The sequence below is a fragment of the Streptomyces sp. LUP47B genome, from assembly GCF_001746295.1.
GTDB lineage: Bacteria > Actinomycetota > Actinomycetes > Streptomycetales > Streptomycetaceae > Streptomyces.
The window spans coordinates 399,630-455,994 of the sequence record NZ_MJAH01000003.1 but is presented as its reverse complement, the minus strand read 5'-3'; the positions used below and the strand labels follow the sequence as shown (position 1 = coordinate 455,994).

The 56,365-nt window shown below is 70.8% G+C and carries 52 protein-coding genes (2 of these 52 only partly in view); 19 read left to right on the top strand and 33 right to left on the bottom strand.

What is annotated here, in order from left to right:
• Positions 1–1,417, bottom strand: the 5' portion of a protein-coding gene (locus tag BFN33_RS12565; RefSeq protein WP_069760029.1) for a GMC family oxidoreductase. The gene continues 185 nt to the left of window position 1, outside the view; the window shows 1,417 of its 1,602 coding nt (coding positions 1–1,417); it begins with the start codon at positions 1,415–1,417; its stop codon lies beyond the left edge, outside the window.
• A complete protein-coding gene (locus BFN33_RS12560) occupies positions 1,414–2,307 on the bottom strand; it encodes a crotonase/enoyl-CoA hydratase family protein (protein ID WP_069760028.1) in 894 nt (297 codons plus the stop codon). The genes BFN33_RS12565 and BFN33_RS12560 overlap by 4 nt, the downstream gene beginning before the upstream one ends.
• Positions 2,308–2,407: 100 nt before the next feature.
• Between BFN33_RS12560 and BFN33_RS12555 the strand changes: the two genes are divergently transcribed.
• The 3 genes from BFN33_RS12555 to BFN33_RS12545 are packed head-to-tail and all read left to right on the top strand — an operon-like array spanning position 2,408 to position 5,373.
• Positions 2,408–3,193 carry an enoyl-CoA hydratase/isomerase family protein gene (locus BFN33_RS12555; protein ID WP_256122735.1) on the top strand — a complete coding sequence of 262 codons (786 nt, stop codon included), beginning with the start codon at positions 2,408–2,410 and terminating at the stop codon, positions 3,191–3,193.
• 3 nt (positions 3,194–3,196) lie between these two features.
• Complete coding sequence (locus tag BFN33_RS12550; protein WP_069760026.1) at positions 3,197–4,354, top strand: acyl-CoA dehydrogenase family protein; 1,158 nt, start codon at positions 3,197–3,199, stop codon at positions 4,352–4,354.
• Positions 4,351–5,373, top strand: a complete 1,023-nt coding sequence (locus tag BFN33_RS12545) for a TIGR03617 family F420-dependent LLM class oxidoreductase (protein ID WP_069760025.1) — start codon at positions 4,351–4,353, stop codon at positions 5,371–5,373. Before BFN33_RS12550 ends, BFN33_RS12545 begins: the two co-directional genes overlap by 4 nt.
• 7 nt (positions 5,374–5,380) lie before the next feature.
• Here BFN33_RS12545 and BFN33_RS12540 read toward each other — a convergent pair whose 3' ends face one another.
• The 10 genes from BFN33_RS12540 to BFN33_RS12495 form a co-directional block, all read right to left on the bottom strand.
• Complete coding sequence (locus BFN33_RS12540; protein ID WP_088245316.1) at positions 5,381–6,169, bottom strand: FadR/GntR family transcriptional regulator; 789 nt, start codon at positions 6,167–6,169, stop codon at positions 5,381–5,383.
• An 88-nt stretch (positions 6,170–6,257) separates the two neighbouring features.
• The gene (locus tag BFN33_RS12535) at positions 6,258–6,854 is read right to left on the bottom strand and encodes an ATP/GTP-binding protein (protein WP_062039416.1); all 597 of its coding nucleotides are present in this window, start codon (positions 6,852–6,854) and stop codon (positions 6,258–6,260) included.
• On the bottom strand, positions 6,835–7,203 hold the full coding sequence (locus tag BFN33_RS12530) for a DUF742 domain-containing protein (protein WP_370743282.1): 369 nt from the start codon (positions 7,201–7,203) through the stop codon (positions 6,835–6,837). Before BFN33_RS12530 ends, BFN33_RS12535 begins: the two co-directional genes overlap by 20 nt.
• Positions 7,204–7,220: 17 nt before the next feature.
• On the bottom strand, positions 7,221–7,649 hold the full coding sequence (locus BFN33_RS12525; protein WP_370743281.1) for a roadblock/LC7 domain-containing protein: 429 nt from the start codon (positions 7,647–7,649) through the stop codon (positions 7,221–7,223).
• 8 nt (positions 7,650–7,657) lie between these two features.
• Complete coding sequence (locus BFN33_RS12520; RefSeq protein WP_141757964.1) at positions 7,658–10,021, bottom strand: nitrate- and nitrite sensing domain-containing protein; 2,364 nt, start codon at positions 10,019–10,021, stop codon at positions 7,658–7,660.
• Between the two features lie 211 nt (positions 10,022–10,232).
• Complete coding sequence (locus BFN33_RS12515) at positions 10,233–10,652, bottom strand: Zn-ribbon domain-containing OB-fold protein (RefSeq protein ID WP_069760020.1); 420 nt, start codon at positions 10,650–10,652, stop codon at positions 10,233–10,235.
• Complete coding sequence (locus tag BFN33_RS12510) at positions 10,649–11,803, bottom strand: thiolase family protein (protein ID WP_069760019.1); 1,155 nt, start codon at positions 11,801–11,803, stop codon at positions 10,649–10,651. Before BFN33_RS12510 ends, BFN33_RS12515 begins: the two co-directional genes overlap by 4 nt.
• Before the next feature lie 4 nt (positions 11,804–11,807).
• On the bottom strand, positions 11,808–13,382 hold the full coding sequence (locus BFN33_RS12505) for an AMP-binding protein (RefSeq protein ID WP_069760018.1): 1,575 nt from the start codon (positions 13,380–13,382) through the stop codon (positions 11,808–11,810).
• 47 nt (positions 13,383–13,429) lie between these two features.
• The gene (locus BFN33_RS12500; protein WP_069760017.1) at positions 13,430–14,920 is read right to left on the bottom strand and encodes an aldehyde dehydrogenase; all 1,491 of its coding nucleotides are present in this window, start codon (positions 14,918–14,920) and stop codon (positions 13,430–13,432) included.
• 102 nt (positions 14,921–15,022) lie between these two features.
• The gene (locus BFN33_RS12495; protein WP_069760016.1) at positions 15,023–16,165 is read right to left on the bottom strand and encodes an acyl-CoA dehydrogenase family protein; all 1,143 of its coding nucleotides are present in this window, start codon (positions 16,163–16,165) and stop codon (positions 15,023–15,025) included.
• 85 nt (positions 16,166–16,250) lie between these two features.
• Between BFN33_RS12495 and BFN33_RS12490 the strand changes: the two genes are divergently transcribed.
• The 6 genes from BFN33_RS12490 to BFN33_RS12465 are packed head-to-tail and all read left to right on the top strand — an operon-like array spanning position 16,251 to position 21,610.
• A complete protein-coding gene (locus tag BFN33_RS12490; protein ID WP_069760015.1) occupies positions 16,251–17,006 on the top strand; it encodes an SDR family NAD(P)-dependent oxidoreductase in 756 nt (251 codons plus the stop codon).
• A gap of 19 nt (positions 17,007–17,025) precedes the next feature.
• A complete protein-coding gene (locus tag BFN33_RS12485) occupies positions 17,026–17,787 on the top strand; it encodes an enoyl-CoA hydratase/isomerase family protein (protein WP_256122734.1) in 762 nt (253 codons plus the stop codon).
• Positions 17,788–17,805: 18 nt separating this feature from the next.
• Positions 17,806–18,978, top strand: coding sequence for a CaiB/BaiF CoA-transferase family protein (locus BFN33_RS12480; RefSeq protein ID WP_069760013.1), 1,173 nt, complete (start codon positions 17,806–17,808; stop codon positions 18,976–18,978).
• Positions 18,979–19,001: 23 nt separating this feature from the next.
• Entirely contained in the window at positions 19,002–19,913 is a 912-nt protein-coding gene (locus BFN33_RS12475) for an SDR family NAD(P)-dependent oxidoreductase (RefSeq protein ID WP_069760012.1), read from the top strand.
• Positions 19,910–20,422: a DoxX family protein gene (locus tag BFN33_RS12470; RefSeq protein WP_069760011.1), complete on the top strand. Its 513-nt coding sequence runs from the start codon at positions 19,910–19,912 to the stop codon at positions 20,420–20,422. The genes BFN33_RS12475 and BFN33_RS12470 overlap by 4 nt, the downstream gene beginning before the upstream one ends.
• Before the next feature lie 30 nt (positions 20,423–20,452).
• Complete coding sequence (locus BFN33_RS12465) at positions 20,453–21,610, top strand: acyl-CoA dehydrogenase family protein (RefSeq protein WP_069760010.1); 1,158 nt, start codon at positions 20,453–20,455, stop codon at positions 21,608–21,610.
• A gap of 79 nt (positions 21,611–21,689) precedes the next feature.
• Here the strand turns inward: BFN33_RS12465 and BFN33_RS12460 are convergent, their stop codons facing one another.
• The 7 genes from BFN33_RS12460 to BFN33_RS12430 are packed head-to-tail and all read right to left on the bottom strand — an operon-like array spanning position 21,690 to position 28,638.
• Positions 21,690–22,805 (bottom strand): acyl-CoA dehydrogenase family protein, encoded by a 1,116-nt coding sequence (locus BFN33_RS12460; protein WP_069760009.1) that lies wholly within the window; start codon positions 22,803–22,805, stop codon positions 21,690–21,692.
• Positions 22,802–24,049, bottom strand: coding sequence for an acyl-CoA dehydrogenase family protein (locus BFN33_RS12455; protein WP_069760008.1), 1,248 nt, complete (start codon positions 24,047–24,049; stop codon positions 22,802–22,804). The genes BFN33_RS12460 and BFN33_RS12455 overlap by 4 nt, the downstream gene beginning before the upstream one ends.
• A gap of 16 nt (positions 24,050–24,065) precedes the next feature.
• Positions 24,066–25,214: a thiolase family protein gene (locus tag BFN33_RS12450; protein ID WP_069760007.1), complete on the bottom strand. Its 1,149-nt coding sequence runs from the start codon at positions 25,212–25,214 to the stop codon at positions 24,066–24,068.
• Entirely contained in the window at positions 25,211–25,669 is a 459-nt protein-coding gene (locus tag BFN33_RS12445) for a Zn-ribbon domain-containing OB-fold protein (protein WP_069760006.1), read from the bottom strand. The genes BFN33_RS12450 and BFN33_RS12445 overlap by 4 nt, the downstream gene beginning before the upstream one ends.
• 1 nt (position 25,670) lies before the next feature.
• Positions 25,671–26,582, bottom strand: a complete 912-nt coding sequence (locus BFN33_RS12440; RefSeq protein WP_069760005.1) for an SDR family oxidoreductase — start codon at positions 26,580–26,582, stop codon at positions 25,671–25,673.
• Positions 26,583–26,605: 23 nt separating this feature from the next.
• Positions 26,606–27,316 (bottom strand): hypothetical protein, encoded by a 711-nt coding sequence (locus BFN33_RS12435; protein WP_069760004.1) that lies wholly within the window; start codon positions 27,314–27,316, stop codon positions 26,606–26,608.
• On the bottom strand, positions 27,316–28,638 hold the full coding sequence (locus BFN33_RS12430; protein ID WP_069760003.1) for a phenylacetate--CoA ligase family protein: 1,323 nt from the start codon (positions 28,636–28,638) through the stop codon (positions 27,316–27,318). The genes BFN33_RS12435 and BFN33_RS12430 overlap by 1 nt, the downstream gene beginning before the upstream one ends.
• A 161-nt stretch (positions 28,639–28,799) precedes the next feature.
• Between BFN33_RS12430 and BFN33_RS12425 the strand changes: the two genes are divergently transcribed.
• The 6 genes from BFN33_RS12425 to BFN33_RS12400 all read left to right on the top strand — a co-directional run bounded on the left by BFN33_RS12425 (position 28,800) and on the right by BFN33_RS12400 (position 35,743).
• A complete protein-coding gene (locus BFN33_RS12425; protein WP_069760262.1) occupies positions 28,800–29,561 on the top strand; it encodes an electron transfer flavoprotein subunit beta/FixA family protein in 762 nt (253 codons plus the stop codon).
• Positions 29,562–29,622: 61 nt separating this feature from the next.
• Positions 29,623–30,585 (top strand): electron transfer flavoprotein subunit alpha/FixB family protein, encoded by a 963-nt coding sequence (locus BFN33_RS12420; protein WP_069760002.1) that lies wholly within the window; start codon positions 29,623–29,625, stop codon positions 30,583–30,585.
• A gap of 98 nt (positions 30,586–30,683) precedes the next feature.
• Positions 30,684–31,763 carry an amidohydrolase family protein gene (locus tag BFN33_RS12415; RefSeq protein ID WP_069760001.1) on the top strand — a complete coding sequence of 360 codons (1,080 nt, stop codon included), beginning with the start codon at positions 30,684–30,686 and terminating at the stop codon, positions 31,761–31,763.
• Between the two features lie 23 nt (positions 31,764–31,786).
• Positions 31,787–34,219 (top strand): GNAT family N-acetyltransferase, encoded by a 2,433-nt coding sequence (locus tag BFN33_RS12410; RefSeq protein WP_069760000.1) that lies wholly within the window; start codon positions 31,787–31,789, stop codon positions 34,217–34,219.
• A complete protein-coding gene (locus BFN33_RS12405; protein WP_069759999.1) occupies positions 34,216–35,190 on the top strand; it encodes an LLM class flavin-dependent oxidoreductase in 975 nt (324 codons plus the stop codon). The genes BFN33_RS12410 and BFN33_RS12405 overlap by 4 nt, the downstream gene beginning before the upstream one ends.
• Positions 35,191–35,221: 31 nt before the next feature.
• The gene (locus BFN33_RS12400; protein ID WP_256122733.1) at positions 35,222–35,743 is read left to right on the top strand and encodes a PaaI family thioesterase; all 522 of its coding nucleotides are present in this window, start codon (positions 35,222–35,224) and stop codon (positions 35,741–35,743) included.
• A gap of 465 nt (positions 35,744–36,208) precedes the next feature.
• Here the strand turns inward: BFN33_RS12400 and BFN33_RS12395 are convergent, their stop codons facing one another.
• The 3 genes from BFN33_RS12395 to BFN33_RS12385 all read right to left on the bottom strand — a co-directional run bounded on the left by BFN33_RS12395 (position 36,209) and on the right by BFN33_RS12385 (position 39,958).
• Positions 36,209–37,360: an acyl-CoA dehydrogenase family protein gene (locus BFN33_RS12395; RefSeq protein ID WP_069759998.1), complete on the bottom strand. Its 1,152-nt coding sequence runs from the start codon at positions 37,358–37,360 to the stop codon at positions 36,209–36,211.
• A 189-nt stretch (positions 37,361–37,549) separates the two neighbouring features.
• The gene (locus tag BFN33_RS12390; protein ID WP_079140788.1) at positions 37,550–38,614 is read right to left on the bottom strand and encodes a zinc-binding dehydrogenase; all 1,065 of its coding nucleotides are present in this window, start codon (positions 38,612–38,614) and stop codon (positions 37,550–37,552) included.
• Between the two features lie 483 nt (positions 38,615–39,097).
• Positions 39,098–39,958 carry an MBL fold metallo-hydrolase gene (locus tag BFN33_RS12385; RefSeq protein WP_069759997.1) on the bottom strand — a complete coding sequence of 287 codons (861 nt, stop codon included), beginning with the start codon at positions 39,956–39,958 and terminating at the stop codon, positions 39,098–39,100.
• Positions 39,959–40,264: 306 nt separating this feature from the next.
• Here BFN33_RS12385 and BFN33_RS12380 point away from each other — a divergent pair, with 306 nt between their 5' ends.
• Positions 40,265–40,900 (top strand): CGNR zinc finger domain-containing protein, encoded by a 636-nt coding sequence (locus tag BFN33_RS12380; RefSeq protein WP_079140787.1) that lies wholly within the window; start codon positions 40,265–40,267, stop codon positions 40,898–40,900.
• Positions 40,901–41,184: 284 nt separating this feature from the next.
• On the opposite strand, the gene BFN33_RS12375 is transcribed toward BFN33_RS12380, so the two are convergent.
• From BFN33_RS12375 to BFN33_RS12360, 4 genes are all read right to left on the bottom strand, one after another.
• On the bottom strand, positions 41,185–42,315 hold the full coding sequence (locus BFN33_RS12375; RefSeq protein WP_256122732.1) for a cell wall metabolism sensor histidine kinase WalK: 1,131 nt from the start codon (positions 42,313–42,315) through the stop codon (positions 41,185–41,187).
• A 22-nt stretch (positions 42,316–42,337) separates the two neighbouring features.
• Positions 42,338–43,042, bottom strand: a complete 705-nt coding sequence (locus tag BFN33_RS12370; RefSeq protein WP_069759996.1) for a response regulator transcription factor — start codon at positions 43,040–43,042, stop codon at positions 42,338–42,340.
• A gap of 300 nt (positions 43,043–43,342) precedes the next feature.
• Complete coding sequence (locus BFN33_RS12365) at positions 43,343–44,494, bottom strand: amidohydrolase family protein (RefSeq protein WP_069759995.1); 1,152 nt, start codon at positions 44,492–44,494, stop codon at positions 43,343–43,345.
• Positions 44,495–45,009: 515 nt separating this feature from the next.
• Positions 45,010–45,609, bottom strand: coding sequence for a TetR/AcrR family transcriptional regulator (locus BFN33_RS12360; RefSeq protein WP_069759994.1), 600 nt, complete (start codon positions 45,607–45,609; stop codon positions 45,010–45,012).
• Between the two features lie 144 nt (positions 45,610–45,753).
• On the opposite strand from BFN33_RS12360, the gene BFN33_RS12355 reads away from it, so the two are divergent.
• Complete coding sequence (locus tag BFN33_RS12355) at positions 45,754–46,548, top strand: alpha/beta fold hydrolase (RefSeq protein ID WP_069759993.1); 795 nt, start codon at positions 45,754–45,756, stop codon at positions 46,546–46,548.
• A gap of 85 nt (positions 46,549–46,633) precedes the next feature.
• Positions 46,634–47,005 (top strand): antibiotic biosynthesis monooxygenase, encoded by a 372-nt coding sequence (locus BFN33_RS12350; RefSeq protein ID WP_069759992.1) that lies wholly within the window; start codon positions 46,634–46,636, stop codon positions 47,003–47,005.
• A gap of 59 nt (positions 47,006–47,064) precedes the next feature.
• On the opposite strand, the gene BFN33_RS12345 is transcribed toward BFN33_RS12350, so the two are convergent.
• From BFN33_RS12345 to BFN33_RS12320, 6 genes are read right to left on the bottom strand one after another with little or no spacing between them, the layout of a single operon-like run.
• A complete protein-coding gene (locus tag BFN33_RS12345) occupies positions 47,065–48,726 on the bottom strand; it encodes a (2,3-dihydroxybenzoyl)adenylate synthase (RefSeq protein WP_069759991.1) in 1,662 nt (553 codons plus the stop codon).
• Complete coding sequence (locus BFN33_RS12340; protein WP_069759990.1) at positions 48,716–50,773, bottom strand: acetate--CoA ligase family protein; 2,058 nt, start codon at positions 50,771–50,773, stop codon at positions 48,716–48,718. The genes BFN33_RS12345 and BFN33_RS12340 overlap by 11 nt, the downstream gene beginning before the upstream one ends.
• The gene (locus tag BFN33_RS12335) at positions 50,770–52,323 is read right to left on the bottom strand and encodes an FAD-dependent monooxygenase (protein ID WP_069759989.1); all 1,554 of its coding nucleotides are present in this window, start codon (positions 52,321–52,323) and stop codon (positions 50,770–50,772) included. The genes BFN33_RS12340 and BFN33_RS12335 overlap by 4 nt, the downstream gene beginning before the upstream one ends.
• Before the next feature lie 16 nt (positions 52,324–52,339).
• Positions 52,340–53,065 carry a maleylpyruvate isomerase family mycothiol-dependent enzyme gene (locus BFN33_RS12330; protein ID WP_069759988.1) on the bottom strand — a complete coding sequence of 242 codons (726 nt, stop codon included), beginning with the start codon at positions 53,063–53,065 and terminating at the stop codon, positions 52,340–52,342.
• Positions 53,062–53,892, bottom strand: coding sequence for a fumarylacetoacetate hydrolase family protein (locus BFN33_RS12325; RefSeq protein ID WP_069759987.1), 831 nt, complete (start codon positions 53,890–53,892; stop codon positions 53,062–53,064). The genes BFN33_RS12330 and BFN33_RS12325 overlap by 4 nt, the downstream gene beginning before the upstream one ends.
• Complete coding sequence (locus BFN33_RS12320; protein WP_069760257.1) at positions 53,889–54,965, bottom strand: cupin domain-containing protein; 1,077 nt, start codon at positions 54,963–54,965, stop codon at positions 53,889–53,891. The genes BFN33_RS12325 and BFN33_RS12320 overlap by 4 nt, the downstream gene beginning before the upstream one ends.
• A gap of 118 nt (positions 54,966–55,083) precedes the next feature.
• Between BFN33_RS12320 and BFN33_RS12315 the strand changes: the two genes are divergently transcribed.
• On the top strand, positions 55,084–55,857 hold the full coding sequence (locus BFN33_RS12315) for an IclR family transcriptional regulator (RefSeq protein WP_069759986.1): 774 nt from the start codon (positions 55,084–55,086) through the stop codon (positions 55,855–55,857).
• Positions 55,858–55,898: 41 nt separating this feature from the next.
• On the opposite strand, the gene BFN33_RS12310 is transcribed toward BFN33_RS12315, so the two are convergent.
• A protein-coding gene (locus BFN33_RS12310; RefSeq protein WP_069759985.1) for an NADP-dependent oxidoreductase crosses the window boundary here: on the bottom strand, positions 55,899–56,365 show its 3' portion. Its footprint extends 454 nt past the window's final position; 467 of the gene's 921 nt are visible here — the last part of the coding sequence; its start codon lies off the right edge, out of view; the stop codon is at positions 55,899–55,901.

Genomic DNA, 56,365 nt, shown 5'->3' with positions numbered 1-56,365 from the left:
TGGCGTGGTAGCCGCAGCGTCCCTGGTCGAGACCGGCGTCGATGATGTCCTGGTCGTCGCTGACGCCGGGGCCGGGCAGTGTCTCGGCCGTGATCCGGCCGGCGATCGGCTCGGTCTCGAAGAGTTCCCGCATGCGCCGGAACAGGGCGGTTCCCACCGTGCGGTCGTGGTCGGAGCCGTAGTAGTTCGGCGTGATGGCGAGGGGTGCGTCGGGATCGGCCGACGTGATGTGCAGGCCGCCCTCGGCGGTGGGGCGCAGGATGTAGCCGAGGCCCATCACTCCGGGCTCGCGTTCCACGCCGGTCTCCTTGCCGGGGACGTCCGGCAGCAGGGACACCGGCGCGATGAGCAACTGCGCGTCCGGCCGGGCGAGCTCGGGGCGGGTCTTGAAGAAGGCGATGACGTCGAAGGCGGGCGCGGCCAGCGGTCCACGTCGGGTGGCCAGGTATCTCGCCCCCGACAGGGCCTGTCGCAGCGGGGTGCTCAGCGCCTTGTTGTAGCCGAGGTCGTCCTTCAGCCGGTACTGGACGACGAAACAGCGGTGCTCGCGCATCCGGCCGCCCACGTGCGGGCTGTCGACCAGGACGTCGACGCCCGCCGATTTCAGCGTCTCGGCCGGGCCGATGCCGGACAGCTGGAGGATCTTGGGCGTGGCGATGCTGCCGGCGGAGAGGATCACCTCGCGCCGGGCCCGGACGTCGGCCTCCAGGCCCTTGCTGCGGGTGTGCACGCCGACGGCTCTGCCGTGCTCGGCGAGGACGCGCGTCACGACGGTGTCCACCGAGACGGTCAGGTTCGGCCGGTCCGCGACGGGGTGCAGGAAGGCGCGGGCGGCGCTGAAGCGCCGCCCGTTCTTGATGGTGGCCATCGCATAGCCGATGCGTTCGTCGTCGCTCGCGTTCAGGTCGTCGGTCCGGCGCCAGCCGAGTCCGGTCCCGGCGCCGATCGCCTCCTCGCAGAGCGGCTCCGGCGCCGGTGCGGTGGAGACGTGCAGCGGGCCGCCCGCGCCCCGGGCCTCGGAGGCGCCGAGCGCGTTGTCCTCGATGCGCTTGAAGACCGGCAGCATGGTGTCCCAGCCCCAGCCGGGGTTGCCGAGGCGTTCCAGCTCGTCGTAGTCGGCGCGGTCACCGCGGTTGTAGACCATGCCGTTGACCGAGCTGGACCCGCCGAGCGTCCGGCCGCGGACCCAGTGCTCGACGCGGCCGCTGGGGCCCACCGGCTCGACCGGGTAGTGCCAGGCGAACCGGGGATCACCCAGCAGCTTGCCGAACCCCTTGGGCATCCTGATCAGCGGTGTGGAGTCCCGGCCGCCCGCCTCGATCAGCAGTACGGATGTCTTCGGGTCCTCGGAAAGACGGCTCGCGAGCACGCAGCCCGCGGACCCCGCGCCCACCACGATGTAGTCGAACGTCGTCATCCCTGGGCCTCCGGTGCCGGCGCCGGCTCTTCCAGGGGGCGGAACTCCTCTTCCTGCCACCAGGGATACAGGGGTGGCATGTCCTTGCTGACCTTGCCCGGGAACTCGGGCGGCCGTTTGGCGAGGAACGACTGGACGCCCTCCACGGGGTCCGGGCCGCCGCCGATCTGGCTCATGATCCGGGAGTCGAGCCGGTGGGCGGCCATCGGGTGGGGTTCGCCCAGCATCCGCCACATCATCTGCCGGGAGAGGGCGACGGAGATCGCGGAGGTGTTGTCGGCGATCTCCCGGGCGAGTTCGTATGCCGCCGGGAGCAGTTCCTCGGGCGGGTGCACGGAGCGCACCAGTCCGGCCGCGAGTGCCTCGTCCGGTCCGAAGACGCGGCCCGTGGCCACCCATTCCATGGCCCGCTGCATGCCGACGGCCCGGGGCAGGAACCAGCTCGCCGCCGATTCCGGCACGATGCCGCGACGGGCGAAGACGAAGCCGAACTTCGCCGAGGTCGAGGCCAGGCGGATGTCCATGGGCAGGGTCATGCTGGCCCCGACGCCCGCGGCCGGGCCGTTGATCGCCGCGATCACCGGCTTGGTGCTGGAGAAGAGCCGCAGTGCGACCCGGCCACCGGTGTCCCGGTGCCAGGCGCCCGCCTTGCGGTGGTCGAACGAGGAGCCGCCGGAGCTGACGTCGGCGCCCGCGCAGAAGCCGCGGCCTGCACCGGTCACCACGATCACCCGGATCTCGTCGTCGGCGTCGGCCGCGTCCAGGACGTCGAGAAGGTCGGCCATCATCCGGGGGTTGAACGCGTTGAGTTTCTCGGGCCTGTTCAGCGTGACGGTGAGGATCCGGTCCGTCACCTCGGCCCGCACGGTCTCGTACTCCTGCTGCGGCATACGCGTCCTCCGTCACTCCGGCGAGCCGTTTCCAGAAAGCTTAATTAGTTATAGCATTCAACTCTACTGACTCGTTCGATGATGACTGATGGCGGTGGAGATGACGGACCTCTTGGTGACGGCCGTCGGGCCGGTCCGGCTGATCGAGCTGAACCGGCCCGACCAGCTCAACGCGATGAGCGAGGAGCTGCACGCGGGTCTCGCGTCGCTGTGGGACTCGCTCGCCGACGACCCGGAGGCCCGGGTGGTCGTGCTCACCGGGCGCGGCCGGGCGTTCAGCGCCGGGGGCAACTTCGACATCATGACCCGGGTCCAGCGCGACCGCGCCTTCCGGGAGCGGAACGTCGACGAGGCCCGGCGGATCATCACCGGCATGGTCCGCTGCCCGCTGCCGGTGATCGCAGCTGTCAACGGGCCCGCGGTGGGGCTCGGATGCAGCCTGGCGCTGCTGAGCGACCTGGTCCTGATGGCCGACGACGCCTATATCGCGGACCCCCACGTCCAGGTAGGACTCGTCGCCGGCGACGGCGGCGCACTCGTCCTCCCGCTGCTCGTCGGCCTGACCCGCGCGAAGGAACTGCTGTTCCTCGGCGACCGAGTGAGCGCCGAGGAGGCGGTCCGGCTGGGCATCGCCAACCGCGCCGTACCCAAGGACAAGCTCCTGGACGAGGCCATGGACCTCGCCGGGCGACTGGCCGCCCTGCCCGCACAGGCGCTGCGCGAGACCAAGCGCGCGGTCAACCTGCATCTGGAGCAGGCGCTCGCCACCGTGCTGGAACCCGCCCTGCTCGCCGAGCAGGAGACCATGCACTCGCCGGACCACATCGCCGTCGTCGAGAAGATCATCACGTCCCGCGCCCGTCGCCGGACCGCCGGGGAGGGCTGAGGGATGGACTTCGCGTTCAGCGAGGAGCAGGAGGAACTGGGGCGCACCGTACGGGCGTTCCTGGCCCGCACCTCGCCCGAGACCGAGACGCGGCGCCTGATGGAGACGCCCGAGGGCTTCGACCGGGCGCTGTGGCGCCGGATGGGGACGGAGCTCGGACTGCAGGGCCTGGCGGTCCCCGAGGAGTACGGCGGTGCCGGGTGCGGGCCGGTCGAGGTGGGCGTGGTGATGGAGGAGATGGGCCGTGCGCTGCTGTGCGCGCCGTTCCTGTCCTCGGCCGTGCTGGCGACGACTACCCTGCTGCGCTGCGCCGACGAGGACGCCCGCAAGCGCCTGTTGCCGGGCCTGGCCTCCGGTGAACTCGTCGGGACCCTGGCCCTGACCGAGGACTCGGCCCGCTGGGACGCGGCGGGGGTCGGGCTCACCGCCCGGGAGAGCAACGGGAGTTGGCTGCTGAGCGGGCACAAGACGTTCGTCCTCGACGGCGCCACCGCCGATGTCGTCCTCACCGTCGCCCGGACCGTTGACGGCATAGGGATCTTCTGGGTGGACGGCGACGCGACCGGCCTGACCCGTACACCGCTGCCCACGATGGACCCGACCCGCCGCCAGGCCCGCCTCGACTACCAGGACGTACCGGCGACCCGGCTGCGTACGCACGGCGACGGCTGGGACCTGGTGGCGCAGGTGCTCGACCGGGCCGCGGTGGCGCTGGCCGCCGAGCAGGTCGGGGTGGCCTCCCGCGCGCTCGACATGGCGGTGGAGTACGCCAAGGTGCGCCACCAGTTCGGACGGCCCATCGGCTCCTTCCAGGCCGTCAAGCATCTGCTCGCCGATGTCCTCCTGGAGGTGGAGTCGGCGCGCGCCGCCGCCCACTACGCGCTGCTCGCGTCGGAGAACTCCGAGAGCGCGGACCCGGAGCTGCCCGCCGTGGCGAGTCTGGCGAAGGCGTTCTGTTCCGACGCGTGTGTACAGGCCGCGCAGGAGAACATCCAGGTGCACGGCGGCATCGGCTTCACCTGGGAGCACCCGGCCCACCTCTATCTGAAGCGGGCCAAGACGTCACAGCTGCTGTTCGGGGATCCGGCGTACCACCGGGAGCTGCTCGCACGGCGCATCGGCATGGATATCGGCACGGAAAAGGACAAGGGAGCGGCATGAAGGTCGACGGCAAGCTCAATGTGTGGAGCACCACGGAGGTCGTGGAGGAGGCCCGGCACCACGAGAAGGCCGGCTACGACGGCCTGTGGGCGTCGGAGTCCAAGCACGACCCCTTCCTGCCGCTGATGCTGGCGGCCGAGCACACCGACCGCCTCGAGGTCGGCACGGCCATCGCGGTCGCCTTCGCCCGCTCCCCCATGCAGCTCGCGTACACCGCGCACGACCTGCAGACCTACGCGGGCGGACGGTTCTCGCTCGGTCTCGGCAGCCAGATCAAGCCGCACATCGAGCGACGCTTCGACATGCCGTGGAGCCGGCCCGCGGCCCGCATGCGGGAGTACGTGAGCGCGCTGCACGCGATCTGGGCCTGCTGGAACGAGGGCGAGAAGCTCGACTTCCGCGGCGACTTCTACTCGCACACCCTGATGTCGCCCTTCTTCTCTCCCCCGCCCGCTCCCGGCGGCGCGCCCAAGGTGTTCGTCGCCGCGGTCGGCCAGGCGATGACCCGGGTGGCGGGCGAGGTCGCCGACGGGCTCCTCGCGCACGGCTTCACCACCGAGCGGTACATGCGGGAGGTGACCCTGCCGACCGTGGAGGCGGGGCTCGCCGCGTCCGGCCGTACGCGGGCCGACTTCGCCGTCTCCCATCTGCTGCTGACCGCGACCGGCCGCACGGAGGAGGAGATGACCCGCGCGATCGACGGCACCCGCGCCCAGATCGCGTTCTACGGCAGCACACCCGCCTACCGCGGGGTGCTGGAGCTGCACGGGTGGGGTGAACTCGGCGACGAGCTCCACACCTTGTCGACGTCCCGGCGCGAGGACAAGTGGGAGGCGATGAGCCGCCTCGTCGACGACGAGGTGCTGCACACCTTCGCGGTCGTGGCGGAACCGGAGCGGGTCGCGAGCGAGATCCGGCGCCGGTACGGGGCGCTGGTCGACAGGGTGTCCTTCTACACGGCGTACGAGATCGACGCCGAGGTGTGGGAGCCCATCGTCGAGGAGCTCCACAGCACGTGACGTCGCGTCAGCCGAGCAGGTCCAGGACGGTGGTCATGGACCTGTTCTGCAGCAGGTAGTCCTCGGCCTCCTGGAGGTGGAGACGCCACAGTTCCTCCGCGGCCTCGGTCCGGCGCGCGGCGACCAGTTCGACGAGCGCGCCGTGGGCGCGGAAGCCCCGGCGGTTGGCCCGTACGTTCTCGGGGCTGCCGGCGTCCAGGTCGACGTGGGACCAGTTCGCCTGGTCGATGATGTGCCGGACCATGCCGTTGAGGACGCTCAGCGTCTCGTTGCCCGCCAGTTCGACGACCAGGGCGTGGAACTCCATGTGGGCGCGGATGAAGGCCGACGGGTCGTCCATGAGTGCCTCGGCCTCGGCGACGGCGGCCCGCAGCCGCACCAGGTCCTCGTCCGTGCGCCCCTCGGCCAGCAGCCCGGCGCACGGCGCCTCGATCACCGTACGGGCGTCGTAGACGTCCTTGAGGGTGGTGCCCCGGTATTCGAGGACCACGCCGGCGTACCGGGCCGCGACGGTGCCTTCCGGGGTCTGCACCCGTGCCCCGCCCCGGGCGCCCCGGCGCACGCTGATGAGCGACTCCGACTCCAGCACCCGGAACGCCTCACGCAGCGTCGGCCGGGAGACGGCGAACTCCGCCATGAGCGCCGACTCGGCCGGCAGCGCCTCGCCCTCGGCCAGCTCCCCGCGCACGATCTTGCGGCGCAGCTGTGCCGCCACCAGCTCGGCCATCTTGGGGACGCGGACCTTGACGCCGTTCACGCCCCCACCGCCACCGCCCTGCCGTCCCGACGCACTCATCACCGGGCCCACCTCCGTCCGACCCACAGGTGCGGGACACAGCCCGAGCACCGGGTAGACGGCCAACTCTACTAGATAACTGATTGAACTAGGTTACCGAGTTCGCGGCAATAAGATGTTCGGCCAGCGCGAGCAGCAGGTCGCGGCCGACCGCCCGCTGTCGCATGTCCCCCATCACCAAGGGGACTTCCGGATCGAGGTCGAGCGCTTCGCGGATCTCCCGCTCGCTGCGTTCCTGGTGCCCGTGGAAGCAGTTGACGCCGATCACGAAGGGGATGCCACGGCTCTCGAAGAAGTCGATGGACGCGAAACTGGACTCCAGCCGGCGGGTGTCGGCGATGACCACCGCACCGAGCGCGCCGTGCACGAGGTCGTTCCACATGAACCAGAAGCGCTCCTGGCCGGGCGTCCCGAAGAGGTAGACCACCAGTCGGGGGTTGACCATGATGCGGCCGAAGTCCATGGCCACCGTGGTGGTGGCCTTGCGCTCGACGCCCTCGACGTCGTCGACGCCCACGCTCGCCACGGTCAGGTACTCCTCGGTGCGCAGCGGCGCCACCTCGCTCACCGCCCCGACCAGGGTCGTCTTGCCCACACCGAAGCCACCGGCCACAAGGATCTTGACCGCCGCGGGTGCCGAGCCGTCGTAGGCCCGGCCCGCGGGGTCAGAGTCTGCGAAGGCCATCCCTCACCGCCCGAAGAAGTGTCATGTCCATTGTGTTTCCTACTGCTACAGCGATCGGCGGACGGGTTGTCGCCCTGCCCAGCGCGACCAGGTCGTCGATCAGGATTTTCGTGACCGCCACGGGCAGGTTCAGTTCCGCGGCGATCTCCGCCACCGCGGCGGGGGCCCGGCACTGCTGGAGGATCGAGCGGTGCTCGGGTTGCAGGCCCCGCAGTCCGGACCGGCCGGGGGCCGGTTCGACGGTCGTCACGAGGGTGATCAGAGTGAGGTCGTCGCGCGCGGGTGCCGTCCGGCCCTGGGTGATCGTGTAGGGCCTGACCGACAGCTCTTCAGCGTCCCCCGACTCCAGGTCGTCCATCCAGTGGCTCACTCACGTACACCGCGCTCGTCGGCGGGCGCCCCGAAGCGCGTCTCGGTGCTCATGCGCTGGCCCACCTGCTGCATCAAGGTGTGCATGGCCACGGTCATCAACTCGGCGTCCACCTCCTGGGAGGCCACGACGGCCAGATGAGTGCCGCGGCCCGCGGCGGAGATGAACAGCCACAGGTCGTCCAGCTCGACGATGACCTGGTGCACCGAACCGCCACCGAACAGCTGCCCGACGCCGCGGGCCAGGGACTGCTGGCCGGTGGCGATGGCGGCGAGGCGCTCGGCGTCGCCGCGGGCGATGGTGCGGGACTGGCTGACCACCAGCCCGTCGTCGGACAGCACGATGGCGTGGTGCGTACCGGGAACCTGTTCGACCAGGCCGTCCAGCAACCAGTCGAGGTCCGGATGGGTCGCGGTCGTTCGCATTGTCATGGTCAGTCTTCCGTCGGGATCCGTCTACGTTGCGGCAGCACGTCGGTGGGTTCGTGGTCGGTCGGGGGAACATCACGCCGGACCATCCGGGACTGGCGCTGGAAGGCACCGATCGTCGCGCCGGAACGGGTGGGTGCGGGCCGCCGGACCGCTGTCTGCTCGTCGGTCGGCTGGGCGGCCTGGCCGGCGGCCGGGTCCCGCAGCTCGTCGGCGAGACTGGCCAGGCGCACCCGTTTGGGCAGCGGTTGCACGTCCGGCGCGGCATCCACGCGCAGGGTTCCGTTGCCCTGTGGCGCGCCGGCCATCTGCGGCACCGGGTGGGGTCGCGGCGGCCGGGTCCACACATCACTCGGAGGGGCCGCGGGTGCGGCCAGGTCGACACGGCCGGTCACCAGCGTGTCCTCGTCCGGGGCCGTCCTGTGCTCCACGCCGGACACGTCCGCGACGGCCGCCTCGGGAGGCGGCGGCCAGGCGGCGGCTGCTGCTTCGGGTGTCGGCGCGGTCCGTCCGGGAGCCTCGACGACGAGTTCGTCGGGGATCAGGACCACGACCCGGGTGCCGCCGAACGAGGAGGGCCGCAGTTCCACCTGGATGTCGAGGGCACGCGCCAGCCGGGCGACCACATAGAGGCCGAGCCTGACGTCGTCCGCCCGGGACATGACGTCCATGCGGGGCGGCTCGGTCATCAGCCGGTTGGCTTCGTCGTACTGCTCGGGGTCCATGCCCACGCCGCGGTCCTCGATCTCCACCGCGAGACCGCGTCCCACCCGGGCGGCGTACACCTCCACGGGCGTCGGCGGCCTCGAGAAGCCCACCGCGTTCTCCATGAGCTCCGCCAGCACATGGATCACCAGGCCGACCGCGCGCTCGGCCAGCCACACCCGGTCCTCGACGTCGATCTGGATCCGCCGGTAGTCCTGCACCTCGCTCTGCGCGGAACGCAGCACGTCCAGCAGCAGGACGGGCTTGCGCCAGCGTCGCTGCGGCTGGCCGCCACCGAGGATCACCAGGTTCTCCTCGTAGCGCCGCAGCCTGGCGGTCAGATGGTCGAGGTCGAACAGGCCTTCAAGGACCTCGGGATCCTCGTGCCGGCGCTCCAGCTCACTGAGCTTCTTCATCTGGAGTCCGATGAGCAGCTGGGTACGGCGGGCGATGCGCTGGAGCAGCTTCTCGAACCCGCGGAACTGCGAGACCTGGGCCATCGTCGTGTCCAGCGCGCTGTGGCGCGCGAGGTTCAGCGCCTGGCCCAGCTGGCCCAGTTCGTCGTCGCCGTGCTGGATCGCGGGGAGTTCGGCGTCCAGGTCGACGACGTCTCCGCTGCGCAGGCGTTCGACCACGGCCGGCATGCGGGTCTGCAGGTCCAGGGCGGCGACGCGCAGGGCGGAGATCCTGCGGCGCAGTGTCCGGGTGAGCATCGCGCTGACCAGGACGACCAGAAGGACCGCCACCGCGCCCATCACGCTGGTGATGACCAACCGCCGCACCATCGCGTTCAGTTCCTTCTCGGTGGCCGCTGTCAGCGTCACGGAGTAGGCGGTGTTGAACTGCTGGAGCTGGGCGACGACCGGCCCGACGCTGCCGCTCCACGTCGTGCCGAGCGCCTTGGAGAACTTGTCCTCGTCGCCCCCGGAATCGGAGCCGGAGCCCGACAGGACGTTCTGCTCAGCCGTCGTCTTCTGCTTCCACGCGCCGCCCGCCATCAGCTTCCGGTAGAGCGCGGCCTGGTCGTCCGGGACGAGGGGCAGGATCTTGTTGTCGTAGATGAAGTGCTGGGAGCCGATCCATCCGGCGAGCTGCCCGCGTTCGGTGCCGTTGAGCCGTCCGGTCACCGAGCCGCGGGTGAACAGCGCGTTCTCCCGCGAGATCATCTCCATGCCCCAGACCGAGTCGATGGCCGGCCTGGCGAGATAGTCGATGTTGGGGAGACCCACATGGCTCAGGGTGGTGAACACGTTCAACTGGCCGGAGATGAGCGTCGTGTAGCGGTCGAACGTCTGCTGCTGCGAGGCGTTCCGCTGGTCCACCCCCGCCCGGTAGTCGGACAGTTTCCGCAGGTTCCTGCCCACCTGGACGACGTTGGCACGGATGTCGTCCGGGGCGCTCCAGTTGCTGTCGGGCAGTTCCTGGACGGTCGCGACATCGGCGTCGGTGCGGATGCGCTGCGCGCGCAACGCCTTCTGGTAGCCCCCGGGATCGGCCAACTCCGCGCCGCTGAGCCGACGTTCCTCCTGGAGGTCGAAGAAGGCCGCCATGATCGGACGTGCCGCCGCGTTGGAGGCCGCGTTGCGGTCCTTCTGCCTCTGCCAGTCCGTGTACAGCTGCGCGGAACTCGCCAGCCACAGGGCCACGAGGGTCACACTGGGCACCAGAGCCAGGATGAGCAGGACCGTGCGGAGCGACGGTTGTCGCCGGGCTCCGCTGCCCGTTGGGCCTTGTCTCTTCGACGCACGCGCGTGCACTGCCACTGAGGTCCCCAGCGATGCTCCAAGTGACAGGCCACTCCGATGGGCCCGCACGATGACGCGCCGATGCTATCCCCGGATACCGCTATCTAAATACACTTAGCTCGCTAAATTTTCACAAGAGTGGGTCAACCGGCTCGGTCAACTCCGGCACGAAGTACGGCAGCGTGATCTCGTCCGTGAAGAGCCGGAAGTCGACGCGTACCCGCATGCCGATGGCCACCGCGTCCGGATCGCCGGCGTCGACGTGGGAGAGCAGGGTTCCGCCGTCGTCGAGGTCGATCACGGCGAGCGCGAAGGGTGTGTCGAAGCCCGGGCCGGGTGCGCGGTGCACCACGGTCACCGAGTAGACGGTCCCCCGGCCCGCGCTCGGCGCGTAGTGCCAGTCCGCGGCCATGCACCCCGGGCAGGCGGGCTCGGGGACGAAGAAGCGCAGTTCGCAGTTGGGGCAGTAGGGGACGACCAGGTCGCCGCGTCGGGCCGCGTCCCAGAACGGCTCGGACAGTTCGGTGGGGACGGGTACGGGCCGGCTCATCGCATTCTCCCCAGCAGGCTCATCTCGTAGTGCTGTGCTCCGGAACCGGCGTTACCGACGACCGCGAGCTCGGCGCCCTCGACCTGATGCACGGCGGTGCCGCGCAACTGCCGCACGGCCTCGACGACTTTGAGCGTCATCTGCTGTGTCCCGTTCCAGGCGTACGACAGACAGCCCCCGTCAGGATTGACGGGATGCTTGCCGCCCACGGCGATGGCACCGCTGGCCGCCAGTGGTCCGCCCTCGCCCTCGCCGCACAGGCCGAGTGCCTCCAACTGCCGGATGATCTCGAAGGAGTTGGGGTCGTAGAGGGAGAAGACGTCCACGTCGTGGGCGCTGACGCCGGCCATGGCGTAGGTGCGGGTGGCGGCGTCCCGGCCGAGCCGGCCGACTTCCCGGTGCAGGGCCGGGTTGGCGTACGCGGCCTGGTGGTACTCCATGCCGCCGCCGAGGACGGCGACGGGCACATGCGGCAGGTCACGGGCCCGTTCGGCGGTGGTGACCACCATCGCCGCGCCGCCCTCGCCGACGATGCAGCAGTCCAGCAGGTGGAAGGGCGTGGCCACCATCCGGGAGGCGAGCACGTCGTCGGCGGTGTACGGGCCGCGGCCGTACATCATCGCCTCCGGGTTGGTACTGCCGTTGTTGCGGATCGTGGCGGCGACCTCGGCGAGCTGGCGGGAGGTCGTGCCGTACTCGTGCATGTGCCGTGCCGCCACCAGCGCGAACTGGGCGACGACATAGCTGCCCCACACATCGGCGAACTCCAGCGGCACACCCGCCCCGACGGGACCGGCTCCGCGCGAGACCAGCTTGCAGCCGCCGACGACGACGGTGTCCGCGAGACCGGCCCGCACGGCTGCCGCCGCCTTCAGCAGGCCGCGCGAGCCCGCGTTGTCGAGCATCGAGTCGCTGGTCCAGCGCAGGTCGCGGCCGAGCATCCGCGCCCAGGAGCTGCCCTCGCCGGGCACGCCGCCCGGGCCTGGCCAGTCGACCTGGGCGCCGTCGACGTCGGCCGGGGTGAGTCCGGCGTCCGCGATCGCACCGCGCACCGCTTCGAGGGCAAGGTCCATGGCGTCGCGGTCGGGAAGCTTCAGCGCCTGTTCGGTGGCGTGCACACCGACGACGACGGGTTGGCGGCTGCCGTTCATGAGGTCACCGCCCCGCGCCGAGCTGCTCGCCGCCGGGATAGCCGCCCCCGCCGAAGCGCTCGTCGAGCGTCTCGTAGTCCTTGGCGTAGTCCTTGGTGCGCGGCAGTGCCTCGACGAACTCCACCGTCTTCGGCTTCTTGTACGAGGCGATCCGCGCCCGGCAGTGCTCGATGACGTCCTCCGCCGTGACCGGTTCGGCGCCCGGCTGGAGCACGACCACGGCCTTGACGTCCTGCGCCCAGCGCTCGTTGGGCACACCGATCACCGCGGCCTCCTTCACCCCCGGATGGGCCTCGATGCAGTTCTCCACCTCGGCCGGGAAGATGTTCTCGGCGGCCGACTTGAGCATGCGGGTCGTCGTACCGAGGAAGCTGATCGTGCCGTCCGGCTCGCGCCGGCCGAGGTCGGTGGTGTGCCACCAGCCGAAGCGGAAGCGTTCCTCGTTGATCTCGGGCCGGTTCCAGTAGCCGAGGTGCACGAGGTCGCCGCGGACACAGAGCTCGCCCGCCTCGCCGACCGCGCACTCCGTGCCGGTGCCGTCCAGGACGCGTACGGCGGTGAAGGGGCCGGGGCGGCCCGCGTTGCCGGTGCCGGTGCCGCCGTAGGCGCCGGTCACGGCGAAGCCGGTCACCTCGGTCTGTCCGTAACCGCGGCCCATGCCGCCGCCGTTGCGGGTGAAGCGGCTCTCGTCGGTGGGGACGGTGCCCTGCCACAGCTGTGCGGCGACGCTCGCGCGCAGGTGGGACAGGTCGTGGCCGGCCTCGCGGTTCAGCGCGACGAGCTGCGCGATGGTCGGGGGCATCAGGTAGGCGTGCGTGCACTTCTCGTCCGCAAGGAGCGGGAGCAGTTCCTCGGCGACCACGCGGCGGACGATCACGTTCTTGCCGCCGTGCACGAAGGCCGGGACGCCCCAGAACTGGTAGTTGCCGATGTGGAACATGGGTCCGGCGCCGAGGAAGGCGGTCTCCGTGCCGATGTCCCCCATCCAGGCGGCGCTCGCGCCCATGGCGAGCAGGTTGCGGTGCGAGAGCATCGAGCCGGACTGCCGGCCGGAGATCGCCGCGGTGTAGATGACCAGCAGGGCGGCGTCGGGGTTGACCTCGGCGACGGGGTCCTCGGGCGAGCCGGAGGCCAGGAATGACTCGTAGGAGTCGGCGCCTTCGGAGTCGTGGCGCAGCCACAACGCCCGGTGGTCGCTGCCGAGTTCGGCCCGCGCCTTGGCGACCGTGTCGCCGATCTCCTCGTCCTGCCAGACGACGACCTTGGGGTCGAAGTCCTCGACGGCGAAGGCCATTTCGGGGGCGGCCCAGCGCCAGTAGCCGGGGCAGACCATGGCGCCCACCTTCGCGGCGGCGCCGAGCAGCTCCCAGATCCGGAAGGAGTTCTGGCCGAGCCACAGGATGCGGTCGCCGGAGCCGACTCCCGCGTCCGTGAGGGCGCCTGCGAGTCGGTTGGTGCGCTCGTCCAACTGGGGCCAGGTCAGCCGGACGTCGCCGTCGACGAGGGCGACTCCGTCGGGAAAGGACCTTCGGTGCTCACGGATGATGTCGCCGAACGTCAGGCGGCGGGCGGATTGCATGCTGTTGGCTCCAAAAGCTTCGAAGGCTTCGAAAGGTCGAGAGGTCGTCAGACGCGACCGATGCCGACACCCTTGACGTTGATGAACTCGTCCAGACCGGCCTTGCCGCCCTCCCGCCCGAACCCGCTCATGCCGACGCCGCCGAACGGTGTGGCGGGCGAAGTGATCGGGTTCGGACCGGGGTTGACGTAGACCGTCCCGGCCTTCAGGCGCGGCACCAGGCGGTTGACGCGGGTGATGTCACGGGACTGGATGTAGGCGGACAGGCCGTACTCGCTGTCGTTGGCCAGGGCGACGGCCTCGTCCTCGGTGTCGAACGGGGTGATGGCCAGGACCGGGCCGAAGACCTCCTGCTGGGCCAGGTCGCTGCGGTTGTCGACGTCCGCGAAGACCGTCGGCGACACGAAGTAGCCGTCCGAGTCGATGCGTTCGCCGCCGTACACGAGCCGGCCGGCACCGTCCTCGACCGCCTTGGCGACCATGCCCTGGACGCGGTCGCGGGCTGCTTCGTTGATGAGGGGTCCGATGTACGTCGTCGGGTCGAGCGGGTCGCCCACGGGCAGGTGGGCGATCACCCCGGTGACCCGCGCGATGACCTCGTCGTAGATGGAGCGCTCCACCAGGAGCCGGGTGGGCAGTGCGCAGCCCTGCCCGGTGTTGCTCATGGCGAAGGCGGCGCAGTACGGCACGACGGAGTCGAGGTCGGTGTCGGCGAAGAGCAGGTTGGCGGACTTGCCGCCGAGCTCGAACACGACCGGCTTGAGGCTCAGCGCCGCGTCGGCCATGATGCGGCGCGCGGTGGCGGGGCCGCCGGTGAAGGAGATCTTGTCGACGCCGGGGTGTGTGACCAGGGCCGATCCCGCCTCGCCGAGCCCGGTGACGACGTTGACGACGCCCTCGGGGATGCCGGCCTCGCGGGCCAGGTCGGCGAAGAGCAGCGCGGAGAACGGCGTGGACTCGGCCGGCTTGATGACCACGGTGTTGCCGGCGGCGAGCGACGGCGGGACCTTCATGGCCAGCGACAGCGCGGGCGAGTTCCAGGTGATGATGTGGCCGATGACGCCGTACGGCTCGGCGATGGTGTACTCGACGTTCTCGTGCGGGCTGTAGGCCGCGCCGACCATGCCCTCGATCTTGTCGGCCCAGCCGGCGTAGTACTCGGTCCACTCGGCGACGTGCGGTCCGACGTTCTCCGCCCAGCCGCCGATGCACACGCCATTCTCCAGCGGGCAGATCGCCGCGAAGTCGGGGATGTGGTCGCGCAGCAGGCCGGCGAAGCGGGTGAGCAGCCGGCGGCGCTCCGCGGGGCGCATAGTGCCCCACACCTCGAAGGCCTGGCGGGCGGCCGCCACGGTCTGGTCCACCTCGGTGGGCCCGGCGAGCGGGATGTGCGCCTGGATGAGGCCGGTGGCCGGGTTGCGGTGCTCGTAGAGTCCGCCGCTGGTGTCGGTGACGTCCTTGCCGCCGATGACCAGACGGGGCTGCGGCAGGTCGTGCTCCGCTCTGTCCTGGTGCAGCTTCACATCGACCGTGATCACGGATACCTCCTAGAGACCGCGCAACATTGCGCACATCCAGGCTAAATAGCTAACCTATTTAGCCAAGGTAGTCAATAAGTTCAGGGCACTCCGGACCGTGACCTACAGGCCCAGTGACCGTCCGATGATCTCCAGCATGATCTCCGAGGTTCCACCGAAGACCCGCTGCACCCGGCTGTCCCGCCAGATGCGCGCGATCTCGTACTCGTTGACGTAGCCGTAGCCGCCGAAGAGCTGCATGCAGCGGTCGATGACCTGCCAGCCGGTCTCGGAGGTCCAGTACTTGGCGGCGGCGGCCTCGTCGGGCGTCAGCTCGCCCTGAAGCAGGGCCATGATGCAGCCGTCCACGTACACGCGGGCGGCGTTCAGCCTGGCCCTGATGTCGGCGAGCGCGAACCGGTTGGCCTGGAACTCCCCGATGGGCTGCCCGAAGGCCGTACGGGTCTTGGCGTAGTCCAGCGCCAGCACGTAGGCCCGCTCCGCGGCCGCCAGCGAGGAGACCGCGATGGCCAGCCGTTCGGTGGGGAGGTTGCCCATCATGTGGTAGAAACCGCGGCCCTCCTCCCCGATGAGGTTCTCGGCCGGCACCCGGACCTCGCGGAAGAAGAGCTCGGCGGTGTCCTGCGCCTTCATGCCGACCTTGTCGAGCTTGCGTCCGCGCTCGAAGCCCTCGGCGCCGCGCTCGACGACGATCAGGCTGATGCCCTTGTGGCCGGCCTCCGGGTCGGTCTTGCAGGCGACGATGACCAGGTCGGCCAGGATGCCGTTGGTGATGAAGGTCTTGGAGCCGTCGATCACCCACTCGTCGCCGTCCCGGCGGGCGGTGGTGCGGATGCCCTTGAGGTCGGACCCGGCGGACGGCTCCGACAGCGCGAGCGCGCAGATCGTCTCGCCGCTGATCACGCCGGGCAGCCAGCGGGCCTTCTGCTCCGGGGTGGTGAGGTTCATCAGATAGGGCGGCAGGACGTCGTTCTGCAACCCGAGTCCGATGCCGACCGTGCTGGTGGCCGCCATCTCCTCCGCCATGATGGCGTTGTAGCGGAAGTCCCGGATGCCCTGACCGCCGTACTCCTCGGGGAACTCCCACCCGATGAGTCCGGCCTTGCCCGCCGCCGCCCACGCGGCCCGGCTCACCTGGCCGTCGCGCTCCCACTGCTCGGCGTACGGGGCGCATTCGCGCAGGTAGAAGGTACGGGCGGTCTCGCGGAAGAGCTCGTGCTCCTCGGTGAAGATGGTTCGGCGCATGCTCGACTCCACTCACACATCTCGCTTATTTAGCTGAAGTAGTTATACGATAGCCCTGTATCGGGACCTAGGCGAGGGAGGGCGCGTGAGCGTACGGGACAAGGTGGCACTCGTCACCGGAGCGGGACGCGGTATCGGCGAGGCGATCGCCGACCGGCTCGCCGCCCAGGGAGCCGCGGTCGCCGTCTGCGACCTGGACGCGGAGGCCGCCGCCAAGGTCGCGGGCCGGCTCGTCGAGCGGTACGGAGTGCGGGCGACGGGGGTCGGCGCGGACATCTCCGACAGCGCGGCCGTGCACGCGGCCGTGGAGCGGGTGACCGTCGACCTCGGTCCGGTGGGCGTCCTGGTCAACAACGCGGCCGTCGACATCATCGGCCGCTTCGTCGACAGCACCGAGGACACCTGGGACCGGATCATCGACGTCAACCTGCGAGGCACGATCACGATGACCCGGGCCGTACTGGACTCGATGATCGAGAACGGTGGCGGCCGGATCGTGCACATCGCCTCGGACGCCGGCCGCGTCGGCTCGTCCGGCGAGGTGGTGTACTCCGCGACGAAGGGCGGGGTCATCGCCTTCGGCAAGGCGCTGGCCCGCGAGGTCGCCCGGCACGGCATCACCGTCAACAGCGTCTGCCCCGGCCCGACCGACACCGCGCTGCTCGGACAGGTCGCCGACTACAGCCAGAAGATGTACGACGCGACGGTGCGGGCCATCCCGCTGCGCCGCGTCGCCCAGCCCGACGAGATCGCCGGTGTGGTGGCCTTCCTCGCGTCCGACGACGCCGCCTACATGACCGGGCAGACGCTCTCGGTCAGCGGCGGACTGACGATGGTCTGAGGTGAGCACCGTGCTGCGAATGGAACTCCGCGACCGAACGGCCGTGCTCACGCTCGACCGGCCGGGGCAGCTCAACGCCATCGGCTCCGAGACCGCTGACCAGCTGAAACGGATTCTCGCCGACGTCCGCGACAACGACGACGTACGCGCCCTGGTCATCACGGGTGCGGGACGGGCCTTTTCGGCCGGTGCCGACCTCGGTGAGATCGAGTCGTTCACGGCACCCGGGCAGTTCCGTGCCTTCGTTGGGCGCCTCACCGAGGCGTTCGCGCTCCTGGAGGACTTCCCCAAACCGTCGGTCGCCGCCGTCCACGGGTTCGCCTTCGGCGGCGGTCTGGAGCTGGCCCTCGCCTGCGACCTGCGGGTGGCGGAGCGGGGCACCCGGCTGGGCCTGCCCGAGATGAAGCTCGGCGTGCTGCCGGGCGCGGGCGGCACCCAGCGGCTGCCCCGCCTCCTGCCGCCGGCGATCGCCAAGCAGATGATCCTCACCGGCGAGCCGATCGACGCTGAGCGCGCCCACGCACTCGGGCTCGTCAACGAACTCGCCGAGCCCGGCGGTGCGCTCAAGACCGCCGAAGCCCTGGCCGCGAAGCTGACCGCCGGGGCCCCGCTCGCGCTCGCGGCGGGCAAGCGGCTCGTCGACTACGGACTCGGCATGGACCTGGAGGCGGCCATCGCGTACGAGCGCGAGACCGTCGCGGTGCTGTTCTCCACCGAGGACCGGGCCGAGGGACTCAAGGCCTTCCGGGAACGCCGACCGGGCGACTTCCGCGGCGTGTAGCAGGCGTACAAGCGCCCGATGATCTGGAGGTGGGCCGTGCGGCCACTGGAGGGCTATTCCGTAGTCGAGCTGGGCATGTGGGTGGCGGCACCGGCCGCGGCCACCATGCTCGCCGACTGGGGCGCGGACGTGGTGAAGGTGGAGGCGCCGACCGGCGACCCCAACCGGTATACGCTCAAGCACGTCGGGCAGGACATCGACAGCGCTCCCCCGTTCGAGACCGACAACCGCGGCAAGCGCGGGATCGTCCTCGATCTGCGCTCCGAGGACGGCAAGGACGTACTGGAGCGGCTGCTGTCACGCGCCGACGTGTTCGTCACCAACCTCCGCCCGGGCGCCCTGGAGCGGCTGGGCCTGTCCCCGGACGAGCTGCGCACCCGCCATCCCCGCCTGGTCGTCGGCACGTTGACGGGCTACGGCTGGACGGGCGCCGAGCGTGACCGCGCGGGGTACGACGTGTCCGCGTTCTGGGCCCGGCCCGGCATCGCGGCCATGCTCAACCCGGCGGGCGAGCCGCCGCCCGGCATCCGGCCCGGCCTCGGCGACCGTACGGCCGCGGCCAACCTGGTCGCCGGGGTGCTGGCCGCGCTGCTGCGCCGCGAACGCACCGGCGAGGGCGGCGTGGTGGACGTGTCGCTGCTGCGGTCCGGGACGTACGCCAACGGCAACGACCTCGCGCTGCAGAACTTCTTCGGCAAGCGGGGCCGTACCCGCCACCGCACCGAGCACGAGTCGCCGCTCTACAACTCCTACCGGGCCGCCGACGACCGCTGGTTCTGGCTGGTCGGCCTGGAGGGCAACCGGCACTGGCCCGGAGTCGTCAAGGCGCTCGGCCGCGAGGACCTGGCGACGGACGAGCGGTTCGCGACCGGCAAGGCCCGGCGCGGGCACGTACGCGAGCTGATCGCCGCGTTCGACGAGGAGTTCGCGAAGCGGCCGCTGGCCGAGTGGGCCGAGCGCTTCGACGCCGAAGGCGTGTGGTGGGCGCCCGTGCAGACCCTGGCGGAGGTGGCGGCCGATCCGCAGGCGGAGGCGGTCGGTGCCTTCGTCGAACAGCCCGGCATGGGTGATGGGCCGCCCCTGCGCACGGTGGCGACTCCGGTCGCCTTCTGGGGCGTCGACGAGAAGCCGCGCGGCGGCGCTCCGACCCTCGGCGAGCACACCGACGAAGTGCTCCGCGAACTCAACTGAACTCATCTATCTGGAGGTACGGCGTGGGCATCCTCGACGACAAGGTCGCCATCGTCACGGGCGGCGGAAGGGGCCTTGGCCGGGCGCACTGTCTGGCGCTCGCCGAGGCCGGCGCGACCGTGGTGGTCAACGACCTCGGCTCGGGCATACACGGCGAGCAGACCGGCGACTCCCCCGCCGACGAGGTCGTCGCCGAGATCACCAAGCTCGGCGGCCGGGCGATCGCCAACCACTCCTCGGTGACGGACTGGGCGGCGACCGAGACCATGGTCGCGGACACCGTCGCGGAGTTCGGCCGCCTCGACATCGTCGTGAACAACGCGGGGATCGTGCGCGACCGCATGCTGTTCTCGATGACGGAGGCCGAGTTCGACAGCGTCATCGCGGTACACCTGAAGGGCACCTTCGCGCTCACCCGGCACGCCTGCGCGTACTGGCGCGAGGCGTCGAAGCGGGGCGAGCAGGTGGCCGGCCGCGTGATCAACACGACGTCCGGGACCGGCCTGTTCGGTAACCAGGGGCAGTCCAACTACGGGGCGGCGAAGGCCGGGATCGCCGGGCTCACCGTCCTCACCGCCCTGGAGATGCGCCGGTACGGAGTCACCGCGAACGCCATCTCGCCGATCGCGGCCACGCGCATGACCGACGGGTTGGCCGTCGGCGAGTCCCTCCAGGCCGTCGAGGGCTTCGACCCGCGCGACCCCGCCAACGCCTCAGGTGTCGTCGTCTACCTGGCCTCCGACAGCGCGGCCTGGCTGACCGGCCAGGTCCTGCGCATCGAGGGCAACCGGCTGAACCGGCTGCAGGGCTGGACCGTCGCCGCCGTCCACCCGAGCCAGTCGGGCCAGGCCCTCACCTACGACGAACTCGTCGACGCCGTACCCCAGTTGTACGGCGCCGTGCCCGCGGGCCGGGCGACGGGCGTCGGCCAGTGAAGGGCCATGACGCCGCCGCCCTCGCGCTGCGCGCGACCCTCGGCCCGATGCTCTTCGCGCACGGCTGGAACAAGGTCGCCGGGCCGGGCGGGCTCAAGGGCACCACGGGCTGGTTCGAGGCGCTCGGTCTCCAGCCGGCCGAGGTGCACGCCCGTATGGCCGCCGGCACCGAGATGGCCGCCGGGGTGGGCATCGCGCTCGGCGCGGCCAACCCGCTCCCGGCCGCGGCGGCCGTCGGCCTGATGACCGTGGCGGCCCGCACCGACCACCGGGGCAAGGGCTTCTTCGTCTTCAAGGGCGGCTGGGAGTACGCCGGTGTCGTGGGCGGTGCGGCCGTCGCACTGGCGGCCCTCGGCAACGGCCGGTACTCGGTCGACGGCCTGCTGCGCCGCCAACGCGCGGGCAGCCGGCACGCGTTGCTGGCGGCCTCGATCGGCACGGCGAGCGCGGCTGCGCTGCTGGCGCTGTGCTACCGGCCCGAGAAGAAGCCCGACGAGACAGATCAGTGAGACCGATGAGGGCAACAAGGGAGAGTCGACATGGACGCGGCTGACTTCAGCGCGGTGCTGTCCGAGGTCCGGCGTTTCGTCCGGGACCGTGTCGTGCCGCTCGAGGCGGAGATCGACGAGAAGGACGAGATGCCCGCGGACATCCGCGAGGCGGCCAAGAAGATGGGCCTGTTCGGCTTCGCACTGCCCGAGGAGTACGGCGGGCTCGGGCTGTCGATGTACGAGGAAGCCCAGCTGATGTTCGAGCTGGGCTACACGACTCCGTCCCTGCGCTCGATGTTCGGCACGAACAACGGCATCGCGGGTCATGTCCTCATGGTCGGCGGTACGGAGGAACAGAAGGCGCACTGGCTGCCGAGGATCGCCTCGGGTGACGTCCTGGCGTCGTTCGCGCTCACCGAGCCCGACGCGGGTTCCGACCCCTCGACGCTCACCACGAAGGCATACCTCGACGGCGACGAGTGGGTGATCAACGGCGCCAAGCGGTACATCACCAACGCCCCGCTGGCCGACGTCTTCATGGTCTTCGCCCGCACCGACCCGGATGCCCCGCGCACCCGCGGCATCTCGACCTTCCTGGTCCCGGCCGGTACCCCGGGTCTCACCGTGGCTCCCAAGGACCACAAGATGGGTCAGTTCGGCGCCTGGACAGCGGACGTGTTCTTCGACGACGTCCGTGTGCCGGCCTCCGCGCTCGTCGGCGGCGAGGACGGCCTGAACCGGGGCTTCTCCACCGCGATGGGCTGCATCGCCCACGGGCGGGTGCACATCTCCGCGCTGATGGTCGGCATGGCCGAGCGTCTGGTCGACGAGTCGGTCGCCTACGCGAGCACCCGCAAGCAGTCCGGGAAGCTCATCGGCTCCTTCCAGCTCGTCCAGGGCCTGATCGCCGACTCGCAGACCGACTACTACGCCGGACGCGCCACCGTCCTGGAGGCCGCCCGCGCCTTCGACGCCGGCACCGACACCAAGATCGGGCCGTCCTGCACGAAGTACTTCGCCAGCGAGATGGTGTGGCGGGTCGCCGACCGGGCGGTACAGGTCCACGGCGGCGCGGGCTACATGCGCGGGGTCGCCGTCGAGCGCTTCTACCGTGACGCCCGGCTGTTCCGCATCTACGAGGGCACCAGCCAGATCCAGCAGGTCATCATCGCGAAGGCGCTGCTGGGGGAGGCGGCGCGCGGCTGACCGGCGCAAGGTGAGTGAAGAAGGGTGAAGGCCCCGGGAGACCGGGGCCTTCACCCTTCTTCGTGTTCCGTCGTGCCTGTCAAATCCCGAGCCGGTCCAGCAGCCGCTCGTGGTACACCGCCGGGCCGCCGAACAGCAGTTGTGAGGACTTGGCCCGTCGGAAGTACAGGTGGGCCGGGTGTTCCCAGGTGAAGCCGATGCCGCCGTGGACCTGGATGTTCTCCATGGCGGCGGTCATGTACGCCCGTGAGCAGCAGGCGTGGGCCACGGCCGCGGCGACCGGGAAGTCCGGGGAGTCCTCGTCGGCCAACCGGGCCGCCTCACGGGAGGACGCTTCGGCCAGTTCCACCTGGACGAGCATGTCGGCGCACTTGTGCTTGACCGCCTGGAAGGAGCCGATCGGCCGGCCGAACTGATGACGGACGCGGGCGTAGTCCGCGCTCGTCTCCAGGCACCGGCGTGCCCCGCCCGCCTGCTCGGCGGCCAGCCCGACGGAGGCGATGTCGAGGACCCTGGCCATGATGCGGCCGCCCGCCCCCTCCGACCCCACGAGGGTCGCGGGTACGGCGTCGAAGGTCAGCCGGGCCATGGCCCGGGTGGCGTCCAGCGTCTCCATCGGTTCCGCCGCGAGTCCCGCGGCGTCCCGCTCAACGGCGAAGAGGGTGGGTCCTGCGACGGTACGGGCGACGACGAGGATCAGGTCGGCCGTCGTACCGTCGATGACGAAGGACTTGCGGCCGCGTACCGTCCAGCCGCCGTCGCCGTCCGGCACGGCGCGTGCGGAGACCATAGCGGAGTCCCAGGAGCCGTGGTCCTCGGCGACGGCGAGGGTGGCCGTGGTCCGTCCGGCCGCGATGCCGGGGAGAAGTCGCGCACAGGCCTGCTTGTCCCCCGAGGCCAGCAGGGCCTGGGCTGCCAGGAGGACGGTGGCGAAGAAGGGGGCGCAGAACAGCGCTCGGCCCATCTCCTCCAGCACCACGCCGAGTTCGACCAGGCCGAAGCCGTCGCCGCCGTACTCCTCCGGGATCGCGAGGCCGGGCAGGCGCAGTTGGTCGGCCGCCTGGGACCACACCGCCGGGTCGAAGCGCGGCTGGCTCTCCATGAGCTTGCGCACGGCCTCCTCCGGCGACTTGACCTCCATGAACTCCCGTACGGCTGCCCGCAGTTCCCGCAGTTCGCTCTCGTCGGCGGTCACGACCGCACCTCCTTGGCAGCGGCGGTCACCGGTTCCTTGGGCAGGCCGAGGACGCGTTCCGCGAGGATGTTCTTCATGATCTCCTCGGTGCCGCCGAGGATGCGCAACGCCGGTGTGGCCAGGAGCAGTTCGGTCCAGGCGTAGGTGCCCCACTGGCCGGTGTCGGCGATGATCCGGGGACCGAGCACGTCGGACACGAAGTGCGCCGCCTGAGTCAGGTTCTGGCCGTACATCAGCTTCGAGATGGACATCTCGGGGCCCGGCGCGACTCCGGCGCGCAGCTTGCGCAGGGCGCGGGCGTTGAGGTGTTCGGTGGCCAGCACGTCCACCAGGAGTTCGGCGAGGCGGGCGCGCAGGGCGCGGTCGTCCCAGGTCCAGGTGGCCCGCATGAGCGCGGAGAGGTGGTCCGGGGACAGGGCGGCGCCCACCGGGCCGACCCCTTCGCTGCCGACGGTCGCGCGCTCGTTCATCAGGGTGGTCAGGGCGACGGTCCAGCCGCCGTCGACCTCGCCGAGCCGGTGGTCGTCGGGGATCCGGACGTCGGTGAGGAACACCTCGTTGAAGTCCGCGCCGCCGGTCATCTGCCGCAGCGGCCGGACCTCGACGCCCGGGGTGTCCATGGGGACCAGGAAGGCCGTGATGCCACGGTGCTTGCGCGCGTCGGGGTTCGTACGGGTCAGGGCCAGGCCGATCTGGCTGTGCTGGGCGACCGACGTCCACACCTTCTGGCCGTTCAGCACCCAGCTGTCGCCCTCGCGGACGGCCCGGGTCGCCACGCTCGCCAGGTCGGATCCCGCGCCGGGCTCGCTGAACAGCTGGCAGGCGATGGCGTCCCCGCGGTACATCGCCGGCAGCCAGCGGTCCTTGATGTGGGGCTGGGCGTGGGCCAGGATCGTCGGCCCGATCATGCCCAGGCCGATCACACTGAGCACACCGGTGTCGGCGACGTCGTACTCCGACTCGACGGCGTCGTAGAGCAGGTCGTGCACGGGGGTCAGGCCCCGGCCGCCGTACTCCACCGGCCCGGTGATCCAGCCGAAGCCGTTCTCGTAGCGGATCCGCTGCCATTCCCGGGCACGCTGCACGAACTCCCGTTCCTCTTCGGGCGGGAGGCTGCTGAAGTACGCCATCGAGTCGTCGCCCTCGCCCCAGGCGACGGCGGTGCGGTCGGGGGCCTTCGCCACGTGGGCGTCGAGGAAACGGCGTGCCTCGGCGGCGAAGTCCTGCATGTCGTCGGATTCCATCGCGTTCGCTCCGCTGTCAGGTCGAGAGGATCGTCACCGCCGACGCACCGGGCGCGCCGTACAGGTGGGTGTAGCCGACGCGGGGTGTGCCGGGGATCTGGCGCGTGCCCGCCGCACCGCGCAGCTGGAGGACGATCTCGTGGATCTGGCGCAGCCCGGACGCGCCGATCGGTTCCCCGTTGCCGAGCAGTCCGCCGTCGGTGTTGACCGGGAGCCGGCCGCCGATCTCGGTGGCGCCCTCGGCGATGAGGCGTTCCTGCTCGCCGTCCTTGCAGAGACCGTTCTCGGCCATGTGGATGATCTCCGAGCCGGCGTCGGTGTCCTGGAGCTGGGCCACGTCGACGTCCTCGGGGCCGATGCCCGCGCGTTCGTACGCGTCCCGGGAGGCATCCACGCTGGGGCTGTCCACGGGCTCCCCGACCGGGAAGGACGGGCTCTGCACCTCGAACGCGCCGAGCCTGCGGCTGCGCAGGGAGGTGGAGCGGACCCGTACCGGCTTGCCCGTGTACTTGTGGGCCTGGTCGGCCCGGCACATCACGATCGCCGCGGCGCCCTCGTTCGGGCCGCAGTACATGAACTGGCGCAGCGGGTAGTTGAGGACCGGGGAGGCGAGGACCTCCTCGGGCGACAGGGGCGTACGGCGCCAGGCCTTCTCGTTTCCGGCCGCGTTGCGGAAGTTCTTCGACGCCACGCGGGCGAGCGTCTCGTGGGAGATGCCGTGCTCGTGCATATAGCGGTTGATCTTCATGCCGAAGAAGTGGGTGGTGAGGAAGAGCCCGGTCTGTCCGTACCAGGAGGGGATGCCGGCCACCGACGGGTCGGCGGCGAACGCACCGCGCGGGTGCTTGTCCAGGCCGATCGCGATGGTCAGGTCGTGCTCGCCGGTCTCGATGGCGCGGGCGGCCAGCGCCACCGCCGTACCGGCCGTCGCGCAGCCGTTGAAGACACCGCGCAGCGGTACGCCGGTCAGGCCGAGCCGGCCGACGATCGCGTCCGGGTTGGCGACCTCGTAGCTGCCGATGTAACCGCCCTGGATCTGCGGCCAGGTCACGCCCGCGTCGGTGAGCGCCAGCCGTACCGCGTCCGCGCCCATGTCCAGCGCGGGCTTGCCGGCGAACCGGCCGAAGGGGTGGAGGCCCACCCCGATGATGACGGCCTCGGTCATGACGCCTCCTGTTCGGCATGGGTGGACTGGTCGACAGGGGCGAACGCGAAGGTGACGACCTCCGTGCCGTCGTCCTGCACGGTGTAGGGCACGAGCGTCAGCCGCATGTCCTGCCCGATCCGCAGCTTGTCCGGGTCGGGTTCGGTCAGTCGCGCCTCGACCAGCAGCTCGCCGGGGAGCTCGACGTATCCGACGGAGTACGGCTCGAAGGCCTCGGGGCCGTCGTACGGCGGGGACGGCGGGCGGAAGTCCTGGGTCGTGAACGTCCACAGCGTGCCGCGGTCCGCCAGGAGCCGTTCCTTCGACTCGTCGCTCGTGCACCGGACGCAGGTCGCGGCCGCCGGGAAGCTCACCAGGCCGCACACCCTGCACTCGGAACCGATCAGCCGGAGGGGCGCGGCGGCCGGCGGCCAGGTGAACAGGCCCTCGGCGACCGGGCGTTGTGTCGTCGTCATCTCAGGCCCCGTTCCGGTTGCCCAGGACATCGGCGTTCGGAGCCGCCTTGGCCACCAGGTTCGGGACGACGGAGGACAGCTCCTCCGGTGTCCAGCGGGTGTCCGCACCGGCGGTGGGGCCGTTGGCCCAGCCCTCCAGGACCGTGATCCGGTTGCCGACGACGCCGAACACCCGGCCGGTGACCTCGCGCGAGGCGGCCGAGCCCAGCCACACCACCAGCGGCGAGATGGCCTCGGGGGTCAGGTCCTGCATCTCGGCGGCCTGCTTCATCATCTCGATGTCCTCGGTCAGCCGGGTCAGCGCGGTGGGCGCGATGGCGTTCACCGTCACGCCGTAGCGGGCGAGTTCGGCGGCGGCGATGAGGGTGAGGCTGGCGAGGCCGGCCTTCGCGGAGCCGTAGTTGGACTGGCCGGGGTTGCCGAAGATGCCGGACGGGGAGGTCGTGTTGATCACCCGGGCGTCGTTGTCCTGACCGGACTTGGCGCGCTCGCGCCAGTACGCGGCCGCGTGGTGCAGGGTGGCGAAGCTGCCCTTGAGGTGGACGGCGATCACGCTGTCCCAGTCCCGCTCGGTCATCGACACGATCATCCGGTCGCGCAGGATGCCGGCGTTGTTGACCAGCACGTCCAGGCCGCCGTAGGTGTCCACGGCCTGCTGGACGAGCCGGCCGGCGCCCTCCCAGGTGGAGATGTCGTCCGTGTTGGCCACCGCCTCGCCGCCGGCCGCGACGATCTCGTCGACCACGCTCTGGGCGGGCCCTGCGGAGGCGCCCCCGCCGTCCCGTCCGCCGCCCAGGTCGTTGACGACGACCTTCGCCCCGTGTGCGGCGAACGCCAGGGCGTGCGCCCGGCCGATCCCGTTGCCGGCGCCGGTGACGACCGCGATCCGGCCTTCGACCACTCCTTCAGACATGCTCAATTCCTCCATTGGAAAGGTCAGTTGGCCTCGGCGAGCAGGACTCGCGGGTTGTCGCTGCCGCAGCCGCACCGGCTCACGACGACGCGTCCGGTGATGCCGAGCGGTGTCTCGGGCAGGGGCGAGGTGCGCCCCTCCCCCGCCGCCACGGTCAGCTGTCCGTCCCGCTCGCCGAACCGCCATTCGGCGCCGTTGACATGTGCGCCGCTCCGCTCGGGGCACTCCAGCGCGAGAGCCGGTCCCACCGCCGAGATCACGGAGGCGGTCACCCCCACTCCGCGCAGGACGGGTACGGCGGTGGGCCGGGCCAGCACGACGGGCGTGGACCGGAACATCTCGCCGATGTCGGTCATGCCGGCGAGCCCTTCCAGCGTCTCCGCCGACAGGCCGATCACCGCGTGCGGGGTCAGTTCGCGGTGGAAGACCGCGGTGCGGCGATGGTCCCAGCCCATCGCCTCGGCGATGCCGTACGGCACCTTCAGTGCGCGCAGGGCGCCGATCACCGCATGTCCCCAGAAGCCCTCGAAGCCGGACGCGGTCAGCAGGGCCCGCTGCCCGGCGGCGAGGCCGTGTTCGCGCAGCCGTGCGGTGGCCCACTCGGTGTCGCGGGCGAGTTCCGCCCAGGTCAGCTCCAGGTCCCGGACGCCGTCGGCGGTCGGGAAGCGCATGAGATAGGCGAGCTCGGGGCGGTCGAGCGTCCTGGCACGGGCCAGGGTGTCGGCGCGGGCCATCAGGTCTTCACCACCCGGGGGAACTTGGCGACGCTGGTCATGGTCTTCAACAGGTCCTCCTCGGTGCGCATGTCGAGCACCGGCTTGACACCGGTCCGCTCGCGCACGGCCTCACTCAGGCGTCCGGCCAGGGCGTCGACGTCGCCGGTGAGATGGGGGTCGTAGCCGACACGCAGCCGCAGTTCGTCGACCTCGCGTCGGTCCCGGACGATCTGGAAGACCCCCGCGACGGTCTCCGGCTGGTCCTCCACCGCCTGCCAGACGTCCCGCAGGACGACGGAGCGTCCCTGGACCACCGTCTCGTCGCCGCGCCGCCCGGCCACCCACATACGGGCGTGGGTGCGGCCGCAGCCACAGGTGTCGCGGGAGAGGCGGACGAGGTCCTCGCTGCGGTAGCGGATCAGCGGCGCGGCCCGGTTGTCCAGGTCGGTGGCGACCAGTTCGCCCAGGTCGCTCTCGGGGACGTCGTGCCAGCCGTGCTCGTCGACCTCGACGCACTCGGCGAAGACGGTGTCCTCCCAGAGGTGGAAGCCGTCGTGCTCGCGGCACTCCCAGGCGGTGCCGGTGTCGGCGGCGCTGGTGTACTCGTAGACGTCGATGCCCCAGTCGTCGCGGATCCGCTCCTTCATCTTCCGGCTGAGGGGCTGTCCTGCGCAGGAGGCGCCCTTGAGGGAGGAGAAGGCCTCTTTCAGGTCGGTCTTCTCGGCCAGGTGCTCCAGCTCCACCATCTGCGGATACATCATCTGCAGGTAGGCGGGGCGGTAGGTGCGCAGGGCCTCGACGACCTCGGGCATGTTGCCCATCCAGGTGTCGACCTCGATGACCACCGCGCCCAGCGCCTGGAAGCCGGCGTCCATGAAGTTGCGGAAGGTGCCGGGCGGGCTCAGGACCCGGTCTCCGGGCCGCAGGCCCAGCTCCCACAGGTCCCGTACCTGCGCGGTCACCAGGGGCGGGGCGTCCTGCCAGATCTCGGCGAAGAACTCCGGGTCGCCGGTGGTTCCGGAACTGGAGGAGACCGAGGTCAGCTCCTCGACCGGGACGCAGAGCAGGCCGGCGAAGGCATCGCCGGTACGGCTCCGGTAGGCGCGGATCATGTCCTTGGTGATGAACGGGATGCGCGCCCGGAAGTCCTCCACGGAGCGGATGTCCCGCGGGTGGACCCCGTGCTCGTCCCACAGCTCGCGGTAGAAGGCCGAGTTGGCGTAGGCGTACTCCACGAGCTCCAGGAGCTGTTTCTCCTGCCGGGCGCGCAGTTCCTCGCGCGGCATGGTCTCCACCTGGGGCTCGAAGTACCTGTCAGCGGTGTCCCTGTCACCGACCATGGCGCCTCCTCGCGGCTCAGTGCCCAGATCTTCCAGCTATCAGCGCAATCAGTCAACCAATTCGACGGATTGAACGCGAGACTCGCGCTGGACCGATCTATATAGTTAACTATTAGAACTCATTGAACCACAGGAGGGCTGCCGTGAAGATCGTTGTCTGCGTGAAGCACGTCCCCGACGCCACGGCGGACCGCACCTTCACCGAGGACGGCACCACCGACCGGGCGTCCGTCGACTCGCTGCTGTCCGAACTCGACGAATACGCCGTCGAGCAGGCGCTGCGCCTGGCCGAGTCGGACGCCGACGCCGAGATCAGCTACCTCACCGTCGGGCCCGACGACGCGCGCGACGCCCTGCGCAAGGCCCTGGCCATGGGCGGTGACGCGGCGATCCATGTCAGCGACGAGGACATCGAGGGCAGCGACGCGTTCGGCACGTCACTGGTGCTGGCCAAGGCGATCGAGCGGCACGGCTTCGATCTCGTGCTGTGCGGGATGGCCTCGACGGACGGCACCATGGGCGTGCTGCCCGCGCTGCTGGCCGAGCGGCTCGGCGTCCCGGCCGTCACCCACCTCGAGGACCTGGCGATCGAGGACGGTACCGTCACCGGCCGCCGCGAGGGCGACGGCGCCACCGTACGGATCCAGGGCGCCCTGCCCGCCGTCGTCTCGGTGACCGACCGCTCCGGGGACGCCCGCTACCCCTCCTTCAAGGGGATCATGGCCGCGAAGAAGAAGCCGCTGGAGACCCTCGGCCTGGCCGACCTCGGCGTCGAGGCCGCACAGGTCGGCCCGGCCGGGGCAAGGTCGGCCGTGGACACCGCGACCCGGCGCCCGCCGCGCACCAAGGGCGAGATCGTCGCCGACGAGGGGACGGGCGGCGTCGGACTGGCCGCGTTCCTCACCACCAAGAAGTTCATCTGACCGCGTTCCGCCCCTAAGCCGACCGCGTCCCACCCCGAAGACCTGAAGGAGTTGCATCACCGTGGCCGAGATCCTCGTCCTCGTCGACCACGTCGACGGTGCCGTACGCAAGCCGACCCTCGAACTGCTCACCCTGGCCCGCCGCCTGGGCGAACCCTCGGCCGTCTTCCTGGGACCGGGCGCGGACACCGCGACCGAGGTCCTCGGCCGGTTCGGCGCGCGGAAGGTCTACGTCGTGGACGCCCCGGAGATCGACGAGTACCTCGTCACCCCGGCCGTGGACAGCCTCACACAGATCGCCGAGCGCACCGGCCCGGCCGCGATCCTGCTGCCGTCCGGGCCGGACGGCAAGGAGATCGCCGCGCGGGTCGCGCTGCGGCTCGGCTCCGGACTCATCACCGACGCCGTCGACGTCACCGCGGGACCCGAGGGACCGGTCACCGAGCAGTCGGCGTTCGCCGCGACGTACCAGGTCACCGCGCACGTCACCCAGGGCGTGCCGGTGATCACGGTCAAGCCGAACGCCGTCGCCCCCGAGGCCGCCCCCGCCGAACCCGTCATCGAGAAGCAGGACGTCACCTTCGGCCCGGCCTCGCACGCCGTCCGGGTCCTGTCCCGCACACCGCGGGAGCGCGGCGACCGGCCCGAGCTCACCGAGGCCGACCTCGTCGTCTCCGGCGGCCGCGGGGTGAACGGCGCCGAGAACTTCGCCCTCATCGAACGGGTCGCCGACGCGCTCGGTGCGGCGGTCGGGGCCTCCCGCGCGGCCGTGGACGCGGGCTGGTACCCGCACAGCCACCAGGTCGGCCAGACCGGCACCCAGGTCTCCCCGCAGCTCTACCTCGCCGCCGGCATCTCCGGCGCGATCCAGCACCGGGCGGGCATGCAGACGTCCAAGACCATCGTCGCCGTCAACAAGGACGCCGACGCCCCGATCTTCGAGCTCGCCGACCACGGCGTGGTCGGGGACCTCTTCGCGGTGCTGCCGCAGCTGGTGGACGAGATCGAGCGGCGCCGGAGCTGATCTCCCATCGGCCCGGCCTTCCCTTCGGCCACCCATACAACTAAAATCGCTAACTGATTACATCCATTGAGCTTGCAGCCCTGACCCGAAGGAGCGTCATGACGAAGATCTGGGTCAACTCCGGGGACTCCCACGTGATGGAACCCGCCGACGTGTGGACCGAGCGGATGTCCGCGCGGCTTGGCGCGCGGGCGCCACGCAGTGAGCGCGGCGAGAAGTACGAGATGCTCTACATCGACGGCGAGCGCATCGACCGCCAGCTCGGCGACTTCATGGACGCGATGCGCCCGCCGGGCGCCTGGGACCTGAACGTCCGGCTCAAGGACCTCGACCAGGAGGGCGTGTGGGGCCAACTGGCCTTCCCCTCCATGGGGTTCTGGCTCGTGTCGATCACCGACCGGGAGCTCGCCCGGGAGACGGTACGGGCCTGGAACGACTGGGCCCACGAGGAGATCCTCAGCAAGAACAAGCGGGTCATCACCACGGCCTGCGTCTCGACGGCCGACATCGACGACGCGGTCGCCGAGGTCGAACGGGTGGCGGAACTGGGCTTCCAGGCGGTCTTCCTGCCGTGCTCGACACGACCCGGCGAGGAATACGCCCTGGACCGCTGGGAGCCGCTGTGGACCGCGGTCGAGCGGGCGGGGCTGGTGCTCGGCTTCCACATCGGCACGGGTGCGCAGAACGTCGTCTTCCGCGGACCCGGCGGCGCGGTCGTCAACTACATGGAGACGACCTACCCGGGCATGCGCGTCGTGTCCCACCTGGTCGCCGGCGGCGCTCTGGACCGCCACCCCGACCTGAGGGTCCTCATCGCGGAGGGCGGCGCGGGATGGATGCCGGCCATCGGTGACCGCATGGACGAGGCCTACCGCCAGCACGGCATGTTCGTCCGGCCCAAGCTGAGCCGACTGCCCAGCGAGATCATCAGGCAGCAGGTGTACGCCTCCTTCCAGCACGACAAGAGCTCGGTGGAGATCGTCGAGTCGACCGGCTACCGCAACGTGATGTGGGGCGACGACTACCCCCACCTGGAAGGCACCTACGGCCACACCCAGTCCACGCTCCACGACCTGTTCGACGGCGTGTCGGACGACATCCGCGAGCGCGTCACGCGCGGCACCTTCAACGAACTCTTCCGCCTGCCGGAGCAGACTCCCCAGCAGGCGGCCGTCTGAGCGGCGCCGACGGAACCACTCCGGTGACCACTCCCCCGTACCCCTCGTATCCAGAAGACCTGGAACGGCCCGGACTCGTCAGGACCGGCCGGTCGACCTTCGTCCGGCCCATCCGGCCGGAGGACGCCGACCGCCTGGTCGCCTTCGTCGGCACCCTGTCCCGGGCCACCCTGGCCTACCGTTCCCTCGGCCCGGTGGTCCGCGCCCGCGACGACGTCATCCGGCGCGGCGCCCACGTGGACTACCTCAACGAGCTGGCGCTCGTCGCCCTGGCCGGTGACGAGATCGCCGGCCTGGTGCGCTACGTCCGCGACCCGGAGGAACCGGAACACGCCGAGGTCACGTTCACCATCCGGGACGACCACCAGAGCGAGGGGTTCGGCAGGCTGCTCCTGGAGCACATCGCCGCCGCCGCTCGTGCACGGGGCATCCGGGTGCTGGAGGCCGACGTCCTCGCCGACAACGCCCGGATGATCAACGTGTTCCTCGGCTCGGGCTACCGGATCGAGGCCGGTCCGCCCAACCAGATCATCCACTTCGAGATCGCCGTCGACCCGCAGGCCCAGGCGGTGGCCCGGGCCGAGCGCCGGGAGCACACGGCCATACGACGCTCCCTGCGGCCGCTGCTCGAACCGCGCTCGGTCGCCGTGATCGGCGCCAACCGCGACCCCCTGACGATCGGCCACGAGATCGTCGCCAACCTGCTGCGGGGCGGCTTCGCCGGCAACGTGTTCCCCGTCAACCCACGGGCCGAGCAGATCGCCGGAGTGCGGGCCTATCCCAGTCTCCGGGACCTTCCCGAGCCGCCGGACCTGGCGCTGGTGGCCGTACGGGCCGAGGCCGTGCCCGGTGTCGTACGCGAGTGCGCGGACGCCGGCGTCAAGGCGGTGGTCGTCGTCTCAACGGGCTTCGGGGAGACGGGAGTCGACGGACGAGTCACCGAACTGGAGCTGGCCCGCTTCGCCCGTGCCTCCGGAATGCGGCTGGTGGGCCCGAACTGCATGGGCGTGGTCAACACGACCCCCGCGGCGCGACTGGCCGCGACCTTCTCGCCCGCCCTGCCGACTGCCGGCCGGGTGGCGATGTCCAGCCAGTCCGGGCCGCTCGGACTCGCGGTGCTCGACTTCGCCCGGCGGCTGCGGCTCGGCTTCTCCGGCTTCGTGTCGGTGGGCCACGCCGTCGACGTGTCCACGAACGACCTGCTCCAGTGGTGGGAGGAGGACCCAGGCACCTCGGTGATCCTCTTGCACGTGGAGACCTTCGGCAATCCGCGCCGGTTCGCCCGCGTCGCCCGCCGGATCGCCCCGCGCAAACCGATCGTCGCCGTCCACCCGGGCCACGCGGATTCTGCGGTGAGCTCGCTGTTCGCCCAGTCCGGCGTGATCCGCACCCGCAGTCTCCAGGAACTGTTCGACGTGGCCCTGCTGCTCGCCCACCAGCCTCCCCCGCCCGGCAACCGGGTGGCCGTGATCACCAACGCGGGCGGCCCGGCGGCGCTGACGGTCGGAGCGTGCGAGGCGAGCGGACTGTGTGTGCCCGCGCTCGGTGAGCGCACCCGGCAGACGCTGCGTACGGCCCTGGCGCCGCGCGCCGACGTCGCCAACCCGGTCGACCTGACCCCGATGGCCACCGCCGCGCACTACCGGCAGGCCCTGGACGCCGTCCTGGCCGACGACGACATCGACGCGGCCGTCGTGCTGTTCATGCCGCCGCTCGCGGACAAGCCCGACGAGGTGGCGTCTGCGATCCTCGACGCGGCCGCGGCCCGGCCCGACAAACCGGTGGTGGCCAGTTTCCTGGGCGGCGCGGGAGTCGCCGATCTCCTGCACCGGGGCGACCTGGTGGTACCGACGTACACGTTCCCCGAGGCGGCGGCCACCTCGCTCGGACACGCGGCGGCCTACCAGGCCTGGCGCAGCACCCCCGCGGGCGTCGTGCCGGACCTGACGGGAGTCGACGCCGAGCGCGCCCGGTCGCTGATCGCCTCCTCCGCCCCCGGCCAGGTCCCCGCCCCGGTCGCCGCCGAGCTGCTCGCCTCGTACGGTATCGCCGTACGCGGGGGTGAACCGGGCCCCGGACCCGACGCCTTCCTCACCGTCCGAGCCGACCCGGTCTTCGGCCCGGTGATCGCCTTCGGCCTCACCGGGGACTACGCCGACCTCATGGCGGACGTCGCCCACCGCGTCACCCCCCTCAGCGACCGCGACGCCCGCGAGATGGTCCGCTCACTGCGGGCCGCCCCGCTGCTGGACGGCCGGACCGGGGGCCCGGGGGTGGACCTCGCGGCCCTGGAAGAGACCGTCCTGCGGATCTCGGCGATGGTCGAGGACCTCCCCGAGATCGAGGCGCTGGAGCTACGCCCGGTACGGCTGCTGCCGCCCGGGGACGGAGTGACCGTCGCACACGCGACGATCCGGCTGGCGGACAACACAGCAACAGCAGGAGGTTCCTCGTGAAGGTGGGCATCTACTTCGATCTGCGCAACCCGCCGCCTTGGCGGCAGAGTTGGTCGCGGGTCTACGGGTTCGCCCTGGAGATGTGCGAGGAGGCCGACCGGCTCGGCCTCGACTCGGTCTGGTTCTCGGAACACCACGGTTTCGAGGACGGCTATCTCCCCCAGCCGCTCACCATGGCCGCCGCGGCCGCCGCCCGCACCCGCCGGATCCGGCTGGGCACCGCGGTCATCCCCGCACCACTGCACGCGGCCCCCGAGATCGCCGAACAGGCCGCGCTCGTGGACATCATCAGCGACGGCCGCCTGGACCTCGGGCTCGGCACCGGCTACCGGGTGCCCGAGTACCAGCTGTACGGCGCCGACCTCACCAAGCGCTACAGCACGACCGATCAGCGGGTACGGGAGATCCGCGGCCTGTGGGCCGAATCCCTGGTCACCCCGGGCCCGGTCCAGGACCCGCTGCCGATCTGGCTCGGCTACCAGGGCCCGCAGGGCGCCCGCCGGGCCGGCCGGCTCGGTACAGGGCTCCTCTCGCTCAACCCGGCACTGCTGACTCCGTACCGGGAAGGGCTCGCGGAGAGTGGGTACGACGTGTCGGCGGGCCGGATGCAGGGTTCGTTCACCACGTTCGTCACCGAGGACCCGGAGGCCGACTGGCCGCTGGTCCGCAAGCACCTGTCGTACCAGTGGGACAGCTACCGCCGCTACATGGTGGAGGGCACCGACACGCCCGCCCCTCGCCCCATCGACCCCGAGAAGTGGCGGGAGACGGGGCTGAGCGCGACCGGCGTCGGTCAGTTCCTGTACGGCACTCCGCAGGACGTCGCCGATGCCATCAAGGCGTACGTGGCAGGGTTGCCGGTGGAGGGCGTGTTCCTGTGGGCCTCGCTGGCCGGGATGCCCGAGGAGACAGTGGCCCGGCAGGTCCAGCTGATCGCCGGGAAGCTGCGTCCACTGCTTGCCGATGTCTGACACGCCGTTGCCCGACAAGAGGAGCCACACCATGTCCACTGCGTCACCGACGGGCCCCTGGGCCGGGGCGGACTTCCAGGAGCCGCCCCGCACCCCCGGCGGGGTGGCCCTGTGCGGGGCGTGCCGCGCCGCCGGTTCCTGCCGGCTCGGAGTGGAGCACGAGCGGCTCGACGAGGACGGGTCGGCGCGGTTCGAGCTGTCCTGCCCGCGAGACCAGGAGGGCGGGCCCGATGTGGCGCACGGCGGCTGGACCGCGGCGGTACTGGACGACTGCCTCGGTCATCTGCCGCTGCTGCACCGGGTGTTGAGCGTGACGGCGGAACTGACCGTGAGCTTCGTGAAGCCGGTGCCGGTGCAGCGGCCGCTGGAGGTCCGGGCCTGGGTGGAGAAGCGGGAGGGCCGCCGCTGGTACATCGCCGGCGAGATGGTCCTGATGCCGACCCGGGCCGTGCTGGCCCGGGTCTCCGGGATCTGGGTAACCCGGGACCAGGGCCACTTCGCCCGCCACCAGGAGTGGCTGGCGGGCCAGGACGGCGAGGCTCGGAAGGGGTAGTCGGCGGGCCGGGGTGACGGCGTCTGTAGGCGCTGGGGCCCATCGGCGGCGGGCGGGGCCCAGTAGGCCCCGGGTCCCGTGGCCGGGGGGGCGGGGCTCTGTGAGACCTGGGCGCCATCGCGGGGAGCGGGGCCCGGTCCCGTCACCAGCCGGCGGGGCGCAGTAGGACCTGGACTCCGTCACCAGGGGCGGGCGGGGCTCAGTAAGACCTCAGCCGCATCGCCGGGGAGCAGGTTCCAGTAGGACTCGGACCCCCTCACCTCGGGGCGGGGCTCAGCAGGACCTGGACCCCGTCACCAGGGGCGGGCGGGGCTCAGTAAGACCTCAGCCGCATCGCCGGGGAGCAGGTTCCAGTAGGACTCGGACCCCCTCACCTCGGGGCGGGGATCAGTAGGACCTGGACTCCGTCACCAGGGGGCGGGCGGGGCTCAGTGAGACCTGAGCCCCTTCACCGGGGAGCGGGGCTCAGTAGGATCTGAGCCCCATGCTGCGGGCTATGCCGTTGCGCTGGATCTGGCTCGTGCCCCCGGAGATCGTGGCCACGATCGACTCCCGGTAGCGGAAGCTCATCACGCTCTCGGTCGAGAAGCCGTGCCCCGCGCAGACCTGCATCCCGAGCCGGGCGGCCGCCACGTACGTCTCCGAGCCCTTCAGCTTCGCCATCGAGCCCTCCCTGGTGCACGGCTTGCCCTGCGCGAGCAGCCAGGCCGCCCGGTAGGCCAGCAGCCGGGCGGAGTCGATCTCGGTCTGCAGGTCGGCCATGGCGTGCGCGAGGGCCTGGAAGTTGCCGATCGGCCGGCCGAAGGCGTGCCGGTTGCGGGCGTAGTCGAGCATCTCGTCGAGCGTGGCCTGCGCGGCGCCCAGATAGCCCCCGCTGATGATCACCTTCTCCAGCTCGATGTTGGAGAGCATCACCTTCCAGCCCTCGTCGCGCGGGCCGACGAGGTTCTCCTTCGGCACGAGGGCGTCGTTGAAGAAGACCTCGTTGGTGCCCAGGATGTGCCGGGCCAGGGTCGGCGTCCGGCGCACGTCGACGCCCTCGGTCGCGGGATCGACGAGCAGCAGGCTGATGCCGCCGTGCTTGGGCTCGCGGGGCCCGGTGCGCACGTATGTGGCGATGGTCGTGTCGGGCAGACCGCCACCCGTGCACCACGCCTTCTGACCCCGGACGAGGAAGTTGTCCCCGTGGTCCTCGGCGGTGGTGCGCAGCGCCGCGGCGTCGGACCCGCTGTCCGGTTCGCTGAGACCGACGGCGAGCCGGTGGCGACCCGTCATCACCTGCTCGCGGATGAAGTCCCGCTGCGCCTCGCTGCCCCACCGGAACACCGTGATGCCGGGGATGAGCACCCCGATGTAGCACATGGCGACGTCGAAGCTCGCCCGCCCGAGCTCCTCGGCGATCAGGATGAGTTCCAGCGGTCCGCCACCGTCACCGCCCTCGTCCTCGGCGAACGGGAGCGAGAACCACCCGAGGTCGGCCATGCCCCGAAACAGCTCGGGCGGTACGACGCTCTCCTCGTCCCACTGCTTGGCCTTCTCGGCCGGACACACGTCGGCGACGAACTTCCGAGCCGTCGCACGCAACAGGTCCTGCTCGTCGGTCAGCCCGAAGTCCACGGCCACTCCTTGCCAGTACTAGGCTATTCATCTATCTAATTGTTCTATGTTAGCTGATAGGAAGCGGCGGTAGTACTGCCGGACCACGGCTACCTGCGCACCGGTTCCCGGCGGCCGGGGAAGTGGCCGGGTTCCACCAGGTCACGGGCAGTCCGCAGACGCCGTAGATCCGCTGGTGTCGGTTGGAGCTCAGGGCAGGAGGAGTACCTTGCCGGTCTGCCGGTGGCTTTCCAGGTAGGCGTGGGCTTGCGCGGCTTCTTGCAGGGGGTAGGAGCGGTCGATGATCGGGGTGATCTTCCCGGCCGCCAGCAGCTCCAGGCACAGTTGCTGGTCGCGCAGGGTGGCGCCGCGCACGCTGGCGACCTTCACCTGCCGGCCGATGAGGGCGAGTGCGTCCAGCTCGAGGCGGGATCCCTGGTCGGTGGGTGTGCCCAGGACGATGACCGTGCCACCGAGCCGTGTACAGGCGAGGGAGAGCTGGAAGAAGTCGTTGCCGCCGACGCAGTCCCAGACGGCGTCGGCACCAAGGCCGTGCGTCAACTCCCGTACCTGTGCGGGCAGTCGGGGGTCGGTGGAGTGCACGATGTGGTCGTAGCCGAGCCTGCCGAGCGCTTCGTCGTGGTCGGGCTTGGTGGTGGTGCCGATGACGGTGGCGCCGCTGAATTTCGCCAGTTGTGCGCAGGCGATCGCCATTCCCCCGCTGGCGCCGGTGACGACCACCGTGTCGCCGGGGCCGACGGGTGCTTGGCGCGCGCAGTTGAGCGGGGTGGTGTAGGTCCACATGGTGGCTGCGGCCGTCTCGTAGTCGACGCCGTCGGGGATGGGCAGGACGGCGTCCTGGCGGCGCACGACGTACTGGGCGTATCCGCCGAAGACCTGGTGTCCGGGGTAGGCGGTGTCGATGCACAGGTTTTCGAGCCCACGCACGCACAGGGCGCAGTTGCGGCACGGCGGGTGCGGGAGCTGTACCGCCCGGTCGCCGAGGCGCCAGCGGGTGACGTTCTCGCCGGTGGCGACGATCTCACCGGCCGCGTCCCGGCCGAGCTGGAACGGCAGCGGCCACGGCGGCCGTCCCGGTAGAGGCTGCGGCAGGTTGCCCGCGCGGTAGCGCAGGTCCCAGCTGTTGACGGCCGTGGCGTGCACGCGGATCAGAACGTCGTCGGGGCCGACCTCGGGGATCGGCGCCTCGATGTACTTGAGCACCTCGGGCCCACCGTGTTCGAACAGGCGGACCGCCATCATGGTCTGTTCCACTCTCACGTTCCTTCAGATCGCTACGCAACTCATCGCAGGCTCCGCACAGCCGCCCACACCACACCGGCTCCGGAGACCGGCGTGCGCGAGCGTCGCCGCGCAGGATCCCCGGGTCCACTTGTCTCCGGAGGGACGAGCACACCCAGCAGGACGGAACCGGACGGCGCGATGTGAACCGCCGTAGCAGCCACCAGGCAACTGCCGCCTCATAAAACCCGTACCACTCCGGGTATGAAGCTTCCATGAAGCCGGGCGCTCCCTCACCGAGACCGTCGGGACCTACCGATTCCGAGCCCGGGCAACGGAGAAGCCGGCGGCGAGCAAGGGTTCTGCAGCCGGCCGCCGCCGACTCGGCGGTCCGAACTGTTGGCGCAGACAGACATGCCTGCGGCTCCTCGGTCTCCGCGAAACGCAGGACCTCGGAGCCGCCGACAGGGGATGTGGGCCACGCTGTCATTTCGCCAGGCGCGGCGGTGTGGGCTGTCAGGTGCCGAACAGCTGAAGGGCGCTGAGCCAGATCGCCCACGGGTTCACACGCTCGGGGTAGCGCTGCTTCATCGCGTTGAAGTATTCCGCGGGGCTCGTGGACTGCTCGAGGACGGCGGCACCAGCGTCGAGATAGCGCCGCGTTTCGTCGATGTCCGATGCGGGATTTCCGCGTTGGACATCCTTGTGACTGGCCACCACGAACCGTGGCTTCAAGGCGGCTACCTTGTCGAGGGCCCGGTGCCACGCGTCCAGGCCGCCGTCTCGGCCTTCTCCGAGGTACTGGTGCACGTTGTTGTAGACGACGTCACCGGCTATGACCAGGTCCAGTGAGGGCACGTGCAGCACGCTGGTGTCGTCGGTGTCGGAGTGGCCGACCTCGTGCGCGAAGAGCTCGTGCCCGTCGAGGAGGAGTCCGTCGGCGGGGAACACGGAACCCTGGACAGTCAACGGAGGCTCGGGAAGGGCGTCGCCGAAGATGTCCCTGTAGACACCGGCGAGCACTCCACCGGGTGTCTGGCGGGCGATACCCGCGAGCACCGCGTCGCTCGCCACAACCGTTACGTCCGGGAACCGGCGGAGCAGGTAGTTCGTGGTCGCGAAGTGGTCGAAGTGCGCGTGGGTCACATAGATGTAGCGCAGCGCCACATCGTGGCTCTCCACCCACTTGATGAGCCTGTCGGCCTGCCCGCGTGTGACCGGCGGGTCGGTCAGCAGCGCCTCGTTCGTTCCGTAGATGAGCGTGTGGGACATCGATGACCAAAGCGACGGCCCGTCGTCCGGCCTCGGCGGAGCCGCCACCGTGACCGGCTCCATGTCCGAGACGAAGACCTCATAGCGAAGATCGGTGCTGCTCATCAGATTCCTGCCCGCCCGCCGGCCGCCGCGGGGCTCTCCCGCCGCGGGAAATGCTTGCCGTACTCGGTGCCGGCGAAGTGCATCGCGACACCGTCCTCGACCACGCCGCTCGCTGCGGATGCGGGCGCATCGCCCGTCCGCCCCAGGGCGGTATTCCCTCGGTCCGGATAAGTGATCACAGTCAATCCTCTCGATCGTCGTGACATAACCGTATGACTGACACCTCTGTCATTGCCAGGCCGGATGCTCCATTTCTCCGTAGGGTGGCCGTCAGCCTGGCGCATGCAAAACGTGTACACTTATGTCATGGAGGAGCACGGGAAGGACGGTCCAGACATCGGCGCCGGGCACGCGGGCGGCGACGGCAACAGTCGCTTCGGCGTCGCGGTGGCACCCGGCGAGCTGCGGATCGTTCAGGACCTGCTGAACACCGCTTCCATCCGGAGGGCCGGCGGCGATGTCCCGGACCTCCTGGACGCGCCGGATACCGCGGCACGGTGGCTGGACACCTACGGGGTCGCGGGCGACAGCCCGGGCGTGGGCGATCTCCGGACGCTGCGTGACGCGATACGGCGGTCGTTGGTCGAGCGCGACCACGGCCCGGATCGCGACGACGGCGACAGGCAGGCAGCCGTCGAATCAGTCGCCCGCCTTCGGCTCGAAGCAGACGGATCCGTGAGGCTCGTGCCGGGCTCGGTGGGCATTCCCGCGCTCGGCCAACAGGTGCTCCTGGCGATCTACGACGCCCAACTCGCTGGAACGTGGCGCCGCTTGAAGCTGTGCCGTAATCCGCTGTGCGCGGTGGCCTTCTGGGACAACTCCCGCAACACCAGCGGTGTCTGGCACGACGTGCGGACCTGCGGCAACGTCGCCAACCTACGGAAGTCGCGTGCGCGACGCGGGCGGCCGGGCCCGAACCTTCCGACTGGTCGCCCGGACTAAAGGGTCCTGCAGAAGCCGTGTCGGTGAACTGCCGTCACTGGTCACGCCGTTGGAACCTGATCGGGCTGAACACGTGCATCCGGTGGGAGTACCTGCCGCAGCAGCTTGGCTTCTGTTCGGGCATGAACTACCGGCGGCGCCTGGCGGCTTGGAACAAGAAGGAGGCCGCTGCGGGAACAGCGGCCGGCCGGCCGTAGGGCGCGGCCGCCTCCTCCTGATCCGAGCGTCGCCGACCGTCTCATGCGCCGCGACGTGTTCGTCACCGCCGCTCCGCAGTCGATGGGTCAGGGAGAGAACGGAGGCAGGCCGCCCCCGGGAACGTGATCCTGCGGTAGCTGCAAGGTGATCGTCGCTCCCTTGCCCAGGCCGGCGGATTCCGCGGTGATGTCTCCGCCGTGGGCTCGGGCGATGCCCCGGGCGATGGTCAGGCCGATGCCGCTGCCGCCGGCGGCTGCGGGTCGGCCGGGATGCTCAAGGCGTTCGAAGCGGTGGAAGATGCGCTCCCGGTCGTGTTCGGCGATGCCGATGCCGTCGTCCATGACGCGGACGATCACACGGCGCGCGGGAGACGGTTCGGCGTGCACGGACAACGCCACATGTCCCTGTCGATCGCATGCGGCCAGTGCGTTGCCGAGCAGGTTCACCAGGATCTGCGTGATCCGGTCCGGGTCGCAGAAAACGGCCACGGGTGTGTCGGCGTCAACGACGAGGGTCACCATCTGGTCGTCGTACTGAGGACGCAGTCGCTCGGCTGTGCTCCGAGCCAGCATGGCCACGTCGGAGGGTTCGCGGCGAAGGTCGAAGGCGCCCTCCTCCGACCGGGACAGGCTGGAGAGGTCGCCCGCCAGGCGCTGCAGCCGGTCGAGGTCGTCGGCGAGAGAGGCGAACATCGCCTCGTCCGGGGTGAAGATGCCGTCGGCCAGGCCCTCGATCTGGCCGCGAAGGATGGTGATCGGGGTGCGCATCTCGTGGGCGACCTCGGAGATCAGCCGGGCGCGGCGGCGCTCGGTGTCGGCGAGGGCTGCCGCCAGGGTGTTGACGTCCTCGACCAGCGCTGCCAGGCCCGGCTCGCTGGGAAGTTCGAGGACGTCGTCGTAGTGCCCCTCGGCGAGCCGGCGCGTGGCGGCGCGCACCCTGTCGAGCGGACGCAGCAGAAACCGGGACAGGGCGACGGACGCCGGGAAAGCCGCGGCCCCTCCGAACAACAGGCCGACCTGCAGGACCACGTCGCCTTGGATGTCGGCAAAACCGAGCCACACCTCGATCAGCGCGCTGATCCCCGCCATGGCCGCCAGTGCCAGAAGGAGCACCATGACGTGCGAGAGCACCAGCCGGTTGCGGAGCGACAGACGTTCCTTGATTCGGCGCAGCCGCGCACGAGACCGGTGGTAGACCGGAAAGCGGGAGCCAGGCATGGGTGGGTGTCCTTCCCGGCCGCTAGGCGGGGCGCCCGATGAACCGGTAGCCGATGGTGCGGACGGTGCCCACGAACCGGGGTGCGCCCGCGTCGTCGCCCAGCGCGCGCCGCAGGGTGCGGATGTGTACGTCCACGACGCGCTCGTCGCCGAAGAAGTCATCGCCCCACACCTGGGCCAGCAGACCGCGCCGGGTGAAGACCCGCCCGGGGGCACGGGCCATCGCGGACAAGAGATCGAAGTCGAGAGCGGACAGCTCCACCGTCCGGTCGGCATCGACCAGCACGGTCCGTGTCTCGGGATCGACCGTCAGTCCCTCGAAGCGCAGCACGCCGTCCTCGTGGTCCGCCGCCGATCGGCTGTCGGTGCGCCGCAGGATGGCGCGGACGCGCAGGGCCAGTTCGCGGGGGCTGAACGGCTTGGTGACGTAGTCGTCGCTGCCGGTGGTGAAGCCGATCAGCCGGTCGACCTCCTCGTCCCGGGCGGTGAGCATGATCACCGGGATCTGGCTCGCCTCCCGGATGCGGCGCAGGACCTGGAATCCGTCCAGGCCCGGAAGCATCACGTCGAGCACCACGAGGTCCGGCCGGTCGCGGGTGACCGCCCGCAGGGCGGACGGCCCGTCCGCGGCTTCGATGACGTGGAACCCGTCCGCCTCCAGGTAGCCGCGCACGGTCATGCGGATCTTGGGCTCGTCATCGACGACCAGAACCCGCTGCGTACCCATCGTGCTCGCTTTCCAGTGCCGGGGTGAGAAGTGGGAGGGGGAGGTCGTCACGGCCGCCGCGGGGACAGCGGCGGCATGGGGGCAGAAGGCCTCGAATGCCGCCAGCGTACGGCGTCTGTCGTGGCCGGCGCCGCTCTGGTCGGGCCGGCAGCCGGGGGTGGCCCAAGAGGTTCTCCGGCAGGAGTGCTTCGGTCCGTCGATGGCCTCCTCGTCACCCGGCACCGGCCTTTGCGCAGAGCCCCGCCCGCGCCCCTCGGCCGGGCAGCGGGGGCGGGCCGGGCCGGCGTACGGACGCGCGGTTCAGTGAGAGGCGGCGCGGCGTATGCGCGCCTTCAGCTTCGGGAACTGCTCAAGCGCGTTGGTCCGCTCGAGAGCGATCCGCTGGCGCCGGTTGTAGATCTCGTCGACGGTCGGTTCGGGGTCGCCTGCCTGGAGAAGCGGCAGGCTGCCCTTGAGGAAGGGCATGGTCTCGACGTTGTCGGCCGCGTAGAGGTGGCGGGTCGCCGGCCAGTCGCTGCCGAACATGATGTGGTCGGCGGGCACGAGGGACGACAGCGGCTGCAACTGCGCGGCGGTGAACGCCTGTGCGTCGTCGAAGTAGAGCCGCTTGATGTACTTGAGGGGGCCTTCCGGCAGCACCTCGTTGAACGGCGGGAAGGCCGAGTGCCGGGTCGCGAGCCGGTAGGCCAGGAACGGCAGCGCCCCGCCGGAGTGCGTGAAGTGCCAGCGGATGTTCGGGTAGTCCCGCAGGACACCGTTGTAGATCAGGCTCGTCATCGCACGGGTCGCGTCGAAGGTGTACTCGAAGACGTTGTTCCCGGCCGGGATGTCGGGGCCGAAGCAGAGCTTCGGAGCCGGGTTCACCTCCGGACCCGTCGGGTGGACGTAGACGTAGGCATCCCGGTCGTTGAGGATCTCGTACAGCGGTGCGAAGGACGGATCCCCCAGGTAGGTGCCCTGGTAGTTGGTGAGCAGGCAGATGCCGTCGAGGTCCAGTTCGCCGAGCGCGCGGTCCACCTCGGCCACCGAGCCCTCGATGTCGGGCATCGGGGTGACCGCGAAGATCCCGAACCGGTCGCCGCGGGTCCGCACGAGGTCGCGGGCGTAGCCGTTGACCGCGCGGGCGGTGGCGCGCCGGTCGTCGACCGGGCCGACGGTGACCTGAAGGTCGCCGAAGGACAGGACGCTGGCCTGGATCCGGTACTGGTCCATGAAGGCCAGGTGCCGGTCGACCGACCACGGACCGTACGCCCCGGTGATGGCGCCGAGGAGGCCGTAGCGCTTCAGGTAGTCGTTGTACACGTCCGGGGAGTAGTGCGCGTGGGTGTCGATACGCCAGTTGCCCTTCGGCAGCCCGGGGTCGGACGCTGCCGCCTCCGGACTGGCCATGGCCGTGGGGACCGTGGCCGCGGCCGCCGTGACGAGCGCCGCGGCCGATGCCCCTTCGATCATCCTTCGACGCGAGATGTTCCGTCGCAGGTTCATTTCCCGGTTCCCCTCTTCATGCTGTGTGCGAGTCAGGTCGTGTGTGCGTGCGTCACGGCGCCGTCGACAGGCCGGCAGGGCCTGCGCAGAAGGGCGATGGTCCCCGCGGCGCTCTCTCCTCGGACGGACGCGCGGCGAGGCCGATCAGGGAGCGCAAGGGGCCAAGTCACCCCTCGGAAGGGGCTGTTGTCGCCAACAGGTTGATCCAGCGCTCAGGCGTGGACGCCGGCCGGCAGTCGGCCGTGGAGCGACCCCGCGAGCAACGTCGCCGGGCCCCTCGTCGCACAGGTTGGCTGCTTCTTCATGCGGCACGTCATCGCCGACCTCGTGCCCGGCGGGCTCCACCTGCCTGGCCGACCCCAGCCGCAGGAACGCGCCGCACAACAGGGTGATCAACGATTACGTGCATGACCACCAGACAACAGCCGCCTCATAAAGCACCTACCAGTCAGCACATGAAGCTTCCATGAAGCCAATGACTGCTACTGGGAGTCCCGCGCTACGTCGGCATGCTGCAGCGTGGTGAGCCATTGGGCCACGACGGCGTCGATGAAGGCGTCGGTGACCTGGCCGCGGTCGAGGAAGAGCCGGGCGAGGACGGGCCCGTACAGGAGGGTGAACTCGTCTTCGCCGATCTGGACGCCGGCAGGCTCCAACAGCCTGTTGAAGCCGGCGTGGCGGTCCTCGCCGATGCGGACGAGCGCCCGGGCGCTGTCGGGGTCATGGTCGGCCTGGGCGGTGACGGCCAGGGCCGCGGCTCGTACGGCCGGCACGCTGACGCCGGCGCGCAGGCTCTTCAGCCAGGCGGTGGCCACCTCGCGGACGTCGCTGCCCGGTTCGGGGTAGGTACCGAGGTCGGGCCCTTCGAGGACGAGGTCGAAGAGGAGCGCGGCTCGCGTGGGCCAGTGCCGGTAGAGCGTCTGGCGGGTGACGTCCGACCGCTCGGCCAGCAGGGCGTAGGTCAGCCCGGCCGGTCCGACCTGAGGCAGCAGTTCCCGCGCGACGGCCAGCACGCGGTTGCGGGTGCGCTGCACGCGTGGGTTGCTCTGGGTCGGCTGTCGGCGGTGGAGGGGCTGCTTCATGCCGCCACCCTACCGGCACATCATACGGCGCGTGTGATTGACGTCACAGGCCCGAATCATACGTAGCGTGTGATAGACCTGAGGAAGTAATCACACGCCCTGGATGATTCTCGTGTGTCGACGCATTCGAAAGGCAGACATGCCATGTCACCTCGCAACCTGACCGCACCCACGTTCGCCCGCACTCGCCTCGGCTCCGGCCCCGGCCTGCTCCTCGCCCACGGCGCCGGCAGCAGCCTGGCCGGCACCTACGGCCCCGTCCTGGAGGCCCTCGCCGCCCGCCACACGGTCGTCGGCATCGACTACCCCGGCAGCGGCGACACCCCCCGCTCCACCACCCCGCTGTCCGTCGACGACCTCGCCGACCAGCTCGTCGCCGCCGCCGACGCCGAGGGCATCGACCACTTCGCCGTGTCCGGCTACTCCCTCGGCGGCCCGGTCGCCGTCCGCGCCGCCGCCCGCCACCCCGAGCGCGTCACCGCACTCGTCCTGACCGCCGCCTTCCCGCACCGCGACAACCGGCTCGCTCTCGCCTCCTCGGTCTGGAGCAAGATCGCCGCGTCCGGCGACCGCGAACTGCTCGCCGAATTCCAGCTCATGGTGGCCCTCGGCACCCAGGCACTGGAGTCCATGCCGGCCGAGCAACTGCGGCAGACCCTCGGCTACGTCGCCGCCGGTGCGGCCGACGGCAGCTCCGAGCAGACCGACCTCGTCGGCCAGGTCGACGTCCGGGACGACCTCGCCGGCCTCACGGTGCCCACCCTGGTCGTCTCGACCACCGACGACCGGCTCGTCTCCACCGACCTGCACCGCCGGCTCGCCGAGGCCATCCCCGGCGCCCAGCTCGCGGAGATCGCCACCGGCCACCTGCCGATGCTGGAGCGGACCGAGGAGTGGCTGCAGCTCATCACCGACTTCCTCGACAAGCACCACGCCTGACCGCAGACCACGGGCGGGGGCCACAGGACCCGGCCCCTCACCCGAACCGATCACCACTCACCGCACGCGAGTTCATGGAGGAATCATGCTCAGCTTCGGCCACCTCGACGAGTCCACCCACTTCCACGACCAGCAGAAAGAGAAGGCCGGCCCGGTCACCATCATCAACACCTTTGTCGCCCCGGAGGGCAAGGAGGACGAGGTGGTGGCCGCCTGGACGGACGACGCGGAGTACATGAAGAAGTCGGGAAGCCTGCTCTCGGTGCAGCTGTACCGGGGCATCGGTGGCAGCCGGCTCTTCACGAACGTCGCCGTCTGGAAATCCACCGAGCACCTCCGTGCGGCGCTCGGCACGCCGGAGTTCGCCTCGCACCTGGCGGGCTACCCGGCCGGCACCGTCGCCTACCCGCACCTGTACCAGAAGTTCGCGGTCGAGGGCATCTGCGAAGGGGAATGACGACCGCTGACGGGCCGGCAGGTTGCTCGAAGTGCCGGCGTTGACGGCGGCGAGCGCCGTCACACCACCTCCACGGAGTCTTCCGTGCCACGGACGACACCCCTCAGGCGCTTCTTGTCGATCTTGCCGACCTTCGTCAGCGGCAACTCCTCCACGACGAGCAGGTCTTCGGGGAGCTTGTATCGCGCCACCTGCATCGCGGTGAGGGCGGCACGGACCGATTCGAGGGTCAGGTGGGTCCCCGGTTCGACGACCACGACCGCGCACACCCGCTCCCCCAGGTCGGGGTCGGCCTTCGCGACGGCGGCGACACGGGCGACACCGGGCAGGCGGTAGATGAGGTTCTCGACCTCCTCGGCGGAGATCTTCTCGCCGCCCCGGTTGATGAGGTCCTTGTCTCGTCCTTCGACGACGAGGTTGCCCGACGGGTGCAGCCGTACGACGTCACCGGTGCGGTACCAGCCGTCGGGGGTGAACGCGCGGGCGTTGTGCTCGGCGGCCCGGTAGTAGCCGCGCGGGGTGTACGGGCCGCGGGTGAGCAGGGCGCCCATCTCGCCGGGCGGGACCGGGTCGTCGGAGGCGTCGACGACGAGGATCTCGTCGTCCGGGCACATGGGGCGCCCCTGCGTCTCGATCTTGATGTCGTCGGGGTCGTCGAGGCGCGTGTAGTTCAGCAGCCCCTCCGCCATGCCGAACACCTGCTGGAGCGTGCCGCCGAGCGCGGGTTCGGCGCGGCGGGCGACCTCCGGCGCGAGACGGGCTCCGCCCACCTGCAACAGCCGTAGAGCCGGCGGGGCGGGGTGGCGGCCGGAGGCCACCGCTTCGATCCAGCGCTGGACGACGGCCGGTACGGCGGCGGTGGCTGTCACGCCCTCGGCGGCCATCAGCGGCAGAACCTTGTCGGGGTCCGGGGTGCGGGCCAGGACGACCCGTCCGCCGTTCATGAGGGTGCCCAGGATGCCGGGACAGGCCAGGGGGAAGTTGTGTCCGGCGGGCAGCGCCACCAGGTAGACGGAGTCGGAGCCGAGGCCGCAGACCTCGGCGCTGCGGCGCGCGTTGTACTCGTAGTCGTCATGGGTGCGGGTGATGAGCTTCGGCAGTCCGGTCGTGCCGCCGGAGAGCAGGAAGACGGCGATGTCGCCGCTGTCCGGGGCGATCCGGTCGAGCCGCTCCCGTGCGGCGACCGGGTCGTCGGCCGGTTCGGCCAGGGCGCGCAGATCCGTGGCGTCGATGCCTGCCGTGCCACCCGCGACGAGCAACAGCCGAACGCTCGGGGTAACTTCGGCGACGTCTCGCCCCAGGGCCTGGTGGTCGAAGTCGCCGAGTCGGTCCGGTACGGCGATCGAGGTGACCTCGGCATGGGCGGCCAGGTAGCGCAGTTCGTGACCGCGGTGCGCGGGCAGCGCCATCACCGGAGCGATTCCGGCCCGCAGACAGGCAAGAGTGAGTGTGACGAACTCCCAGCCGTTGGGCAGCTGGACGAGCATCGCGTCACCGGGGTGAAGACCACTGTCCAGTAGTCGGCACGCCAATCCGTCGGCTCGGTCAATGAGTTGACGGTACGTCAGGCGGGTGTCGCCGTCCACGACGGCCACCGTGTCGCCGTAGGCCTCGGCCCATTCGTGGAGGTACGAGCCGAGCGGCCTGCCACGCCAGTGGCCGGCCTCGCGGTAGCGGTCGGCCGCCTCCTTGGGCCAGGGCACGAATCCCTCACGCGTCATCGGATCCTCCTTGATCCCGGGGGTCACGCAGCAGCAGTACGGCGTCGAGCGCGACGACGTCGCCGTCGGGCAGGACGCGCAAAGGGTTGATCTCGCACTCGGCCACGGTGTTGTCGGCGGCGAGGGAGGCCAGGGCGAGCAGCACGTGGGTGAGTCGGGCGCGGTCGACCGGGGTGGCGCCGCGCGCGCCGAGGAACATCTGGCGGGTGGCGAGCTCGTCGAGCATCGCGTGGGCCTCGTGCGCGGACAGGGGCGCGAGACGCAGGGAGATGTCGCCGAGCATTTCGGCGGCCGTGCCCCCGGCGCCCAGAGCCAGCACGGGGCCGAAGACCGGGTCTCGGCGTATGCCGACGATGAGTTCGGGTCCCGCGGGGGCCATCTGTTCGACCAGCAGCGCGGGGCTCGCGGGCATACGGACGAGGGCTTCGTCGAGCTCGTCGTGCGTGCGGATGCCGACCTGGACCCCACCGACTTCCGTCTTGTGCAGGATCTCAGCGTCGAGGATCTTCACGACGACCGGTCCGTCGAGCTCGTCGAGAGCCGCGTGCGCCTCGGCGGGGTCGGCACACGCGCGCCGTACGGGCGTACGAATGCCCAAGTCGGCGAGGACGCCCTTGGCGGTGTGCTCGTCGACCGGGCCCGGCGGGGGGAGGGTGGGGGCGTCGGAGGCGGTGACGACGGCCTCCAGCCGGGCACGGGCGGCCGCATCCTCGACGAGGGCGCGCACCATCGCCGATCCGGAGGCCGGCGTGGCCGCGCAGGGAATGCCGGCCTCACCGAGTTCCCGGCGGGTCCGCCGCGCCTGCTCCACGGGTCCGCCGACGACGGCGACGAGCGGAGTGGCCGTACGCGCGGCGGTCAGTGCGACCGGGAGGTCCACCGCGGTGGGTTCCAGCAGCCCGTACACGGCTGTGACGTCGATGCCGGGGTCCTCCGAGACGCGCTCCACCACCTGCGTGAGGACGGGCGAAGGGCGGCCGGTGTCGACGGGGTTGTTCAGATAGGTGAGGGCCGGGAGCAGCTCGCGCAGCTCCTTCACCGTGCGTTCGACCAGCGGGGGAACCTGGATGCCGTGGGAGCGCAGGTCGTCCGTGAGCAGCAGTCCGGGCCCGGCCTGTGCGGTGACCAGGCCGATGCCCGGGCGGGGGTGGGCGGGGAGCCGTACCCGGCTGAGCGCGGTGACGGCGTCGACGAGGTCGCGCTCGTCGTCGACGAGGACGGCTCCGGCCTGGCGCAGGGCCGTCCTGGTCACGCGCCAGGAGGTGGCCAGGGCACCGGTGTGGGAGCGGGCGAAGTCGCCGATGTCGCTGCGGCCCACGACCAGGGCCACCACCGGGACCCGATCGGTCAGGCGGCGTACCGCCTCGGTGAGGCGGCGGCCTTCCGCGGCGGTCTCCACGTGCAGGGCGACGGCCCGTACGCCCTCGTCCTCGGCGAGGTGGCGCAGGACGTCGCCCTGGGTGACGTCCAGGCTGTTGCCGAGGCCGACCCCGAGGCGCAGGCCGACGCCGGCCTCGGCGAGGGCGAAGGCCAGCGCGTGGTTCACGCCGCCGCTCGCGGCCACGACCGCCACCGGGCCCGGTTCCAGGTCGGCCACGCCCGGGACGAAACTGGCCGTGAGTCGTCGGTGAGGGGCGAGGAAGCCGGAGGTGTTCGGCCCCAGGATCCGGATGCCGGTGTCCCGCACCACCTCGGCCAACGCCTGTTGGTACAGCGCACCCTCACCGCCGGCTTCGGCGAACCCGCCGGCGCACACGAGTGCGGCGCGGGCACCGACGGCCGCCGCCTCGCGCAGGGCGTCGGCGGTCACGGCGGCAGGAATGCAGGAGACGACCAGGTCCGGTGTGATGCCGTGGGCCTGGGCGGCCGCGGCGACGGTCGGGAAGAAGCCCCGATCGGGGTCCGGGCGGCCGGCGTTGACCTTCATCACCGGTCCCGGGAAGGAGGACAGGGAGTCGGTCATCGCCGCGCCGAGCTTTCCGGGCGTGGCGGAAGCGCCGAGCACGGCGATCGCTCGGGGTGCGAACAGTGGGTCCAGGGCGGTCACTTGGCGCCTCCGACGAGGTCGGCCCGGCCGGACAGCAGGAGCGTGGTCGCGCTGTCGTCGTCGTACGCGCCGATGACCGCGGCGGGCAGGCCGTGTGCGAACCGGGCCTCCTCCGCGATCAGTACGCGGGTCAGCGCCGTGCCGCCGCATACGCCGATGAGCGGGGCGCCCGATTCCGCGGTCTCCCGCACCTGGTCGAGGGCGAGCGGCAGGCCCTCCTCGGTGTCCGGTGCCTCGATCCACACGCCCGCCCCGGACGCCTGACCGCTGAAGGGGACCATGGGGATGTCGGTGCCGTCGGTCCCGGTCAGAAGACCGTCACCGGCCGTAACTCGGCGCGACGGGAGCCGGAACGGCCCACCGCGGAAAGGTGTCTCCAGGGGCGGCGTCTCGTGGCGTTGCCGCCACCATCCGTCGACGCGGTCCACGTACGCCGCGTCGCGCACGGCGAGTTTGCCGCGCGGGATGCTGCGGGTGAGGAAGTGGAAGGCGAGCTGCGTCGGATCGTCGAGCGTACGGACGTAGCGGCCGAAGTGCTCCCACCAGGACAGGCTGGGCCGCGCCGAGTTCTGGATCTTCTCGACCTTGGGGCGGCGGCGCTCCTCGTAGATCTCCAGCGCCTCCGGCACGCTGTGCGGCGCCTGTCCCAGGGCCTCGGCCAGCGCGACCGCGTCCTCCATGGCCATCTTGGTGCCGGACCCGACGGAGAAGTGCGCGGTGTGCGCGGCGTCGCCCAGCAGCACCCACTTCCCGCGCCGCCACGAACGGGCCCTGCGAGTCGCGAAGTTGGCCCACCGGGAGTTGTTGCCGACCAGCGGGTGCCCGTCGATCTGTTCGCGGAACAGGTCTTCCAGGTAGCTCTTGCTCTTCTCGTCGCTCAGGCCCGGCGGCGCCGAGGGATCGAAGGCGTCGAGTCCGGCCTTCGCCCAGGAGTCCGCGTCGGTCTCGACGATGAAGGTGCTCAGCGAGTCGCTGATCGGATAGGCGTGCGCGGCGAAGACACCGTGCGGGCCGTCCTGATGGACGAAGGTGAGCCCGTCGAACATGTACGAGGTGCCGAACCAGATGAACTTCGCGCTCGCCACCTCGGCTGCCGGTCCGAAGTCGTCGGCGAACAGGGTGCGGAAGCGGCTGTTGGCGCCGTCGCACACCACGACCAGGTCGAAGTCGTCCAACTCGGCGGGATCGCGGACCTCGTGCTGGAAACGCATCCGAACGCCCTCGGTGCGCGCCCGTTCCTGCAACAGGCTCAGCAGCGTCTTGCGTACGACAGCCGCCATGCCCATGCCGCCGACGCGCTCCCGTGCGCCGTGCACGCGGACCTCGATGTCGTCCCAGTGCCGGCCGTGCTTCTCCAGCGCCTCGCTGAGGACGGGGTCTGCGGCGTCGATGGCGTCGAGGGTGGCGTCGGAGAAGACCACTCCGAAGCCGAACGTGTCGTCGGGGCGGTTGCGTTCGAAGACCACGACCTCGGCGTCGGGCCGGTTCCGCTTCAGCAGCGTGGCGAAGAACAGTCCTCCGGGACCCGCGCCGATGCAGGCAACTCTCATTGTCTTTCCTTCGTGCTCACAGCCACGCGGGCAGCGTGGGCAGGGGTGCCCCGCCGGTCGGGTACAGGGGGCCGGGAACGGGGCGCCCGGTCGCGTAGGCGGCCAGGCCGGCCAGGTCACCGCTCACCCCGACCGGTTCCGCACCGGCGGACGCGCCCAGGAGCCAGGTGCGGTCGGCGTCCTTGGCCCGCAGCTCGACGGGGGCACAGTCCGGGCGGGCCCGGAAGGCGGCGGTCACGTCGTCGAGGAGCGCGGCGCACACCTCGTGCGGCACGTCGTCGAAGCCGGCGTCGACGTTCAGGTCGACGGCGTGGACCCACACTTCGCGCACCCGCAGCCAGGGCACCTGGGAGACGGGCACCTCACGGCCTCGCGCGGTGCGGACGGTCGCTGTCCAGCGCTCGTCGGGCAGTGCGGCGAGTGCCGCGGCGAGACGGCCGTCGGCCGCGAGCAGCTCCGCACGCAGTTCTTCGGCCGGGCGCCGGGCACCCTCCTCGATCTCGCGCGCCCGCTGGTCGCCACTCGCGTACATGGGCGTCTCGACACCTGTCCGCGCCCAGGTCAGCAGGTTGACGAGGGCATCGGCGTTGCGGGCGACATGGGCGACGACGTGGGCCCGGCTCCAGCCCGGCAGGTTCGAGGGCCTGGTGAATCCTGGGTCGGTCAGCCGGTGCACGGAGGCTTCGAAGGCCGCCGTGCCCTTGGCCGCCCGCTCCAGCATCGCCGCCGGACGTGCGCTCACCGCGTCTCCCGGCGGCAGGTGTTGCGGGTCTCGCCGATCCCCTCGATCCGGGTGACGAGGACCGAGCCGTCCTGCAGATAGCGGGCGGGCTTGCGGGCGTGGCCGACCCCGCCCGGCGTGCCGGTGGCGATGACGTCACCGGGCACGAGGGTGACGATCTCGGACAGGTACGCGACGAGTGCGGCCGGCTCGAAGACGAGGTCGCCGGTGTCGGCCTTCTGGACCGTGTCGCCGTCGACCTCGCAGGTCAGGCTCAGGCCCTGGGCGGACACCGCGGGGTCGTCGGCGGTCACCAGCCACGGTCCGACGGGCGTGGTGGCCTCGAAGGTCTTGCCCTGGTCCCACTGGGTGGTGCGGTACTGCCAGTCGCGGGCGGTGACGTCGTTGAGCACGGTGTACCCGGCGATCGCGGCCCGCGCCTGTTCCGGGTCGGCGTGCCGGACCTCGGCCCCGATGACGACGCCGAGTTCGGCCTCCCAGTCCATCTGCGTGGAGGAGGCGGGCAGGGTCACGTCGTCGTAGGCGCCGACCAGCGCCCGAGCGAACTTGGAGAACAGCGTGGGATGCGAGGGGAGTTCGCGGCCCATCTCCAATATGTGGGTGCGGTAGTTGAGGCCGACGCAGACGACCTTCTCCGGCGCGACGACCACGGGGGCGTAGTCCAGGGCGCCTTCGTAGGTGTCGCCTGCGGCGTCCGCGGCGCGCTCCGCCCAGTCGGTGTGGCGCAGGAAGGTCACCAGGTCGTTCTCACCGAGGTCCACTGCCTTGTCGTCGTCGACGCGGACGGCGCGCGTGGTGCCGTTGACGCGGATGGTGGCGAGCTTCACTTCTGTTCTCCTCGGGAGGTGCGGGCGAGGCCCAGGGCCTCGTAGACGGGCTCGTCGCTGAAGCGGAAGAGGTCGACCCGGGTACGGGCGGACAGTGAGACCTCGCACCAGGACGGGACGACGAACAGGTCCCCCTTGGCGATCTCGAAGACCTTGTCGCCGACCTGGGCGACCGCCTCGCCCTCGAACACCTGCCAGACCGCGGAACCGACCGTGCGCACCGGCACGGTCTGCGTGCCGGCCCGCAGTCGGCGCATCTCGGTGCGCATCGTGACCAGGGCGTCCCTGCCGGTGGTGGGGTTGGAGAAGCGGACTCCGGCGTGCCCGGGCTCGATCACACCGGGTACGCCTTCGTCCTCCAGCTCCAGCTGAGCGGTCAGGGCGGCGTCGGTGTGTTCCCAGCGGTAGGCGCCGAGCGGGGAGTTGGGCTGGTCGGGTCGGCCGATCGGGCGCAACCCGGGGTGGCCCCACAGCCGTTCGCCGCGCGAGCGCTCGGGGGTTTCGCGGGTGGAGAGCTCGTCGGGGCCGAACTCGAAGAAACCGGCGTCGAGTTGGGAGACGAGCGGGATGTCGAGGCCGTCGAGCCAGGCCATCGGCTGGTCGGTGACGTTCTGGTGCTCGTGGAAGGCCCAGCTCGGCGTGAGCAGCAGGTCACCGCGCCGCATCGCCACCGCGTCCCCGTCGACGTTGGTCCACACGCCTTCGCCTTCGAGCACGAACCGGAAGGCTCCCTGGCTGTGCCGGTGCGAGGGGGCGACCTCACGGGGCCCCAGGTACTGGATCGCGGTCCACAGGGTCGCGGTGGCGTAAGGGAGGCCCGGAAGGCCGGGGTTGGACAGGGCCATGGCGCGGCGCTCGCCGCCACGTCCCACCGGTACGAGCTCGCCGGAGCGCTGTGCGATGGGCAGCAGGTCGGCCCACCGCCACAGGTGCGGGACCGCGGCGGGCTGCGGCGACATCGGCATGAGGTCGTCCACCTGGGTCCACAGCGGGATCAGGCCCGCGTCCTCGAAGTCCGCGTACAGCTCGTCAAGCAGTTTGCGCTCGGTCTGTTCGCTGGTGGTGTCGGTCACGGAAACCTCCACGTCGTGTGTTCGGCGACCGCCGGAAGAAGCGCGCTCGTTCCGCGCTGCTCCATGACGCTACGTACGGTTTCCTCTGACCGGAATCGCTGAGAGGTAGAATTCCTCTATGGAGAATTCAGGCGGTTCCTCGCCCAGCCCCTCGTATCCGGTGAGTGCCGCCGGCAACGCCCTGCGCGTCGTACGGCTGCTGCACGAGCTCGACGAGCTCCGGGTGATGGACGTCGCCGACCGGCTCGGCGTCGCGCGGTCGACGGCGCACCGGATCCTCGCGATGCTCGTGTTCGAGGGATTCGCGGCACAGGACCGCCACAAGGTGTACCGGCCGGGCCCGGCTCTCCAGGCGATCAGGGGAAGCCAGGCGGCCCCTCCCCCGGACCTGATCACTGTCGCCCACCCTCACCTGCAGGGGCTGGCGGACGCCGTCCGCGAGACGACCCACCTGATGGTGCTCGAGGGCAACGGCAGCCGCTTCCTCGACGGCGTGGAGGGTCCCCAGGCGCTGCGCGTCAGCTACCGCACCGGCACACTCCTGCCCGCGCACGTGACCTCGGGCGGCAAGGCCCTGCTCGCGGCACTGCCCGCGGACCGGGTCCGGGCCCTTTACCCCAACGGGCTCCCCGGGGGCCGCGCCAAGTCTCCCAAGGACTTCGAGAGCCTGATGAACGAACTGGTGTCCGTGCGCCGCCACGGATACGCCATCAATCTCCAGGAGAGCGAGCGCGGAGTGCACGCCGTCGGCGCGTGTGTGCGCGACCGTACGGACGCCACCGTGGCTGCCGTGGTCGTGGCGGCTCCGTCCGTTCGCTGCACCCGCGCAAGGCTCGCTGAACTGTCCCAGCCTCTGCTCGCGACCGCGCGGGACATCGGTCAGGGGCTGTGAATGACGGCAGCACCCGCCCCCGACCGCAGGACCGAGGCCCGTCAGGGCTTGAGCACGATCTTTCCCCTCGTGTGCCGACGTTCCAACTCCCGGAAGGCCTCCCGGACTTCGTCGAGCCCGTAGACATGGGCGATGGGGATCTCCAGAGCACCGTCGGCGATCAGCTCGGCGAGTTCGCGCAGCACGTCGGCGCTTGCCGCCGCCGCGCTGCCCTCCGCCTTGGTGCCGTGCTTCGCCGCGCCCGCGAAGTCGATGATCGTGTTGATCCGCTCACCGGGCACGCCGAGTTCCAGCGCCAGTTCGATGTAGGGAGCGCCGTAGGTGTCGATGAAGGCGTCGACCGTGCCGTGCGCCGCGGTACGGACGCGGTCGCCGACACCCTCGCCGTACGTCACCGGAATCACTCCGAGTCCGGCGAGCCATGCGTGGTTCGGCTCGCTTGCCAGACCGATGACGGTGGCCCCGGCGTGCAGCGCGAGCTGTACGACAAGAGAGCCCACGCCGCCGG

Bases quoted from the DNA above. Each gene is read 5' to 3' on its own strand.
- BFN33_RS12560 (WP_069760028.1), bottom strand. From the start codon at position 2,307: ATGCCGCAGCAGGAGTACGAGACCGTGCGGGCCGAGGTGACGGACCGG.
- BFN33_RS12555 (WP_256122735.1), top strand. From the start codon at position 2,408: ATGACGGACCTCTTGGTGACGGCCGTCGGGCCGGTCCGGCTGATCGAG.
- BFN33_RS12550 (WP_069760026.1), top strand. From the start codon at position 3,197: ATGGACTTCGCGTTCAGCGAGGAGCAGGAGGAACTGGGGCGCACCGTA.
- BFN33_RS12545 (WP_069760025.1), top strand. From the start codon at position 4,351: ATGAAGGTCGACGGCAAGCTCAATGTGTGGAGCACCACGGAGGTCGTG.
- BFN33_RS12540 (WP_088245316.1), bottom strand. From the start codon at position 6,169: ATGAGTGCGTCGGGACGGCAGGGCGGTGGCGGTGGGGGCGTGAACGGC.
- BFN33_RS12535 (WP_062039416.1), bottom strand. From the start codon at position 6,854: ATGGCCTTCGCAGACTCTGACCCCGCGGGCCGGGCCTACGACGGCTCG.
- BFN33_RS12525 (WP_370743281.1), bottom strand. From the start codon at position 7,649: ATGCGAACGACCGCGACCCATCCGGACCTCGACTGGTTGCTGGACGGC.
- BFN33_RS12515 (WP_069760020.1), bottom strand. From the start codon at position 10,652: ATGAGCCGGCCCGTACCCGTCCCCACCGAACTGTCCGAGCCGTTCTGG.
- BFN33_RS12510 (WP_069760019.1), bottom strand. From the start codon at position 11,803: ATGAACGGCAGCCGCCAACCCGTCGTCGTCGGTGTGCACGCCACCGAA.
- BFN33_RS12505 (WP_069760018.1), bottom strand. From the start codon at position 13,382: ATGCAATCCGCCCGCCGCCTGACGTTCGGCGACATCATCCGTGAGCAC.
- BFN33_RS12495 (WP_069760016.1), bottom strand. From the start codon at position 16,165: ATGCGCCGAACCATCTTCACCGAGGAGCACGAGCTCTTCCGCGAGACC.
- BFN33_RS12485 (WP_256122734.1), top strand. From the start codon at position 17,026: ATGGAACTCCGCGACCGAACGGCCGTGCTCACGCTCGACCGGCCGGGG.
- BFN33_RS12480 (WP_069760013.1), top strand. From the start codon at position 17,806: ATGATCTGGAGGTGGGCCGTGCGGCCACTGGAGGGCTATTCCGTAGTC.
- BFN33_RS12465 (WP_069760010.1), top strand. From the start codon at position 20,453: ATGGACGCGGCTGACTTCAGCGCGGTGCTGTCCGAGGTCCGGCGTTTC.
- BFN33_RS12455 (WP_069760008.1), bottom strand. From the start codon at position 24,049: ATGGAATCCGACGACATGCAGGACTTCGCCGCCGAGGCACGCCGTTTC.
- BFN33_RS12450 (WP_069760007.1), bottom strand. From the start codon at position 25,214: ATGACCGAGGCCGTCATCATCGGGGTGGGCCTCCACCCCTTCGGCCGG.
- BFN33_RS12445 (WP_069760006.1), bottom strand. From the start codon at position 25,669: ATGACGACGACACAACGCCCGGTCGCCGAGGGCCTGTTCACCTGGCCG.
- BFN33_RS12440 (WP_069760005.1), bottom strand. From the start codon at position 26,582: ATGTCTGAAGGAGTGGTCGAAGGCCGGATCGCGGTCGTCACCGGCGCC.
- BFN33_RS12435 (WP_069760004.1), bottom strand. From the start codon at position 27,316: ATGGCCCGCGCCGACACCCTGGCCCGTGCCAGGACGCTCGACCGCCCC.
- BFN33_RS12430 (WP_069760003.1), bottom strand. From the start codon at position 28,638: ATGGTCGGTGACAGGGACACCGCTGACAGGTACTTCGAGCCCCAGGTG.
- BFN33_RS12415 (WP_069760001.1), top strand. From the start codon at position 30,684: ATGACGAAGATCTGGGTCAACTCCGGGGACTCCCACGTGATGGAACCC.
- BFN33_RS12400 (WP_256122733.1), top strand. From the start codon at position 35,222: ATGTCCACTGCGTCACCGACGGGCCCCTGGGCCGGGGCGGACTTCCAG.
- BFN33_RS12385 (WP_069759997.1), bottom strand. From the start codon at position 39,958: ATGAGCAGCACCGATCTTCGCTATGAGGTCTTCGTCTCGGACATGGAG.
- BFN33_RS12380 (WP_079140787.1), top strand. From the start codon at position 40,265: ATGGAGGAGCACGGGAAGGACGGTCCAGACATCGGCGCCGGGCACGCG.
- BFN33_RS12375 (WP_256122732.1), bottom strand. From the start codon at position 42,315: ATGCCTGGCTCCCGCTTTCCGGTCTACCACCGGTCTCGTGCGCGGCTG.
- BFN33_RS12370 (WP_069759996.1), bottom strand. From the start codon at position 43,042: ATGGGTACGCAGCGGGTTCTGGTCGTCGATGACGAGCCCAAGATCCGC.
- BFN33_RS12365 (WP_069759995.1), bottom strand. From the start codon at position 44,494: ATGATCGAAGGGGCATCGGCCGCGGCGCTCGTCACGGCGGCCGCGGCC.
- BFN33_RS12360 (WP_069759994.1), bottom strand. From the start codon at position 45,609: ATGAAGCAGCCCCTCCACCGCCGACAGCCGACCCAGAGCAACCCACGC.
- BFN33_RS12355 (WP_069759993.1), top strand. From the start codon at position 45,754: ATGTCACCTCGCAACCTGACCGCACCCACGTTCGCCCGCACTCGCCTC.
- BFN33_RS12350 (WP_069759992.1), top strand. From the start codon at position 46,634: ATGCTCAGCTTCGGCCACCTCGACGAGTCCACCCACTTCCACGACCAG.
- BFN33_RS12345 (WP_069759991.1), bottom strand. From the start codon at position 48,726: ATGACGCGTGAGGGATTCGTGCCCTGGCCCAAGGAGGCGGCCGACCGC.
- BFN33_RS12335 (WP_069759989.1), bottom strand. From the start codon at position 52,323: ATGAGAGTTGCCTGCATCGGCGCGGGTCCCGGAGGACTGTTCTTCGCC.
- BFN33_RS12315 (WP_069759986.1), top strand. From the start codon at position 55,084: ATGGAGAATTCAGGCGGTTCCTCGCCCAGCCCCTCGTATCCGGTGAGT.